Origin of the sequence: uncultured Proteiniphilum sp. (genome assembly GCF_937873925.1) — a bacterium.
Lineage (GTDB): Bacteria > Bacteroidota > Bacteroidia > Bacteroidales > Dysgonomonadaceae > Proteiniphilum.
Window position 1 is genome coordinate 1 of record NZ_CALNAT010000253.1, and the last position, 49,907, is coordinate 49,907.

Annotated in this window: 37 protein-coding genes, 1 tRNA gene and 1 pseudogene; 16 read left to right on the forward strand and 23 right to left on the reverse strand. The window is 47.4% G+C overall.

The window, feature by feature from the left end; genetic code table 11:
* The 7 genes from Q0502_RS18050 to Q0502_RS18080 form a co-directional block, all read left to right on the forward strand.
* Nucleotides 1-1,329 (forward strand): FtsX-like permease family protein (locus tag Q0502_RS18050; RefSeq protein ID WP_298653817.1); only part of this gene is annotated, 1,329 nt, incomplete at its 5' end.
* A 213-nt stretch (nucleotides 1,330-1,542) separates the two neighbouring features.
* Complete coding sequence (locus tag Q0502_RS18055) at nucleotides 1,543-2,217, forward strand: ABC transporter ATP-binding protein (protein WP_298653818.1); 675 nt, start codon at nucleotides 1,543-1,545, stop codon at nucleotides 2,215-2,217.
* 68 nt (nucleotides 2,218-2,285) lie between these two features.
* Nucleotides 2,286-4,613 (forward strand): FtsX-like permease family protein, encoded by a 2,328-nt coding sequence (locus Q0502_RS18060; protein ID WP_298653820.1) that lies wholly within the window; start codon nucleotides 2,286-2,288, stop codon nucleotides 4,611-4,613.
* Nucleotides 4,614-4,741: 128 nt separating this feature from the next.
* Nucleotides 4,742-7,129 (forward strand): ABC transporter permease, encoded by a 2,388-nt coding sequence (locus tag Q0502_RS18065; protein ID WP_298653822.1) that lies wholly within the window; start codon nucleotides 4,742-4,744, stop codon nucleotides 7,127-7,129.
* Between the two features lie 129 nt (nucleotides 7,130-7,258).
* A complete protein-coding gene (gene dnaE, locus Q0502_RS18070) occupies nucleotides 7,259-11,002 on the forward strand; it encodes a DNA polymerase III subunit alpha (RefSeq protein ID WP_298653823.1) in 3,744 nt (1,247 codons plus the stop codon).
* An 18-nt stretch (nucleotides 11,003-11,020) separates the two neighbouring features.
* A complete protein-coding gene (gene trxA, locus Q0502_RS18075) occupies nucleotides 11,021-11,335 on the forward strand; it encodes a thioredoxin (protein WP_298653825.1) in 315 nt (104 codons plus the stop codon).
* 633 nt (nucleotides 11,336-11,968) lie between these two features.
* A complete protein-coding gene (locus tag Q0502_RS18080; protein WP_298653827.1) occupies nucleotides 11,969-12,220 on the forward strand; it encodes a two-component regulator propeller domain-containing protein in 252 nt (83 codons plus the stop codon).
* 171 nt (nucleotides 12,221-12,391) lie between these two features.
* Here the strand turns inward: Q0502_RS18080 and Q0502_RS18085 are convergent, their stop codons facing one another.
* The 10 genes from Q0502_RS18085 to Q0502_RS18130 all read right to left on the reverse strand — a co-directional run bounded on the left by Q0502_RS18085 (nucleotide 12,392) and on the right by Q0502_RS18130 (nucleotide 21,512).
* Nucleotides 12,392-12,613: a DUF2795 domain-containing protein gene (locus tag Q0502_RS18085; protein ID WP_019538324.1), complete on the reverse strand. Its 222-nt coding sequence runs from the start codon at nucleotides 12,611-12,613 to the stop codon at nucleotides 12,392-12,394.
* Between the two features lie 57 nt (nucleotides 12,614-12,670).
* Nucleotides 12,671-13,231: a cob(I)yrinic acid a,c-diamide adenosyltransferase gene (locus Q0502_RS18090; RefSeq protein ID WP_298653832.1), complete on the reverse strand. Its 561-nt coding sequence runs from the start codon at nucleotides 13,229-13,231 to the stop codon at nucleotides 12,671-12,673.
* A gap of 153 nt (nucleotides 13,232-13,384) precedes the next feature.
* A complete protein-coding gene (locus Q0502_RS18095; protein WP_298653834.1) occupies nucleotides 13,385-14,062 on the reverse strand; it encodes a hypothetical protein in 678 nt (225 codons plus the stop codon).
* A gap of 2 nt (nucleotides 14,063-14,064) precedes the next feature.
* Nucleotides 14,065-14,544: a 2-C-methyl-D-erythritol 2,4-cyclodiphosphate synthase gene (gene ispF / locus Q0502_RS18100; protein WP_298653835.1), complete on the reverse strand. Its 480-nt coding sequence runs from the start codon at nucleotides 14,542-14,544 to the stop codon at nucleotides 14,065-14,067.
* 3 nt (nucleotides 14,545-14,547) lie between these two features.
* A complete protein-coding gene (gene porV, locus Q0502_RS18105) occupies nucleotides 14,548-15,708 on the reverse strand; it encodes a type IX secretion system outer membrane channel protein PorV (protein WP_298653837.1) in 1,161 nt (386 codons plus the stop codon).
* A gap of 29 nt (nucleotides 15,709-15,737) precedes the next feature.
* Complete coding sequence (locus tag Q0502_RS18110) at nucleotides 15,738-16,352, reverse strand: fumarylacetoacetate hydrolase family protein (protein WP_298653839.1); 615 nt, start codon at nucleotides 16,350-16,352, stop codon at nucleotides 15,738-15,740.
* A gap of 11 nt (nucleotides 16,353-16,363) precedes the next feature.
* The gene (locus Q0502_RS18115) at nucleotides 16,364-16,999 is read right to left on the reverse strand and encodes a redox-sensing transcriptional repressor Rex (protein WP_298653840.1); all 636 of its coding nucleotides are present in this window, start codon (nucleotides 16,997-16,999) and stop codon (nucleotides 16,364-16,366) included.
* A gap of 177 nt (nucleotides 17,000-17,176) precedes the next feature.
* Nucleotides 17,177-17,983 (reverse strand): DUF3108 domain-containing protein, encoded by an 807-nt coding sequence (locus tag Q0502_RS18120; protein WP_298653842.1) that lies wholly within the window; start codon nucleotides 17,981-17,983, stop codon nucleotides 17,177-17,179.
* 56 nt (nucleotides 17,984-18,039) lie between these two features.
* Nucleotides 18,040-19,989: an Ig-like domain-containing protein gene (locus Q0502_RS18125; protein WP_298653844.1), complete on the reverse strand. Its 1,950-nt coding sequence runs from the start codon at nucleotides 19,987-19,989 to the stop codon at nucleotides 18,040-18,042.
* 104 nt (nucleotides 19,990-20,093) lie between these two features.
* Nucleotides 20,094-21,512 (reverse strand): DUF2851 family protein, encoded by a 1,419-nt coding sequence (locus Q0502_RS18130; protein WP_298653846.1) that lies wholly within the window; start codon nucleotides 21,510-21,512, stop codon nucleotides 20,094-20,096.
* A 142-nt stretch (nucleotides 21,513-21,654) separates the two neighbouring features.
* Between Q0502_RS18130 and Q0502_RS18135 the strand changes: the two genes are divergently transcribed.
* The 3 genes from Q0502_RS18135 to gpmA all read left to right on the forward strand — a co-directional run bounded on the left by Q0502_RS18135 (nucleotide 21,655) and on the right by gpmA (nucleotide 25,284).
* Nucleotides 21,655-22,941 carry an L-serine ammonia-lyase, iron-sulfur-dependent, subunit alpha gene (locus tag Q0502_RS18135; RefSeq protein ID WP_298653848.1) on the forward strand — a complete coding sequence of 429 codons (1,287 nt, stop codon included), beginning with the start codon at nucleotides 21,655-21,657 and terminating at the stop codon, nucleotides 22,939-22,941.
* Between the two features lie 27 nt (nucleotides 22,942-22,968).
* Nucleotides 22,969-24,336 carry an MATE family efflux transporter gene (locus Q0502_RS18140; protein WP_298653850.1) on the forward strand — a complete coding sequence of 456 codons (1,368 nt, stop codon included), beginning with the start codon at nucleotides 22,969-22,971 and terminating at the stop codon, nucleotides 24,334-24,336.
* 201 nt (nucleotides 24,337-24,537) lie between these two features.
* The gene (gpmA, locus tag Q0502_RS18145; protein ID WP_298653852.1) at nucleotides 24,538-25,284 is read left to right on the forward strand and encodes a 2,3-diphosphoglycerate-dependent phosphoglycerate mutase; all 747 of its coding nucleotides are present in this window, start codon (nucleotides 24,538-24,540) and stop codon (nucleotides 25,282-25,284) included.
* Between the two features lie 170 nt (nucleotides 25,285-25,454).
* On the opposite strand, the gene Q0502_RS18150 is transcribed toward gpmA, so the two are convergent.
* Complete coding sequence (locus Q0502_RS18150; protein ID WP_298653854.1) at nucleotides 25,455-25,946, reverse strand: TlpA disulfide reductase family protein; 492 nt, start codon at nucleotides 25,944-25,946, stop codon at nucleotides 25,455-25,457.
* A 205-nt stretch (nucleotides 25,947-26,151) separates the two neighbouring features.
* Complete coding sequence (locus Q0502_RS18155) at nucleotides 26,152-27,126, reverse strand: DUF5106 domain-containing protein (protein ID WP_298653856.1); 975 nt, start codon at nucleotides 27,124-27,126, stop codon at nucleotides 26,152-26,154.
* Between the two features lie 297 nt (nucleotides 27,127-27,423).
* On the opposite strand from Q0502_RS18155, the gene Q0502_RS18160 reads away from it, so the two are divergent.
* Both Q0502_RS18160 and Q0502_RS18165 read left to right on the forward strand, forming a co-directional pair.
* Complete coding sequence (locus Q0502_RS18160; RefSeq protein ID WP_298653858.1) at nucleotides 27,424-29,349, forward strand: DNA polymerase III subunit gamma/tau; 1,926 nt, start codon at nucleotides 27,424-27,426, stop codon at nucleotides 29,347-29,349.
* A 64-nt stretch (nucleotides 29,350-29,413) separates the two neighbouring features.
* On the forward strand, nucleotides 29,414-30,145 hold the full coding sequence (locus tag Q0502_RS18165; RefSeq protein WP_298653860.1) for a M15 family metallopeptidase: 732 nt from the start codon (nucleotides 29,414-29,416) through the stop codon (nucleotides 30,143-30,145).
* A gap of 52 nt (nucleotides 30,146-30,197) precedes the next feature.
* Here Q0502_RS18165 and Q0502_RS18170 read toward each other — a convergent pair whose 3' ends face one another.
* Together Q0502_RS18170 and Q0502_RS18175 are read right to left on the reverse strand one after the other, a co-directional pair.
* Nucleotides 30,198-31,736 carry a YifB family Mg chelatase-like AAA ATPase gene (locus Q0502_RS18170; RefSeq protein ID WP_298653862.1) on the reverse strand — a complete coding sequence of 513 codons (1,539 nt, stop codon included), beginning with the start codon at nucleotides 31,734-31,736 and terminating at the stop codon, nucleotides 30,198-30,200.
* 22 nt (nucleotides 31,737-31,758) lie between these two features.
* Complete coding sequence (locus Q0502_RS18175) at nucleotides 31,759-32,877, reverse strand: thioredoxin family protein (RefSeq protein ID WP_298653864.1); 1,119 nt, start codon at nucleotides 32,875-32,877, stop codon at nucleotides 31,759-31,761.
* 226 nt (nucleotides 32,878-33,103) lie between these two features.
* Between Q0502_RS18175 and Q0502_RS18180 the strand changes: the two are divergent.
* Nucleotides 33,104-34,080, forward strand: a pseudogene (locus tag Q0502_RS18180) (glycosyltransferase).
* Nucleotides 34,081-34,138: 58 nt separating this feature from the next.
* Here the strand turns inward: Q0502_RS18180 and upp are convergent.
* A complete protein-coding gene (gene upp, locus Q0502_RS18185; RefSeq protein ID WP_298653865.1) occupies nucleotides 34,139-34,798 on the reverse strand; it encodes a uracil phosphoribosyltransferase in 660 nt (219 codons plus the stop codon).
* A gap of 348 nt (nucleotides 34,799-35,146) precedes the next feature.
* On the opposite strand from upp, the gene pckA reads away from it, so the two are divergent.
* The gene (pckA, locus tag Q0502_RS18190) at nucleotides 35,147-36,739 is read left to right on the forward strand and encodes a phosphoenolpyruvate carboxykinase (ATP) (protein ID WP_298653867.1); all 1,593 of its coding nucleotides are present in this window, start codon (nucleotides 35,147-35,149) and stop codon (nucleotides 36,737-36,739) included.
* Nucleotides 36,740-36,873: 134 nt separating this feature from the next.
* Here the strand turns inward: pckA and Q0502_RS18195 are convergent, their stop codons facing one another.
* The 3 genes from Q0502_RS18195 to Q0502_RS18205 all read right to left on the reverse strand — a co-directional run bounded on the left by Q0502_RS18195 (nucleotide 36,874) and on the right by Q0502_RS18205 (nucleotide 38,642).
* Nucleotides 36,874-37,668 carry a DUF1080 domain-containing protein gene (locus tag Q0502_RS18195; protein ID WP_298653869.1) on the reverse strand — a complete coding sequence of 265 codons (795 nt, stop codon included), beginning with the start codon at nucleotides 37,666-37,668 and terminating at the stop codon, nucleotides 36,874-36,876.
* Between the two features lie 54 nt (nucleotides 37,669-37,722).
* Complete coding sequence (locus Q0502_RS18200; RefSeq protein ID WP_298653871.1) at nucleotides 37,723-38,286, reverse strand: DUF4256 domain-containing protein; 564 nt, start codon at nucleotides 38,284-38,286, stop codon at nucleotides 37,723-37,725.
* Between the two features lie 284 nt (nucleotides 38,287-38,570).
* A tRNA-Arg gene (locus tag Q0502_RS18205) sits at nucleotides 38,571-38,642 on the reverse strand.
* 212 nt (nucleotides 38,643-38,854) lie between these two features.
* Here Q0502_RS18205 and Q0502_RS18210 point away from each other — a divergent pair.
* Nucleotides 38,855-39,355 carry a flavodoxin gene (locus Q0502_RS18210; RefSeq protein ID WP_298653873.1) on the forward strand — a complete coding sequence of 167 codons (501 nt, stop codon included), beginning with the start codon at nucleotides 38,855-38,857 and terminating at the stop codon, nucleotides 39,353-39,355.
* 63 nt (nucleotides 39,356-39,418) lie between these two features.
* Nucleotides 39,419-40,399, forward strand: a complete 981-nt coding sequence (locus tag Q0502_RS18215; RefSeq protein ID WP_298653875.1) for a hypothetical protein — start codon at nucleotides 39,419-39,421, stop codon at nucleotides 40,397-40,399.
* A 61-nt stretch (nucleotides 40,400-40,460) separates the two neighbouring features.
* Here the strand turns inward: Q0502_RS18215 and Q0502_RS18220 are convergent, their stop codons facing one another.
* The 5 genes from Q0502_RS18220 to Q0502_RS18240 all read right to left on the reverse strand — a co-directional run.
* Nucleotides 40,461-43,025, reverse strand: a complete 2,565-nt coding sequence (locus Q0502_RS18220; RefSeq protein WP_298653877.1) for a hypothetical protein — start codon at nucleotides 43,023-43,025, stop codon at nucleotides 40,461-40,463.
* A 34-nt stretch (nucleotides 43,026-43,059) separates the two neighbouring features.
* Nucleotides 43,060-45,408, reverse strand: coding sequence for a hypothetical protein (locus Q0502_RS18225; RefSeq protein WP_298653879.1), 2,349 nt, complete (start codon nucleotides 45,406-45,408; stop codon nucleotides 43,060-43,062).
* 5 nt (nucleotides 45,409-45,413) lie between these two features.
* Complete coding sequence (locus Q0502_RS18230) at nucleotides 45,414-47,339, reverse strand: Mfa1 family fimbria major subunit (protein ID WP_298653881.1); 1,926 nt, start codon at nucleotides 47,337-47,339, stop codon at nucleotides 45,414-45,416.
* Entirely contained in the window at nucleotides 47,323-48,384 is a 1,062-nt protein-coding gene (locus Q0502_RS18235; protein WP_298653883.1) for a FimB/Mfa2 family fimbrial subunit, read from the reverse strand. The genes Q0502_RS18230 and Q0502_RS18235 overlap by 17 nt, the downstream gene beginning before the upstream one ends.
* An 88-nt stretch (nucleotides 48,385-48,472) precedes the next feature.
* On the reverse strand, nucleotides 48,473-49,907 hold a 1,435-nt coding region (locus Q0502_RS18240), incomplete at its 5' end, for an Mfa1 family fimbria major subunit (protein WP_298653885.1).

Below are 49,907 nucleotides of genomic sequence, written 5' to 3' on the forward strand. Positions count from 1 at the left end.
ATCATCGGAGTGATCCTCACGATCATACTCGCTCCCTATTTTTCGGAATTAATCCACAGAGAGATTGATATGGTACAGTTATGGAACCCGACCTTTATCCTGTCTGCTATCGGGCTTTTCGTAGTAACCGTTATTTCTTCAGCGTTTTATCCCGCGCTGTATTTGAGTCGCTTCAGCCCGCTCGATATCCTGGGTAAAAGAATCCGGTTTTCAAAACGGAGACTGACGGTGGGCGTGGTGATTTTTCAATCCATCATTACCATCGTGCTGGTGTCGTTCATCATGATCATCAATAGCCAGACCAATTATCTCAAAAATATTCCTATCGGATATACTCCTGAAGACGTAGTGACTGTTCCATTGAACAATACGATCCGCAGTAGTTTTGAAGCGATAAGACAAGAACTGCTCTCCGTGCCTGAAATAAAACAGGTGAGCGGAGCACAACATCTTTTCGGGATTGGAGGCAGCGGACAGCGAATCGGTCTGCTCGACAACAAAGAGGCGAAGCATAGCATCAATGAATACCGGATTATGCCGGGAATATGTGAATTGATGGAGATACAACTGGGCGAAGGTAATTTCTTCAAGGAAAACGCACCCGACAGTGTCAATCAAGTCGTGCTGAATGAAGCTGCCGTCAAGATGTTAGGACTATCATCCCCTGTAGTCGGGAAATACGTGATGTATACAGGAGGAATTACCGAAATAGTCGGTGTCGCGAAAGATTTCTGTTATGCCGATCCCGCCGATAAAATTGCGCCGATCGCCTTGAGTAAAACAAGCGGGGGAGGGTTGATATATATCCGTTTCAAGGAGGAGACAGACCGGAAACAGGCGCTCGAAAAAACATTGGCTGTCTTCCATCAATTCGATTCCGATTTTATTCTCAACCCCATATGGAGTGAAGATATTTATACCCAAAAGTTTGAAACGTTCACAACCACTTCCAAGGTAATCACGGTTGCATCGTTACTTTCCATATTTATTGCCATGCTGGGATTGGTAGCGATCCATTTATACACGACGGTCCGCAGGACAAAGGAAATTGGGATCCGCAGGATCAACGGAGCAGGTTCCGAAGCAATATTCACCCTACTGACGGGTGATATTGTCAAATGGATTGTTATTGCCGGAATCGTAGCTGTCCCCATCATCTATTATATGGCAACTAACATGCTGAATGAATACAGTAACCGTACTTCGTTGAGTTGGAGTATGTTCGTAATTCCCTTATTTATTCAATGCATTGTCGCCATTCTGGCCACATCCGGAGTAACGTTGTGGGCTTTGCATCAAAATCCTGTCAACTCATTAAGAAAGGAGTAAATTGATGTGATAATCCCGACTTGTCGGGAAGTAATGATGAGTAATTAATAAACTGATGAGACTAACATAGAAAAGATGAATAGTGAAGAATTTGGGATGTGGGATGTGGGATTTCTACTCTACTTTCTCTACTTACCGCCCTATCACTTCCCACTTCTTCACTTCTAAGTTCTAAATTCTGACTTCTAATTTCTAATATAAAAAATAACAATTATGATCAAGATTAACGATTTAAGAAAAGTATTCCGTACAGAAGAGGTAGAAACCATCGCATTGAACAACATCGCAATGGAAGTAAAAGAGGGTGAATTCGTGGCCATCATGGGACCGTCGGGATGTGGTAAATCCACCCTGTTGAATATTCTCGGTTTGCTGGACAATCCTACGTCAGGAGAATATTGGCTCGATAGCAAGGAGGTGGGACATCTCAAGGAGAAAGAACGCACCCAGACCCGGAAGGGAAAGATCGGATTCGTCTTCCAGAGCTTCAACCTGATCGAAGAAATGACGGTATATGAAAACGTGGAACTACCGTTGACGTATCTCAAAGTAAAGGCGTCGGAACGCAAGAGACGCGTGGAAGAAGTGCTTCGCCGCATGAATATCAGCCACCGCTCGGGACATTTTCCCAACCAGCTTTCGGGCGGTCAACAGCAACGTGTAGCCATTGCCCGCGCAGTGATTGCTAACCCCAAACTGATCCTTGCCGATGAGCCGACCGGTAACCTCGACTCCAAAAACGGGAAGGACGTGATGGACCTCCTCACCGAACTGAACAGGGAAGGAACCACTATCGTGATGGTAACCCACTCCCAACACGATGCCTCGTTCGCGCACCGTATCGTCAACCTGTTCGACGGACAGATCGTAACTGAAGTACAGATGTAATAACTATCGGTAATCAGCGAGCCCTCCTTGTACGAGTGAAAATCTTTATCCATTTTCAATTAATTAAGATGATCAACTTAAAAACCTATCTCAAATTCCTTTCGCGTAACAAACTCTATACGTTTGTTTCCATCGTCGGATTTTCAATCTCTCTGATGTTCGTCATCATTCTGGGATTGTATGTCAAACAGGAATTATCGACAGACGATTTTCAGAAGAACAAGGATCGCATTTTCCTGATGACACACGATAACCATGCTCCTTTCGGAAATACAGTAGCACAATACGTCAAGGACAATACGCCGGAAGTGGAATCCTTCGTGCGGATACATTCGCGTTCCGTAGCGATAGGACAGAAAGGTAATGACAAGATCCAGGCTCAGGCACTGTTTGCCGACTCTACCTTTTTCCGAATTTTTTCTTTCCCGCTCATTGAGGGAAATCCAGAGCGGGTATTGGAAGCGCGTAAAAGTGTGGTGATAACCCAAACTTTTGCCGCGAATACATTCGGAACGGAAAATCCAATAGGCAAAAACCTGTTCATCAAGGATGAAGAGCATACCATTACCGGTATCATGGAAGATATGCCGGTGAACTCTATCCTGCCCGAAGCCGATTTCGTAGTAAATTATAACTCCATCACGATCTTTTGGAACAATGAGATACTTGAAACATCCAACAATTTCGGATTTAACATATTCTTCCTGGCAAAGCCGGGAACCGATCTTCCTTCGAAAGCGCCGATGCTGCTCAAGTTATTCAAAGAAGAGTTTTGGTATTTCAAAGAAGGATATTCCAACGATCTGGAATTTATGCCACTCAGAGAGGCCTATTTTAAAGCAGAGAGGTCAGGTTTCGATGATCTACATCTGAACAGCAGAAGTACTATCATGGTATATATGGCTATCGCCATTCTGGTATTGGTGATTGCTCTGTTGAATTATATCAACCTTACGATAGCACAGGCTGGATTCCGTGGCAAGGAGTCAGCCATCAAAAAACTGTTGGGTAGCAACAAAGCCAAACTGGTATCCCAACTGCTTGCCGAATCGCTGCTGATAACAACTATCACCTTTCTTGCGGGTTTATTCCTCGCATTCCTGACAGAATCGTTCTTCAACAATGTGCTGAATACCACACTTGATCTGGCACATCAGTTTACCCCGGCTATGATCACAGCCTCTGTCTTGTTTCTGCTCATTGTTTCGTTCCTCGCAGGCATCATCCCTGCACTTATCATATCTAACTTCGATCCGCTCGAAGTGGTGAAAGGAACCTTCTCCCGGAAAGTGAAATCATCCTATTCCAAAATATTGATCGTATTTCAATATACAGTAGCAATTGCGTTGCTTATATGTGCTATCTTTATCCAACGGCAATCCGATTTTCTGATCAACTACGATATGGGATACAACCGTGAAGGGATTCTGGAAATATCCAATAGGGGATTGGATGTAACGCAGATAGACGGCTTTAAAGCAAAGCTACTGGAAATCCCCGGTGTAGAGCTGGTATCATTCTCAATCGGTACACCTCTTAATGGTGGTGAGAACTACTCATATACTGACAATGGGCAGCAGTATAGTTTTCAGGAATTTCGCATCGACTCTGCATTTCTACAAATATACGGAATTACAATTGAGCCGACCGGAATTCAGCCGTCAAAAAACATCTTCTACTGGTTGAACGAAGATGGCTACAAGGCTGTAGAGGTGGATGCTGCCACGCAAACATTCCGTCCCTGGGGCAATGAAGACAAAGTGGAAATTGCCGGTATTTTTAGCGATTTCAGGATACGAACCCTCTACAGAGACTACAACCAATTGCGGATGCGTTGGAGAAGAAGTAACGAAACGCCGGATGACATTATCGTAAAAATGACACCTGGAACCAATTACTACGACACGGCGGAACGCATCGAAAAGGAATATACCCAATATACCGGAGGGGAACTATATTATGGGCGGTTTGTGGATGAGGGGATTCAACAAAATTACGAAAGCGTGCGGAAAATGTCATCCATTATGAGTGCCTTTACATTGCTGACCATTGTCATTATGGTGATGGGCGTATTCGCCATGTCGCTCTATCTGATCCGTCAGAAAGAGAAAGAGATCGCCTTGCGGAAGATAAATGGAGCTACGGAACGGGAAGTATTGTTCCTGCTCAACAGGGATTCGCTGCAAAGGGTGGCCATTGCGTTCGTGATTGCCTGTCCCGCCACTTACTACGCCATGACGAAATGGTTTGAAGATTTCCCCTACAAAATCGGACTTTCGTGGAGGGTATTTGTCCTCGCAGGACTGGCAGTTCTCTTACTGACTCTCATTTCGGTAAGCTATATGACCTGGAAAGCAGCAAGGGCTAACCCGGTGGAGTCGTTGAAAGGAGAATAGTTTAATGTACCAATGAGTCAATATGCTAATAAGAATAATGTGATTCATTAAAAGAGAAGTAAAGAAATCCAAGAAGTGGAAAAGTACAAGAATCTTAAATCTTGAATTTTGAATCTAAAATATATAAGATGAATATAACCGTTATTTTTCGTCGTCTTGTGAAAAGCAGATCCCTGCGTATCGTCAACCTGTTGGGGTTAACGGTGATCTTTGCCTGTCTGCTCTTGTCGTACCAGTATATACGCAAAGAATTGAGTTATGACCGTTTCAACGAAAACGCCGACCGGATCGTGCGGTTATCGATACAATACGACGATGAACCTTTAGACGGACGCCTCTATCTGCAAAACGTGGAATCGGAACTGGAAAAAATTGCAGAGATCGAGCAATTTGTATTCATCTCCAAAGTCAATACTGCTGTATTGACCTATGCAGGAGAACGACGCATCATGAACGACTTCTATGCAGTTTCTCTCAATTTCTTCGAGGTATTCAGCTACTCGCTTGCTGTGGGTGATCCGTCGACCGTACTGAAATCACCAGAGAGTATCCTCGTCAGCCATTCCCTGGCACAGGAACTATTCGGTAACGAGAACCCTTTGGGGAAAGAACTCTCTCTGGAAGGGCGGCGAATGGATTCAAAGACTTATTTTGTGAGCGGCGTTTTTGATGATTTCCCCGAAAACTCCCACTTCCATACCGACCTGCTCTTTCACCGACGGCACGATGTACCCGAATGGACCTATGTCTATCTTTTACTGAATGATAAGGATGACATCCCCCAGGTAAAAAAACAGGTTGAAGCCCATTATGATGCATTTGAAAATTTAACGGAGAAAGTGACAGCTCACCTGATGCCGCTGACAGATATCCATCTCCATAGCCGTGCGCAACGGGAAATGGAGCATAACGGAAATATCTATTATATCTATCTGATTACAGGAGCCAATATCTTGTTGTTAGTAGTGGTATTATTCAATTTATGGCTGAATCATAGCCTCCTGTTTTCCTACAATAAAAGGTATTATCAGCTATTGAGACTGAATGGCGCCAATGCCTCCACCATCTTTTATAACGAAGCCATACCGGCCTTTCTAATCGGGTTACTCTCCATTCTTCTCGGAGGAATGGCTGCTCACTATCTGTCACCAGTACTCGATTTTCAGATAGTCCCATTCATATCTCCGGGAACACTGTGGCTGACCTTTGGTTTTTTAACGGTTGTCCTGCTTGTGTCACTTATTCCCGCATTGGCAAGCATCTCTTCCACCCTATTCATCAGTACCAGGAATAGTCTTAACCCGACGTGCTTTTCCTTTGCCAATATCCGGTATATGCTTGTAGTACAATATGCAATTGTGATATTTATCGTGATTATTTCATTCGGCATATCGAAACAACTCAACCTGATAAAAACAACACAAGTTGGCGGTAAAACAGAGAATATCCTTGTAATGGAAGAGCAACCTGATGATGTAAAAGAACGCTACGAACTATTGAAAACAGAGCTGCTGAAATACTCTGAGATAGAGCAGGTCACTACCGCTTTTCAATTGCCCGGCACGGCTATTCGCGATGGCGTAAGGGTAACAGTAGAAGGTAAGAGTGAACCAGTACCTCTACCCATTCTCCTGGTCGGAGAAGATTTTTTCTCTTTTTTCGGGATAAGAACTATTGCAGGGACGGTATTCGATCCGTATAAAATGACTTACAAAGAAGAATCCGACATTCTGATGGATCATCTTAATGGTAAAGAAATCCCCACCGATTTAACGGAACAATACATGCTAAACCGCAAAGCATCAAGTATCCTGGGGTTCAACTCTCCGGAAGAAGCCATCGGAAAAAACATACAAATTTCACAAGGCACGCTGGATTATATAAGTAAGGGAACGATCTGCGGCATTACCGATGATTTTACCTACATCAATATCTATGAAGAATCTATTCCTTTGATAATCATGCAGCGACAGCTATTCCGGCATTGTTTTATGCTGAAATTTGCACCGGACAAACAGGAAGAAGGGTTGAAGATATTCAATGACGTATGGAACAAAGTGAATCCTGATTACCCGTCCAACTATAGTTTTTTACAGGACGTCTACGGAAAAGTGTACCGAAATGAATTCAACGCGGGACGACTTGTTAACCTGTTCTCCTTGTTATGCCTTATCATTGCCAACCTGGGGCTTATCATCTTTATGGCATTCATTATCAAACGCCGGCGGAAGGAAATCGCCATCCGCAAAGTGAACGGAGCACGTCCCGGACAGATCATCCGCATGCTGAACATGAGTTTCATCTTCCGGATCATTATCGCTTTTGTTATTGCTTGTCCGCTTGCCTGGTGGGTAATGCAACAATGGCTGGCCAATTTCGCCCATAAAACCACCCCGGACTGGTGGATATTCCTGTTAGCCGGTATTGCCGTGTTACTGTTGTCGGCCGCTGCCGTATCGTGGCAAAGCTGGCGGGCATCCGTACAAAATCCCGCAGATGTAGTCAAAAGTGAATAGAAAATTCATTTATATCATATAGAGATAGATAGCATCATCGGTTGATAACTTCTGACAATAACTCCATCAACCTTGGCCGAATTTCCGTATATTTGCCCTACCCAGATATTAAAAAATTCGACCAATTATATGCATCCGTTTGTACATCTACATGTTCACTCGCAGTATTCGCTGCTCGACGGGCAGGCAAGCATACAGCGCCTGATAGACAAGGCCGTGGGAGACGGCATGAAAGCATTGGCGCTTACCGATCACGGCGCCATGTACGGCATCAAGGAGTTCCTCAATTACGCAGCCAAGAAGAATGCTCCGGTGAACGCCGAAATAAAAAAAATAAAGAGTGAGATAAACGACCGGGAAAAGAACGGGGAAAGCAGTGAGAAAATAGAGTCACTCCGGCAGAAACTCACTGAAACGGAGGGCAGGCTTTTTAAACCGATCGTGGGGTGCGAATGTTACCTGGCGCGTCGCAACCGCTTCCTGCAGTCGGAGAAGATCGACGGCAGCGGGTGGCACTTAGTCGTGCTGGCCAAGAATCTGCAGGGATATAAAAACCTTATCAAGATGGTCTCCAAGAGCTGGACCGAGGGATTTTATTACCGCCCCCGCATCGATAAGGAACTGCTGGAACAATATCACGAAGGGCTGATCGTCTCCTCGGCCTGCCTGGGCGGGGAAATTTCCCGTAAGATCGACAGCGGGCAGATACAGGAAGCCGAAGAGGCGGTACAATGGTACAAAAGCATTTTCGGTGAAGATTACTATATTGAACTGCAACGGCATAAGACCGACCGTGTGGATGCTGACCAGACGACTTATCCCAAACAGGAAAGGGTGAACCAGGAGCTGATCCGTATCGCCAGGAAATACAACGTGAAGCTGATCGCGACCAACGACGTCCATTTCGTGAACGAAGAGGATGCCGACGCGCATGACCGGCTTATCTGCCTGAGCACGGGAAAGGATTTCGATGATCCGAACCGGATGAGATACACCAAGCAGGAGTGGTTGAAAACCACAGCAGAGATGAACCGCATCTTTGCCGATATTCCCGAAGCGTTGGTTAACACGCGGGAGGTGGCCGATAAAATTGAAGGGTACTCAATAGACCATTCCGCCCTGATGCCTTTCTACCCTATCGATCCTGCGTTCGGCACCGAAGCGCTTTACAAAGAAAAATATTCAGAAAAGGAGCTGACGGAGGAATTCGGAGAAGCCAATTTCCACCGGTTGGGCGGCTACGAAAAAGTGGTCCGTATCAAGCTGGAAGCCGATTACCTGGCACACCTCACCAAAGAGGGAGCCCGAAAACGGTATGGCGACACGCTCACCCCGGAGATCGAGGAACGGCTCAACTTCGAATTGGATACGATCAAAAATATGGGGTATCCCGGCTATTTCCTGATTGTACAGGACTTTATCAGTGCTGCCCGGGAGATGGATGTGGCCGTCGGGCCGGGACGCGGATCGGCTGCGGGATCAGCCGTAGCCTATTGCCTGCGGATCACTGATATCGACCCGCTGAAATACGACCTGCTGTTCGAGCGCTTCCTGAACCCCGACCGTATCTCAATGCCCGATATCGATATAGATTTCGATGATGAAGGGCGCGGAAAAGTGCTGCGCTGGGTGACGGAGAAGTACGGCAGCGAAAAGGTAGCCCATATCATCACTTACGGAACAATGGCCACAAAATCATCCATCCGTGATGTGGCACGGGTGCACAAGCTACCCCTGTCCGAATCGAACAGACTCGCCAAACTCGTTCCCGACAGGATACCCAACGTCAAAAAGGTCAATATGAAGACCGCCATCGAACATATACCGGAACTGCAGGAGGCAGCCAAAAGCAACGACCCGCTGATAAGGGACACGCTCAGGTATGCAGCAATGCTTGAAGGGAACGTACGCAGCACGGGGGTACACGCTTGCGGTGTGATCATCGGTCAATCGGATATCTCCAATGTGGTTCCCATCAGTACGGCAGAAGACAAAGAGACCAAAGAAAAGCTGCTGGTCACACAATACGAAGGATCCGTGATCGAGGAGACAGGGTTGATCAAAATGGACTTCCTCGGATTGAAGACCCTCTCCATCATTAAAGATGCCATTGCCATTATCGAACAGAACCGGGGGATAAAGGTGAATATCGATACCATCGATATGAACGATAAGGCCACCTACAAACTCTATTGCAACGGACAAACCACGGGTACCTTCCAGTTTGAGTCGGCCGGCATGCAGAAATACCTCAAAGAGCTGCAGCCAAGCAAGTTCGAAGACCTGATAGCCATGAACGCCCTTTATCGGCCGGGTCCCATGGACTATATACCTTCATTCGTTGCCCGTAAGCACGGCAGGGAAGAGATCTCGTACGACCTGCCCATCATGGAGAAATACTTGGATGAGACCTACGGGATCACCGTCTATCAGGAACAGGTGATGCTTCTCTCCCGTCTGCTCGCAGGGTTCACAAGGGGACAGTCGGATGAGTTACGTAAGGCGATGGGAAAAAAGCTGATCGACAAGATGACGGCACTGAAGGAAAAATTCATCGCAGGCGGGACGAAAAACGGATATGAGGCGAAAGTACTCAATAAGATATGGAACGACTGGGAAAAGTTCGCCTCCTATGCCTTCAACAAATCGCACGCGACCTGTTATTCGTGGGTGGCTTACCAGACAGCGTGGCTCAAAGCCAACTACCCGTCGGAATACATGGCGGCGGTACTCTCCAATAACCTGAACAACATCACTGAAATTACGAAGTTCATGGATGAGTGTATGGCGATGGGTATAAACGTGCTACCTCCCGATGTGAATGAGTCGATGCTGAAATTCTCCGTCAATGACGCGGGTGATGTCCGTTTCGGGCTGGCCGCCATCAAGAGCGTGGGACAAAATGCGGTAAACGATATCATTGCAGAACGCACCCAAAACGGCCGCTATAAAGATATTTTCGATTTTGTGGAACGTGTGAACCTCTCTTCCTGTAACAAAAAGAATATTGAGGCGCTGGCGCTGGCAGGAGCTTTCGACTCCTTCCCGGGCATACAGAGAGAACAGTTTGCCGCGGTCAACAGCAAGGGCGAAGAATTTCTGGAGACACTGATCCGTTACGGCAATAAGTACCAACAGGACAAGATGGAAGCGAGGAATTCACTGTTCGGTGACGACACTTCCTTCCAGATAGCCCGTCCCGAAATTCCCCAGGCCGCCCGCTGGTCGGATCTGGAAAGGCTGAACAAAGAAAGGGAACTGATTGGCATCTACCTGTCGGCACACCCGTTGGATGAATATGAGTTTATCCTCAAATATGTATGCAATGCCGATACACAGCAATTACAAGACCTCGATTCGCTGAACGGTAAAGATATCACATTCGGGGGTATCGTCACAGCGGTGCGTGAAGGACAGACCAAAAGAGGTTCGCCTTACACTATCTTCAAACTGGAGGATTACTCGGGCAAGTATGAGATCGCGCTTTTCAGCGAAGACAGTGTAAATTTCGGCAGGTACGCCCGCATCGGGTTATCCGTCTACATTGAAGGGAAAGTGCAGCCAAAGCCTTACCGGCAGGAGGAGATGGAAGTAAAGATATCCTCCATCTCCCTGTTAGCGGAAGTGAAAGATAAACTGGTGTCAAAGATCACATTGCAACTTCCTCTTTCAGAAATAGATGACACCTCCGTAGCTGAATTATCGGCGCTTGTAAAAAACAATTCCGGAAATTCATTGTTATATTTCCAAATCATCGGCGAAGAACCGCACATGAGAATTCAGCTTTTTTCACGACCGGCTAAAATTCAAGTGAACAAACGGTTCATCGATTACTTAAAGAATAATTTATCTATCGACTTTACAATCAACTAAATAAATAAAAAACAAATTATGGCGCTTCAAATTACAGACGCAACCCTTGACTCAGTATTGGAGACAGACAAGCTGGTGGTCATAGATTTTTGGGCAGAGTGGTGTGGCCCCTGCAAAATGATCGGCCCCATCATCGAAGAGATCGGTGAAGAATATAAGGATAAAGTCGTGGTGGGTAAACTGAATGTGGATGACAACGACGAAACTACCGGCAAATACGGTATCCGTAATATTCCCACCGTGCTTTTCATAAAAAACGGCAAAGTGGTGGATAAGGTGGTAGGGGCAGGTCCCAAAACCCTTTTTACCGAAAAAATAAACAATCTATTGTAAATAAATAATTTACATCCTACTAAAAGATATATCCCGGCATACACTGTCGGGATGCATTTTTTCAACACCTGCTCTCACCATCGGAGTATGTATCTACCTGGAAGAATAACAAAGTCCTTATCAAAAAATAAAATAATCGTATAAAGAACAAAGAATTTTTATTATGTTTGTGAGGTAAACAATCAACGATCAGCTATTTGGGGAAAATTGTGCTGCATAAAGATTGAATCAATGATGAGATTATTTCGTTTTATTTTAATATCTCATATTTTTCTCTGTTGTTACCCGCTTCTTCAGGGACAATCGTCGTATCTTTTCAAACAACTGGAGGTCCGTGACGAACTTTCCCACAACCAATTAATCATATTTTCAAAGACAGTAAAGGTTTTATGTGGTTCTCCACCGCATCTGGATTAAACAGATACGGTCGATCTCATTTTTATTGACAAAGATAAAAATATGTGATGTTATGTAACCTCATTCAGATTTTACAAGTACCGGCCGGATACAGATAAATCGATTCTCTTCTATCAAAACGGGGAAGCAGGACAACTAAGCAATGGGATTATTACCGACATAAAAGAATCGGAAAGCAATTATGTTTTTGTTTTTCAATCCGGGCTTATTCAATACATGGATAAAAACAGTTTATGGATCTATTCCGATATTCCGCTTGGAACCTGGTTATACAATTCCCGGCAAAAAGAATGGAAACATATGGGATCGAAAAAAAGTGATTTTCCGTTTTTATCATCCAGTGACATGATCCAGGACATTATTCAGGATCCCAATGGACTCATCTGGATGGCAACCGACCATGGGGGAATCGATATTATCGATAAAAAAGCAAACATCATTAGAAAGAAAGCCAAGAATAAAAGATGAGTTCCTCATTTGTAGATATTTTTATTATTAGTTTCAGATAACAAAAGTATCATTTTTTCCGTGATTGTTTCTCCGGATACAGAATAAAAGTATTTACATTTGCAGAATAAAATACATCCCGGCAATTCATGCCGGGATGTATTTTTTAGATGCCCCTTTCACTGCATAATTTCAATACTCATCTTCGTTGAAGAAGAAATCCTCTTTGCTCGGATAGTCAGGCCAAATATCCTCTATCGATTCGAATATTTCGCCATCCTCCTCAATCTCCTGCAGATTTTCAATTACTTCCAGCGGAGCGCCCGACCGCTGGGCATAATCAATTAACTCATCTTTTGTAGCGGGCCAGGGAGCATCCTCTAATTTCGATGCCAATTCAAGTGTCCAATACATTGATAATTTATTTAATAGGGTGTAACTTCAATTTTTTCGCAAATGTATAAAAAGTTTTTATATATCGCCTTGTTCCCAAAATATTTCTTCCGAGGTTTTGTTGCTTTCGTATCGGGCAAATACGAAAAAATAGTCTGAAAGCCGATTCAGGAAAATCAATACTTCATCCGCAACCGGAAATTTTTCAGCTATACGGTACACAGACCTCTCCGCCCGGCGTGCCACGGTACGGCAGATATGAGCCCGTGCGGCCGCTTCATTGCCTCCGGGCAGCACAAAGCGGTTCAGTCGCGGCAGGTTCCCGTCGATGATATCGATCTGCTCCTCAAGGCGGAATATATCCTTTTCGGAAATGATGCTGGCCGGTTTCGGCTCCTTACTTTCAGTCTCTGTGGCAAGATAGGACCCTACGGTAAATAGTTTATGCTGAATATAGCGGAGAAAATCGCGATGGGCGCTCTCTTTTATTTCGCAACTCAGCCAGCCGATATAACTGTTCAGCTCATCCACCGTACCGTACGCATCAAGGCGGATATGCGTTTTACTCACCCGCATACCTCTCACCAACGAGGTAGTACCCTTGTCGCCGGTTTTCGTATATACCATACTTTTTTTCATATTTATTTAGAGTAAAGACACAAAAGTCAAGATTTCAGATTTCAGAATTTCATCATCAAATCGTTCAATCGTCGAATTATCGAATTATCGAATTATCGAATTATTAAATCAACTATCAACCTAACCACTTTCCCTCCTTATCACCTTTCCATCTTATACAAGATAGTTTGCCTTATGAAAATCAGGCCTCAGAAAAACAATTCCCGTATCTTTCACGTCGAACGTTATCCGGGCTTTCTCATCATGAACGATTTCATTCCAAAATTGTTTAGCCCTTCCTTTTTTTATGGGATGAAGCACCCAGAATGTATTGGGATGGCTTAGCTTTGTCAATATGGGAATATCGGGGACATTTTTTCCTGTCAGGTTAATAAAGACAGCATCATAACCCTTCCCTTCACAGGCGGAGAGTGAAGAGACCGTCCCGCGCTCCCATATCCGACCCGCTTGTTTTAGGAGACGCTCTGCCACGGCAATTTTATCTTTATCTTCCTCCACGCACCTGCAATGGATATGCGACGAAGGCGCTGTAAGGAACAGGGTATTCAGGCCGGTACCTGAATTGATCTCCAGTATATCCCCTGCCTGGAAATAATGCACCAGGCGGAAAGAGAGACGATTGAATCCGGTAATTAAGTTCGGATCGAGTCCGTTTTGCCACAGGATTTCACGGATATCGGAAAAGGCGTAAAAACTATAAGGAGAGTGGATCACGCTGGTGATCAGATCGAAAGCAAATGGCGAATGCACCCCGTGCCCTTTCGATTGTTTTTTGCGCAAGAGCCCTCGGCAGCGGGTGAAGAGGTTATTAAAACCCGGCATGGTCGACATCGCTATGGTTTTTGGACCAGCGCCACCGCATAAGCCGTAATACCCTCTTCGCGGCCCACGAATCCCATTTTCTCCGACGTGGTGGCTTTAATGGAGATAAGCCCGGCATCCACTGCCATCACTTCAGCCAGTTTTCGCTGCATGCCGGGAATATGGGGATTGAGCCTGGGCTGCTCCGCGCAGACGGTGGCATCGATATTTCCCAGCGTATATCCCTTATCCCTTAATAAGTTTATGGTCTCCTTCAGCAGAATTTTGCTGTCCACATTGTGATATTCGGCAGAGTTGTCGGGAAAATGATATCCGATATCACGCAGATTGGCGGCCCCCAGTAACGCATCACAGATGGCATGGATCAGCACATCGGCATCGGAATGACCCTGTAATCCTTTTTCATAATCCAGCTTCACCCCTCCGATCCAAAGTTCCCTTCCCTCCTGAAGGCGATGCATATCGTAACCGAAACCCACCCGTATCTGCATAATTTACCGCATTAAATCCCTGATCCCTTCTATATCGAACCCCAAAGAAAGGCGCAACGTCTGATCCAACGGGTTCGACTGGGCAGCCGACACTAAATAAGCAGCATCTATTTGGAAGAGATCGCTCCTGAAACCGGCGCCGAAAGAAAAATAGCGGCGATTACCCTTATATTCGTTCTCGTGATAGTAGCCGGTCCTGACAGAGAAGCGGTTATCGTACCTGTATTCCGCCCCGAGCGACCACATGACCTCCTGCATCTCTTCCCTGAAGCCGCCGGGAGCATCGCCCAACGATTTAAAAATCCCTCCGATGGAAGAGATATGCTGATAATCGTCGATCCGTTGCTGCATTTCTTCGTCGGTCTCATCATCCGTCGGCAACTGCGGAGTAGGTACCAGCAGTTTATTGACGTCTAAACTGAGGGAGAGGGTATTTTTCGGATCAAGAGGATATCCTAATGAGGCACCCACCCGTAAGTTGGCAGGAAGGAACATGGAAGTATTCCCTCCATCGTAAGAGATTTTTGTGCCGATATTGGAAACATTAAATCCGAATCCGAAAAGCGCTTCTGAGCGACCCATATAAAAGTAGGATTCGTTATAGCCGGCGATATCAGCCGAAAACGCATTTCCGGGCGTCGTTTCATCATCACCGGTGGAATAATCGGCCCGGATATACCTCAGGGTAACCGCGCCGGAAAATGTTTCGGTAAGCTTTCTCGAATAGGCCATATCGAGCGCTAACTCATGAGGTGAAACAGTCTGCCAGAACTCATCCTCCAGAGTGCCGACTTCTATATCACCCAATGAAAAATAGCGCAACGAGGCGCTGATGGCATTCAGGTTGTCATTCCCGAATTTCCAGTAACCCGACATGTAGAGAAGGTTAATATCACTCACTAATTTACTGAGCCACGGCGTATAGGAGAAAGCAATGCCCGCTTCACCTGCGATAAACGGATATTTGGCCGCGTTCCAGTGCTGGGAATAGACATCGGGCATGGTGGCCGCCCCTATATCTCCCATACCTCCGCCCCTGGCGTCGGGTGCGATCTGTAAGGAAGGCAACGCTACGGGGATCGGGTTGTAGTCCTGTGCCGTGACAAAACAGCTCATGACCGTGCCCAGCGTGCAGAACAAAATAGTTAGAATTGCTTTGTTCATGTTGTATCGATATGGTGGTTGAGTGAATATCATCTCACATGGAAATCCAGCAGTTTCCGGTCTTCGAGATAACCCTGCAGATGATCGTCAATCGCTACCGGGCCAATGCCTGCCGGTGTCCCGGTAAAAATAAGATCCCCTATCTTCAAAGTAAAGAACCGGCTAATATACGAAATAATTTTATCCACAGGATAGATCATCTCCTTCGTGTTGCCCCGCTGAACGGTTTGATTATTGATATCGAGCCGGAAATCCACGTTCCGGATGTCAGGCACCTCACTTTTGGAGATAAACTTCCCGATAGCAGCGGAATTGTCGAAACCTTTTGCTATCTCCCACGGCAAGCCGAGCTCTTTCTGTTTCCTCTGAAGGTCACGTGCGGTGAAATCGATACCCACGGTAATTTCATCGTAGTAGCGGCAAGCAAAGCGTTCGACTATATTTTTCCCCAGGCGGTTTATCTTCACCACTAATTCCGTCTCGTAATGGATCTCCTCGGAAAAATCGGGCAGAAAAAAAGGCCTATCCCCTTTCAGCAAAGCAGTATCCGGTTTCATAAAAAGCACCGGCTCCTTACTCTCAAACGTACGTTCCATCTCTTTATTGTGAGACGCATAGTTAAGCCCGACAGCAAAAATCTTCATTCCCTAAAAAATCATCCGTTCAACCGGTTAAACATGACAGCAAGGTGGGCGTAAAGCGAGGTATTTTGCAGGACAATCCCTTCCGGAACACGAACCCTGAAAGGCGTGAAATTCCAGATAGCTTTGATCCCGCCCCGGATCATATAGTCCGATACCTCCTGGGCGACCCCCGGCGGTACGGTGAGAACTCCTATCTCCGCCTCCATCTCTTTGTTTCGTTCAATAAACTCATTGGAATGAAACACCGGAATATCGTTTATTTTGTGATTAACGACAGATGATTTCACGTCGAAACCGGCGATGATCTTCAAACCGAATTGTTCCAGACCCGAATCCGACAACAACGCCGCCCCCAGGCTTCCCACTCCGAAAACCACGGCTGTATGTGTGTTGGTAAATCCGAGGAAGGCCTCCAGCACATTGATCAGGTCGTTTATCTCATAGCCTACTCTCGTCTTACCGTTTATATCGACATACGACAGGTCCTTGGCTATCTGGGAAGCGGAAACATCTATCTTTTTTGCGATCCGCGTAGAGGAAACAATGGTCTCCCCCTGGCTTTTGAGCAATTTCACGTAAGATAAATACCAGGGGAGCCTTCTGAGCGCCGGTTCGGGTATTTTTGCGGAATGTATCGGATCTGGCATACTTTTCGTAATCTTTACTAAAGTTAGTCGTTTCCAAGTTGTACGAAAACGTTCACAAAGATACTCTTTTTGTAGAAATTTTGAATTTTTAATCTCTATTTTATTTACTCACTTCGTGTTATTCGTGCTTCGCATGTTATTTACTCTCTTTACCCGTGTATCCACAATTCCTAAATATTATGGATGCCTGACGCCTGAAACGTCCCGCAGGACGGCCCTGACGGAACCGATTTTCAGGGTAGTGTCTATAATTACCGGAATACGGTTCTTATCATTGGTAATCGAGGCTTTTAAAGCATCTTTCTGGTTCGAGAAAGCCTCGTCGAGTATAGTCAGTGAGAGATTGATCACTTCGTATTTTTCTCCATTATTTGCTTTTACCGATGAAATACCCTGGTAATTGACATACATATTTACCGATTTCCTCCCGGAAATGAACCGGATAGGGTGCCTGTCGCCGGGTTTCATGCCGGTATAGTCGAGGTTTCGGATATAAGGCAATACAGAGAGGTAATCGTAGGTACACTGATCGGAAGAGACTACCTCATCGAATTGCTCTTCCCCGTTCCAGATACGAAAAGCGCGTATTTTCAACTTATTTCCCTCGTAGATATAGGACTGCCTCTCTACGGAATAGTCCCTCCCTTCGAATGCCTCCTTGGTAAACAACAAAGGGCGGAGATCCTTATCGATAAAGGATGTGAGTGTGTCGTTTACAGTATATATATTACCTGCCAGACCGGAGGTATTGAGTAACATCACCATCTTATAGGCATTCTCTCCGCGATAATTCGCTTCGGTCACCGAAAGCGATCCTCTTCCGGCCCGTGCATTCAGAAAACCGAAATTCAAATAGAGGTCGTACCGTATATCCTCGCCGCTCGCAAAAGCGGTGTTGGTCAGTTTACACTGCGCACTCACCTGCATAAAAGTAAAAAGTGAGAACAGCACAATAACGATAGATATAGTTTTTTGATTGATCATAATTTTAATTTTACGGGTCTTTATATGCGCAGCAACTACCGCATCCCTACCGATTGTTACTGCATCCTGGAAGAGGCCCCCGAACCGCCGGTCCCCATTCCCGAAAAGGAAGAACTCTTCTGATTCTGTTGTTGTTGCTCTCTCTCCAGATTTGGATCACGCCGTTTTTTCTCTTCCGGCTTATTTTTGGTTATTTCTAATGGTTTCTGTTCTCTCACAGGCGTTGAACGGATATTCCAATCTTCCGCATGATCCGAATATGCCCTTATCACGAATTTTCCGGGATAATAAAACACCTCCTCCGGCTGTCGTCCCTCCTCATAATTTCCGGTAGTCCATATGCCATCATCATTCTCATCTATCACGATGCGTGCATAGACCTCACCGGGGGGCAGATCCTGAAATCTTACCCTGCCCGCTTTGACATGGCTTTTCCGAAAAGGTTTATCCGACTTGTCGAGCAATTCTACGAAAGCCGGTTTCCCTTCAGGTAGTCCGCTAACGGATATTTCCAGGTTTCCATACTGATCCAGCAGTTTCACCGTAAAGGATTGTTCATATTTATCGTTCCATAGGCCATAAGGACTGGCGATTGCCGCCGAATCGATCAGTAGCTTGTATTTCCCGCCGGGAATCCAGCGGGGCCGCAGAGTAAACTTGCGCGGATTCAGCGAATCCGATTCCAGGCGGAAAGGGACCGCTTCGAATAAGGAATCCACCTCGGTCAATAATTGCACATAGGTAGAATCAAATGCTGCGACAGGCTGTTCAAACTCTATCCGGATGGGATTATACAATTCAAATGTCGATTGAATATTGCTGTTCACACCCAGGAACTTAATCTGCTCTTCCTCTCCCTCTTCTTTCTTTTCCCCCCTGCTGGGATCACGACCCGTTCGCCTCATATTGAAATTGAGCGTATCCGTAGCGATATAATTTTTATTGAGTGAATCGGTACGTATATAATTGATTTTCATACGAATGGAATCCTGACGATAAATCAATGAATCCGTAATCCAAAGCATGAGGGTATCGTTTTTAGCGCTTTGCTCGGCCACATACCAATCGTCGCCCTCCGTCTGCGGATCCAACAAAAAGAAAGTCGGCTTAGCGGTCGGCGCGGCAAAAAAGAGATTAAGCCTGTGCGGTTCGGGACGTTCATGCTTCTGCAGGTATTGTCTTTGGAAATCGGACAGAAAAGAGCGCAGCAGCAAGTCATCCGGTAGAAAGCGGGTATAATGGACGGTATGTATAGTGTCAATAGTAAGACTGTCCTGAAAAATCGTATCCTGCCGTACGGCCGGCATGGTAGAGGGTATTATAATGGAATCCAGGAAGGCGGTATTTTCCTGCGGATTATCATACTTATAATCCCTGTTCAGGTCATTCAGTGCAAACACCTTATATTTTCCGGGGGCCATCCCCCGCACGGTGAAATTGCCGCGGGAATCGGTCCTGGAGATCCGCTCGAAGGCAATATGGGTAAAAGCCGTATCATGGTTATTGGAGTGGACGCCCACATATATCCCCGTAACAGGTTCCAGATCCTCGGCGGTAAGTACTTTCCCGGAAATAGACAATGTATCGAGCCGGTCACCGGTAGAAAAGGAGTAGACGAAATTTTCCAGCGGATTGGCTTCGTTATTATCTGCAAGAGCGTCGGTAAAATCAATGGTATAGGTAGTATTGGGGAGCAGTGTATCATTGAGTTCCACGATAGCCCTTCTCCCCGCCGAACGGATCACCGGCATATTTTTCTGAGGGGGGGTTACGATCACTTTCTCACTGGGTTTTTCGATTTTAATATTCTCATCGAATTCGATCTCGATCCTCGAAGGAGAAACGTTCAGCGAATTAAAACCGGGGGTAGCTCTTCTCACCACCGGCGGATCCACATCATAAGCCCCCCCGGCAGGTGCAGCCATATTTGCACAGGAATGGCACAAAACGGCAGCTACTGTCAGGAGAAACAGCCAGGAGAGGAAAGTGAAAATCTTATGCAACATTCTTTCTCTTTAGTGTGTACAATGCTATTTTCAACGCAAATGTACAATGTTTTATGCAGTCTCATACAATTTTTTCATTTTTTACAACTGAATAACGGGGCAGATCACTTTTCACTCCGCGAAAGAAGGGTATGTCCTATCCGGCAAAAGAGGCACTTCCGCGGATCGCAATAAGCTTTTCGCAACTGGATAAGCGCCTGTGTATCGAATGCGTTCCGGGGGATCACTCCCGCCTTGCGGAATTCGGACACGATTACGTTCTTCTCCGGTTTCAGCGACTCCAACAGATGAATGGCCCTGTCGCAATAAATCTCCGCAGCGGTTTTCTTGCCATAGGCGAACAGCATGGGCGCCACCGTATTGATCAGCAGGATCTGCCGCGATGCACTTCCGAGCTGTCCGGCCGCTTCGGGTGATCGCTTCCCGAAAGAGTAATGGGTGTGCCAATAGACCGAGGGAGATGCATGGAACAGCGACATCCACTCATCGATCCCCTCCCGCTCAAGCACCATTGAAAAGAGTCGTCCGGACGATTGTAGCAATGCCGCCAGTTGTGCGATACGCATTTCAGGAAATGAGGGGGGACGGACTCTCATCCGTTTGAAGAGGTAATTTTCCAAAGGGGTCAGCGAATATTTATTCTTCAGGAAACGGTACTCACTTTGCAACTGCAGGAAGTAGTCATCTTCCATCCTCGGAATTTCTGCTGTTTTTTGCGTTTCTGCCGTTTCCTTTGTCTTCCCGATTCCCCGGGATGCCTGCACTTCCTGAGATCCCCCTGTTTTCCCGTCTTTGCGGACTTCCTGCCCACCTGAAACATCCCGGGCATCCTCTTCCTCCAGTAACCCCGCCTGTCCGAACAGTAATGCCTCCACCTGAAACAGGCTGTCGCCATGCCGCCGGATATAATTGAAAGGCAATGAAAGGGCGAGCCGCTCAAATGCGTCGGCATTCAGTCCAAATCCAAAATTACGCGTAAGCAACACATAGAGCGCCTCCTCCCACGACTGGCAAAAACGATCCAGATAAATATAGATATCATTGGTTTTCCGTTCCAACCGCTCGATGGATAAGGCGCCCAGGAAAGAGTGTATAAATGGCGCGGACAGTGAAGAAAGATGATCTTTGCAGGGAACGGGGCCATTACTGTGAATCAAATAGGCGGCATTTTTACGCACCTCACCGGGGACTATTAACTCACACTGAGGTATCTGTTGTCCTTTCTCGTTCACCACCGTCCTGTTCACACGTTCCGACAGGTGCAGGATCACCGAATTATATGCTTTATCGGTATGATGACCATGCCGCTCCCACTCATCCGAAGAGCGGTGAATCTCTACATCCCCCGCCCATACCTTGTCACCGATCCTTATTTTAGCATTAAAGAAATCGGGGCCGGCATGGGGGTTGTGCATCCCCGGGTCGATCACCTCCACCTTTTGACCGTCCAGCGTTTCAAGAGGACCGGAGGGATAAAGCCTGAACTTCCAGACATAATGCAGCAGTTCTTCTTTGTAAGGCATAGCAGTCAGGTTTAAAATCCAAAAATAAAATTAATTATCCGAAACACCAAACCGCTGGGTCAAAACCGGTTGAAAAATAGCCGGAAATGTGCGGAATTTTGACTAATTTTGTACCACTTTGCTTATTTTTCGCTCTTATCATATGCTTTCAACCGACGAAAGAACCCGTATTCACCTGCTGATGCAACAGGAAATAGTCTCCTCTATCGGATGCACTGAACCGGTTGCTGTAGCTCTTTGTACAGCCAAGGCGTGCAGTATGCTTGGAAAGAAGGCCGAAAAAATCGAGGCTTTCCTGAGCGCCAATGTACTGAAAAACGCCCTGGGAGTAGGAATTCCCGGCACAGGCATGACCGGTCTCCCCATCGCCATTGCGTTGGGTGCATTGACCGGTAAACCGGAAGAGGGGCTTGAACTGTTAAAGGGTGTGACTGCCGGAGAGGTAGAGAAAGGAAAGCGTTTTATTGAGGAAGGAAGGATAGAGATTCGCCAGCAGGCGGGTATCACTGATAAACTCTATATCCGGACCCGATGCAGCGCCGGCGGGGAATCGGCGGTTACGGTCATTTCCGGCAGTCACAACCGTTTCACCTATATGGAGAAAAACGGGGAGGTACTACTCGATGAACCGGTAGCCCGAAGTAAAGAGGATAAGGTGGAAAATGCCGTACCGCTCAACTTCCGTACCGTCTACCAATACGCTATAGAGTCACCCCCCGCGGAGCTGTCCTTCATCCTGGAAGCCGCCCGGATAAACAGGAAAGTGGCGGACGAGGCAATGCTTCACAGTTACGGTCACAATGTGGCCGGCAGCCTGATGAACAGGAACGGGCTTCATATCTTCGGGGATAACCTGCACACCCGCATGGTGATCTCCACGGCAGGCGCCTGTGATGTAAGGATGGACGGAGCGTTGATACCGGTAATGAGCAATTCCGGCAGCGGCAATCAGGGAATAGCCGCCACCATGCCTATCCTCACCTATGCCGAGAGCGAGTCATGCAGCGACGAACAGCTGATTCGCGCATTGACATTGAGCAGCCTGCTGATCATTTATATCAAGCAGCAATTGGGTAGGCTTTCGGCCCTCTGCGGGTGCGTGGTGGCCTCCACGGGTTCAAGCTGCGGCATCACCTACCTGATGGGCGGCAGCTATGAGCAGATCGTATTTGCAGCCAAGAACATGATCGCCAATATCACCGGCATGATCTGCGACGGCGCCAAACCCGGTTGCGCGCTGAAGATCGCCAGCGGGGTATCCACCGCTGCCTTGTCGGCGGTGATGGCTATTGAAAATGAGGTGGTCACCTCTCGGGAAGGGATTGTCGATGAGGATATCGACCGGACTATAGAAAATCTGGCGCGCATCGGGAACAGCGGTATGCAGGAGACTGACCAGCTGGTGCTGGATATTATGACGAAAAAATAGATTGTTAGGGTTACTACTATAAAGATTTTGCAGACACACAGAGAACAGGATTTTCAGACTAAGAAAATCAGCAGGTTAGTATGGGATTACGCGCTCCCGGGTATCGTGGGGACAATGGTCACCGCGATGTATAACGTGATCGGACGCATCTTTATCGGGCAGGGAGTGGGTGCGCTGGCCATTTCCGGCCTTGCCATCACATTCCCTGTGATGAACCTCACTTCCTCGCTGGGGATGCTTGTAGGAGCGGGCGGAGCAGCCCGTATTTCCATCAGTCTGGGGAAGAAGGACAGGGAGACCGCGGAGAAGATCCTCGGCAACTCGCTCTCGATCACGGTCATACTCAACGCCATCTTCATTACCCTTTTTCTGGTCTTCCTGGATCCTATTCTGAGAGCGTTCGGCGCCAGCGATCTTACTCTCCCTTATGCGCACGATTATCTGCAGATCGTTCTTTTGGGGAATGTGTTCGTGAGCCTTTGCTACAATTTCAACGCCATGATGCGTTCTTCCGGTTACCCCCAGAAAGCGATGATCACCATGCTTATCGGCGCTGTCTTCAATATCATCCTGACCCCTCTTTTCCTCTACGTATTCGATTTGGGAATAAAAGGGGTGGCCTGGGCCACGGTAATTTCCATGTTCATCGGCATGTTGTTCGTGATGGATCATTTCACACGGGAAAGCAGCCTGATCCGTCTCCGCTGGAAAAACCTGCGGCTCGACAAGAAGATCATCGGCGCCATTCTCTCTATAGGGCTTTCGCCGTTCAGTATGCAGGTAGCAGCCTCCGGTGTGGCAGTACTGTTGAACACCTCTCTGCTGCGTTACGGCGGCGACCTGGCAGTCGGTGCGTACGGCATTATCAATACCGTACTCATGATATTCCTGATGATCCTAATGGGGCTTAACCTGGGCACACAACCTATCATCGGGTACAACTACGGCGCCCGTGATTTTGCCAGGGTAAAAGAAACACTCTATTATTCGCTGAAAGTGGCCACGGTGATCACTACCCTGGGTTTTATCATCGGGCAGTTCTTCCCGCACCTGTTTGCCTCGGCCTTCACCGTCGACCCGGAACTGCGCTCGATCACCGAAAAAGGGATTCAGATAACCATCGCCGCCTTCCCGCTCGTGGGTATGCAGATAGCGGCTTCCAGCTTCTTCCAGAGCCTGGGCTATGCTGCCAAATCGATCATACAGAGCCTGAGCCGCCAGTTGATATTCCTTGTTCCCTTCATCATCGTCTTTCCCCGGTTCTGGGGATTGAACGGCCTTTGGATGGCCATGCCCGCTGCCGATACACTGGCCGCTATCTTATCGATCTATCTGCTTATCATACAGCTCCGCGTGCTTAATAAAATGGAAGAGGATGATAAGCGAATTGCCTGAAACGAGCAGGTAAATCATTTACACACAGAAATATGGAAGTATACGGGTCCCTACGAGTTGAGTGTAAAAAATAAAATATGGCGTATGAAAATAAATAATATTAATCATATGAATTTAGGCCGATTTTCTGTAGATTTGCAGGCGTTGTCCAGGACAAGAATAAAAATTTTCAATTTTAATCATAAAAAATAAAACAGTTGTATGAAGAAAGTAGTGTTAATTCGCCACGGTGAAAGTGTATGGAATAAAGAAAACCGCTTTACCGGATGGACCGATGTCGATCTCTCCGAAAAAGGGGTAGCAGAAGCACACAAAGCAGGTAAATTGCTGAAAGATGAGGGTTTTTGCTTTGAAAAAGCTTACACCTCCTACTTGAAAAGAGCAGTCAAAACATTGAATGTAGTGCTCGACGAAATGGATCTGGACTGGATCCCGGTAGAAAAGACCTGGCGGTTGAATGAAAAACATTACGGTATGCTACAGGGACTGAATAAGGCGGAAACAGCAGAAAAGTATGGCGACGAGCAGGTACTTATCTGGCGCCGCAGTTACGATGTGCCGCCTACGCCGCTAGATAAGGAAGACGAACGTTCACCGTTTCAGGATATACGTTACAAAGGAGTCTCCGAAAAAGATCTTCCGCTCACCGAAGCGTTGAAAGACACTGTAGAACGCATCCTTCCCTACTGGAACAATACCATCGTACCGGAAATGAAAGAACTCGACCAGGTGATCGTCGCCGCTCACGGCAACAGCCTCCGCGGTATTATCAAGCATCTGAAGAACATCTCCGACGAAGATATTGTCAGCCTGAATTTACCGACTGCCGTTCCTTATGTTTTCGAATTCGACGATGAGATGAATTTGCAGAAAGATTATTTCCTGGGTGATCCGGAAGAGATCAAAAAACTGATGGATGCCGTAGCTAACCAAGGAAAAGCCAAGTAAACCCACGGAATTATACAGGGAAAAAGTTGGAATCCGGTACAGAATGAATAAGCCGGGGACAAAACATGTCAACCGGACTAAGCCGTAAAAGGTTTCTGACAACGGTCTGCAACCACAAAAAAAACGGGCGCCGAATTATATTCGATGCCCGTTTTTAATTCATTATTAACTTAAAGGATTGTTTTCAAATCGTCAGGAGTAATGTTCATCGCGATGATCACTCCGTTCTCATCTATCAAGTAGTTCCGGAACCCTTCGTTCAGTTTGAAATCTCTATATGTCTCCGAACCGGTTCCTCTTATCTCATAGAATTGAGATATACTTTCCAGCCTGTCCAATACCAGCGTCCTTTCCACGACATGTCTATTTTCATCGAAAGCGATTGAAACAAATTCAACATCACTGTCATTCTTTTTCAGATAATTATATAGTTGAATATTGTTCGCTCTGGACTGGGCATGATAAGTGGCCCAGAAATTGACCACTACTTTTTTACCTTTATAATCGCGCAGGTTGCGGGAATTACCTTCCGAATCCGTTAAAACAATGTCGGGGATCGTTTCTCCGGGATGATAACCTGAGGAAGGCAGTTCTGTTTTTACCGAACCAGCCGATAACACGAGTGTAATCACCGATATAAGGCAAAAGCTCAAGTACTTCATAAAAAAATAAATTTGGTTAGTACTCGGATAAAGCTATTGCTTCACGCAGTAGACTAAATCCCTTAACTATATAGACTTTTCGCTAAAAGTCTCATTTTTAGGATGGCAAAAGTACGTTACTTTTTTTTATCAGGAAACTATTTCGCCAAAAACTTTACTTTCAAATGTTAAATTTAATATTTCTCAATACTCAAATCGCTTGTTATTAATGATTTATAGAGAAGAAGGATTCTATCGTCTCCACGGAAGTGTCTTTCAGGATCACTTTTTTATCCCTGTCCAGAAGATAGAGAGTAGGAAACGCCTTGATGTCGTACAATCTCTTCCCGGTGATCTCTCCGCTTTTATCATACGCATACACCCATCCGGCAGGGATTCCGGCAAGATGAGCGTTCCACTCCTCCAGATTATTATCGGGATAAAGGGCGAGGACGGTGAGCATGGTACGTGCCGGCCTGTTCAGTCCCAATGCATCGTTCAATGCTTTCGACTGGCCAAGGCGTTCCGTCACGGCAGCGCAGGTGGAACAACCGGGATCGGTAAACATCAGCAGGGTATATTCGCTCTTCAGGTCATACAACCTGAATGATTGTCCCGAAGAAATCGTATAGCTAAAGTCATTGGTTCTCTCTCCAATACGGTTCCGCATTGCCATATCCAATTGAAATCCGTACCGTGACCTGCTTTCTTCCTCCAACAGGGGTGAATTCACGGCCTTCTGCAACACAGGAAGGTAATATTCCTCATTGCGAAAAGGAGAATTGGGCTCGTAGAGGTATTTTTCGAACAGTTCAATAAAATGAAGATACATCATGGTGTCGGTTTCCGCTTTATCCAACGTATACGCAAGCGAGGCATTGATATTTTCCTCCGGCACATAACCCAGGATATTGATATAATCCACAAAAGCCTGTTCCGTAATTTCCGGCCGCCGGATGAGGTTTCTGTCGGCAAAGTCGAACCGGTCCCAGTAATGCATCACAAGATACCTGGCTCTCTCTTCGGAGTCTCTTATCGTCCCGGGCACCTGAGGCAACACAAACGTATCGGGAACAACAGTCTGCGCCGGCGTGTCCTTTTCTGCCAAGGGTTCCGATTGGGCCTTTTTACGCGACAGGCAGGAGAGGCCGATTATCAGTATGAGCCCAACTAAAGCGATGATTGAAAAAATATGTTTCATCTTCTATCCGTTCAATTATATTAGGCGTTTTCAATTATGGTTACACTATTTGAATTGATCGAAATCGCTATGATGTAGCCCGAACAACTTCGGCCTCTATTCATTTAGCTTAACGAAAACGTTTATAATTACCGGTTCAAAATTACATGATTTTCGTACGAAAACCATATATACGGATAAAAATAACCGTTCCATCCATAGGTCAAAGTTAGCAGATAAGTTCATCATAAAGAAAAGAGAGGTGGAAAAGAGCAATATTTTTCGTACATTTGTATTTTACAATTGTCCGATACAGTTATGGATGCATTTGTTGTTTCCGCAAGAAAATACAGGCCTTCTACGTTCCGGTCAGTGGTGGGGCAAGAGGCTCTTACCACAACATTGAAAAATGCGATTGCCGGCAATAAGCTTGCACACGCCTATCTGTTCAGCGGCCCGCGCGGTGTGGGGAAAACCACCTGTGCCCGCATCTTCGCGAAAACCATCAACTGTCTCAATCCTGCCGGCGACCATGAGGCGTGTAACAAATGTGAATCGTGTGTGTCATTCAACGAGCAGCGTTCTTATAATATCCATGAACTGGATGCCGCTTCCAATAACGGTGTGGACGATATCCGCAGCCTCATCGACCAGGTACGTATCCCGCCGCAGATAGGGAAGTATAAAGTATATATCATCGACGAGGTGCATATGCTTTCACAGTCAGCTTTCAACTCTTTCTTGAAAACGCTGGAAGAGCCCCCCCCGCACGCCATTTTCATCCTGGCGACCACGGAGAAGCAGAAGATCATCCCCACCATCCTGTCGCGTTGCCAGGTATATGATTTCAACCGCATCAGCATTGCCGATATAGTAGAGCATCTCCAATATGTAGCAAAACAGGAAGGGGTAAGAACGGAACCGGAAGCGTTGAATATTATCGCCCAGAAAGCGGACGGAGGGATGCGCGACGCACTTTCCATTTTCGACCAGACGGTGAGTTATACCGGGGGAGACATCACTTACAAGGCTGTCATTGAGAATCTGAATGTACTCGATTATGAATATTATTTCAGATTGTCCGACGCTATCCTCGCCGGCAATGTGGTGGAAACACTGCTGATATTGAATGATATTCTCAACAGGGGTTTTGAAGGGCAATATATTATCAGCGGCATCTCCAACCATTTCCGGGACCTGCTGGTATGCAAGGATGCAGCGACCGCACAGCTTTTCCAGGTGGGGGCTTCCATCCGTGACCGATATATCGCTATGGCCAAAAGATGCAGTAACGAGTTCCTCTACCAGGCTATTGAAATATCGAACGAATGTGATCTGAATTACCGGCTCAGCAAGAACAAGCGGCTTTTATTAGAACTGACACTGATACGATTGTGCCAGCTACCGAAATCGGAAAGCGCATCCGCAGTGAAAACGGAAAAAAAAAGATCTATGGAACCGATAGCGACCGGGGAAAAACCGCCACAAACGAATGTCAGACAAGAGAGAATTCCTGAAAGAGAGAAAGTTTCTGAAAAAGAGGATATTCTAAAAACAGAGAAACTTGCGGAAAAGGAATATAATCCGCAAAGAGCCGGGGTGAAAGAGGAAAACCGGAGCGAAAGCACGCTGCAAGAAGACGAAATCAGATACCGGCAGAGCGATGTAAGCAAAACTCCTGAAAGTGACCTACAAAAACCGGCTGAAAATAATGTGCAAAAACCGGGGTCAAATGACATACGCAAATCCGCAGACGCAATTGCATCACTGAAAAAGAGAACGGTATCCCTCTCCGGCATGGGAGTATCCCTCTCCTCCATCTCCAACCGGGAAACGGAAGAGACCACTTCCACCGGGCCGGCCACGCAACAGCATAACGGTACCAACCTCTTTACCGAGAAAGAGTTGGTGGATGCCTGGGAAAAGTACGCCAAAAACCTGAATGAAGAGAAACTCCTCAAGAACACAATGACGCTCTATCATCCCAAAATGTTAAGCGCCACACTGTTCGAAGTGGAAGTAAACACAGAGCTCAACAAACAATACCTTACCGACCACAGCCTCGGCATCCTCTCTTTCCTGAGGGAAAAACTGGGGAACGGCGACATCACCATGACCATCCGGATCGCGGAGGTGAATGCCATCAAGAAACCATTGACCTCCCGCGAGATATTCGATGAGATGGTGGAACAAAACCCTTCGCTCCAAAAGCTTTCCGATGAGTTCGGGCTGGAACTGTCCTGAGGTTCCATATCCGTTCGACCCGCCGAAACACTATATCCGGAAACGCCATAAAAGATCCCTGTCGATGAAAATCCTTCTCTCCCTTCTTTTGGTCCTTTGCTTTTTTTGTTCATGCACGGAATACAAAAAAGAAAAACAATCGTCCGAAAAGGGCGGGGATCCGGGAAAGGTGGTCAGGAAACGGCAGGGAAGCGCCGACACGATAGCATACGGCACATTTTCCAATCCTGCAGAGGAAGTTGAACCGGTAACAGTAGAAAAGGATACCATTATCGATGCCGGTTATAGTTTTGAAGAGTCGATTGCCGGCACCAAAGCGTCCCAAAGCATCATCGATCAGCTGGAGCTTTTTGAGGTATTCTACCTCTCTGTCGACGGAAAGATCCATCAGGGGCAAATCCTTTCCAACAGGAAAATAGCGGAAGATATCAGGGAGATTTTCCGGTTTATGCGGGAGAGCGGATTCGTGGTCGAGAAAGTGGTCCCTGTGGTGAGATATGGCTGGAACGACAGCCTGTCGATGGACGATAACAACAGCTATAGCTTCTGCTACCGGGACATCACCTACTCCAAACACGCGACGGGTATGGCTATTGATATCAACCCACGGTTCAATCCTATACGCTGGAAAACCGAAAATCGTCCCAATCAGCCCCAAGGAGCGGTATTAGATACCACCATAAACGGTACCCTGTATCCGGGCCATCCGGTAGTAGAGGAGTTCAGGAAATTCGGATTCCGGTGGGGGCACTCTTTCACAAAATTTTATGACGACCATCATTTTGAAAAGAGGTGATAAAGTGGGAAGGTATATGTTTTATTCTTTCCCACTTTCCTACCTAATCACCTTAGAATGCCCACTTCTCCCTGTCGAGATTCCGATAGTTGATTGCCTCCGCCAGATGGACCGGCTGCACCTGTTCGCTTCTGTCGAGGTCGGCAATGGTACGGGAGACTTTCAGTATCCGGTCGTAGGCGCGGGCGGAAAGGTTAAGTCTTTCCATGGCTGTCTGTAACAATTTCAATCCGCTCGGGCCGGGGGAAGCATATTCGCGCAACATCCTCCCGTTCATCTGTGCGTTACAAAAGACACCTTCCCTGTTTCTGAACCGGTGCAACTGTATCTCCCGCGCTTTTACAACCCTTTTGCAGATATCCACACTCCGTTCTGCCGGTGTAGCGTCGGATATCTTCGCGAACGGAACCGGCACGATCTCTATCTGTATATCGATCCGGTCGAGGAGCGGTCCGGAAATCCTGTTCAGGTATTTCTGTACTGCTCCCGGAGGACATACACACTCTTTTCCGGGGTGATTATGGTAGCCACAGGGGCAGGGATTCATGGCCGCTACCAGCATAAATCCGGCCGGATAGTCCACCGTAAATCTGGCGCGGGAGATCGTGATCTTGCGATCTTCCAGCGGTTGCCGCATCACTTCGAGTACGTTTCTGCTGAATTCCGGCAGTTCGTCGAGGAATAACACCCCGTTGTGCGCCAGGCTTATCTCACCGGGCTGGGGGTATGAGCCTCCCCCTACCATCGCTATATCGCTGATGGTATGGTGCGGCGACCGGAACGGGCGGTTCGTCATAAGCGATCTCCCCAGATCCGTTTTTCCCGCCACGCTGTGTATCTTTGTAGTCTCCAGCGCCTCCTCCAACGAAAAAGGAGGCAGGATAGAAGGTATCCGTTTCGCCATCATCGATTTCCCGGACCCGGGCGGGCCGACCATGATCACATTATGGCCTCCTGCTGCAGCCACTTCTAACGCCCGTTTCACATTCTCCTGCCCTTTCACGTCGGAGAAATCAAATTCGAAAGAGGAGCGCCCTTCCAGAAACTCCCGTTGCAGATCCACCCTGGTCGGCTGCAACATCCGCTCACCGTTAAAGAAGTCCACCACCTCTCGGATATTGTTCACTCCATAGACCTCCAACCCCTCCACCACTGCAGCTTCCTTCGCATTTGCCACAGGCAAAATAAATCCCTTGAAACTGTTTTCCTTTGCCATTAACGCGATGGGCAGCGCTCCTTTTAACGGAAGAATCGTCCCGTCAAGCGACAATTCACCCATCATCAGGTAATCGCCCAGCCTACCGGAAGCAACTGACTTGGAAGCGGCGAGAATACCGACTGCGAGGGGCAGGTCATACGCCGAGCCTTCCTTACGGATATCGGCAGGAGACATATTGATAACGATCTGTTGACGTGGAAATTTCATCCCGCTTACTTCGACGGCCGAGACGATGCGTTCATGGCTTTCTTTCACGGAGGTATCGGGCAGGCCTACCAGCATAAACCGTATCCCTCTCGAACAGTTAACTTCAATAGTAATGAGCGTTGCATCGATACCTTGTACAGCCGCTCCAAACAATTTGACCAGCATGTTACCAAGTCTTTTCTTGCACTTAATCTTCGGAAGAATTTCTGATTGCCTTTGCTACTCCCTGCGCGGGAATATTGCGTACTTTGATATTACCGTCGGGAGCGATCAGAATATTAAAGGGTATATATTGCACATTGTACGCGTCTACAATATCCGATCCCCAGCTTCTCTTCTCAGGGACCACCGTCCACGGAATGGAATCATTCTCTACATATTCCACCGGATAAATATCGGAATCGATATAAATAGTCATGAACTCCACACTATCCTTATCGATCTCTTTATAAGCCTCTTTCAGCAGATCTATCGTCTCACGCGATTCGATCCCCGCAGTAGAAACAAAAGAAAGCAACAGGTATTTTCCGTTGAACTCATGAGAATAAATGTCTTTCTCTTCTTTATTCTTCAGCATAAAATAAGGTATCCGGGCGCCTTCCGCCGAACGGTTGATCTTTTCAGAATAGAATCTCAACCGGGCTGCAAACTGAGTTTCGGTCACATCTCCCTGCAGATATCCCAGTACCCGTTCCAGCGCCTGGGGATTATCGCTGTTCATAAAAAAATTATTGATCAGGATAAGGCTGGAGAATTTGGCCGGATTCATCCTTATAAATTCTTCCGCTTGCGATATCAACTCATGATTGAGCAGTTGTAATTTAGCAATCTCATCATGCCGGGTCATAGACTTGCTGCCGATAGTGTCCGACTGGGCTTCCATATTCAGGTTAAACAACAACTGCCCCCGTTGTGTAAGCAATTCGCGGTTTTCCGTTTTGAACAAAGTGAGATCGTTATTGATCTCGTTTCCATTCACCTCAATGAGATCGGGCAACAACGCGTCTCCCTTCACTTTCAAAGTTTGGCCCTTATCGGCAAAAATCACGGCAGCGCTCTCGTAATTATTCAGGTAGAGCGAAAAGGTGGTGAGTGTATCGATATGGCTTCTGTAATTGAATTTCCCTTTTACATCCACATTAACCGTATCGATGGCAAGCGTATCGGCAGAAACATAGGTGATCAGGATATAGGGACTCTCGAGATGCGAGATCTCCCCCCTGATCAAAATTCCCTCTTCACTCTTACAAGATACGACGGAATATAAAAAAAGAAAATAAATAACTAATTTACAGAATCTTACCATATACAGACAACTCTTTTCCGGATCATTATTTTTGATATTTTGTATTTTTACCGGTACGTATCAAAAATACATATTTATTCGGAAAGGCAAAGATATTCTATTTTTTTAAATATTCAATGATTTTCACATTTATTTAACTGTTTTTCTTTTTTGACAGAGAATGAGTATCCGTAATGGGAAAATGAAATAAAATAAGTAGCTTTGTACTGCCTAAACAGGTGACCTTATGTTTTTTTCAATTATCATACCTCTTTATAACCGCCCCGACGAAGTGGATGAACTTCTCGCCAGCCTCTGTGAACAAACCGATAAGCGGTTTGAGGTGGTGATCGTGGAGGATGGATCTACCCGGAAAAGCAAGGACGTAGTGGAAAAATACCGCGACAGGCTTGATCTCACCTATTTTGAAAAAAACAATTCAGGCCCGGGTCTTACCAGGAATGCCGGAGCAGTACGCGCAAAGTACGATTATCTTATTTTTTTCGATTCGGATTGCATCATTCCCCCTCAATATATCGAAACCGTTTCCCGGTTCCTTCGTGAGCGCCCTGCAGACGCCTATGGAGGGCCGGATGCGGCGCTGCCTACCTTTACCACAATACAGAAAGCGATTAACTACTCCATGACATCTTTCTTCACCACCGGCGGGATCCGCGGCGGGCAAAGATCGATGGAAAAATTCAATCCACGGAGTTTTAACCTGGGTGTTTCCAAAAAGGCGTTTGACACAATAGGCGGCTATGGGGATATGCGGTTCGGGGAAGATATCGATTTTAGCCTGCGGCTATTGGAGAACGGCTTCCGGACAGCCCTTATTCCCGAAGCCTACGTTTATCACAAGCGAAGGAGCACTTTCCGACAATTCTTCAAGCAAGTTTACAACTCCGGCATTGCGCGCATCAACCTGCACCTTGTCCATCCCGGATCCCTGAAAACAGTGCATCTGCTGCCTGCATTTTTTGTTGCCGGGATGACAATCATCCTCATACTCTCTCTCTTTCACCCGGCATTCCTGCTTATTCCCGTATCCTACTCACTGCTGGTTTTTATCGGCTCCCTGGCAAAAAACAGATCGGCGGGAGTATCGCAGCGGCCTGGATCCAACTGACGGGATACGGCACGGGGTTTCTGTCGGCCGTATGGAAACGGCTGATCATGGGAAAAGGCGAATTCAAGGCATTCGAAAAAAAATTCTACGATTAAATCTCTTCCTGCCGGGAATCATACCTTTCAGGTCCGGAATCTCTGAAAAATACCCTAATCAGACCTTCTGCCCGTAAGCGAGATCTCCGGCATCCCCGATACCGGGCACGATATAAGACGATTCGTTTAATCCGGGATCAATAACGGCAGCCCAGATAGTAGTTTTGTCTCCGGGAAAATTTTCCCTGCAATAGTCTATTGCCTGCCTGCTGGCAATAATGGTTGCTATATGAATATGCGCAGGCGTTCCCCTTGTGAGCAGCGCCCTGTAAGTCAACTCCATGCTGCTCCCTGTCGCCAGCATCGGATCGGCCAGGATCAAGGTTTTCCCTTCTATGGAAGGCGACGCAATGTATTCGATATGTATGTCGAACGACTGGTGCCCGGTCTCTTTATATTTCCTGTATGCCGACACAAAAGCGTTTTCCGCTCCGTCGAAATAATTCAGCATACCATGATGAAACGGAAGTCCCGCCCTGAGAATGGTGGCGATTACGATTTCCTCCTCAGGAACACTTACCTCAGCAACATCAAGCGGCGTGCTCACTTCAATCTTCTTGTAATGAAATCCTTTACTCATCTCGTAGGCCATGATCTCCCCGATGCGTTCTATGTTCCTGCGGAATCGGAGCCTGTCGTTCTGGATGGAGACATCCCTTATTTCACGGATAAAAGAGTTAAGTAAGGAATTAGTGTCCGAAAAGTTGTTTACTTCCATTTTCTGTTCAATCAATTTTATCGCTCTCAGCTTATCACGGAGTACAATGAATCTCTCCCGTTCTTTACTGTACGAAGTAATTATTTCCGGAAAACAAAGGTAATGATTTTCCGCTCATTCCTAAACTTTTCATTCTCTTTTTTGTTCAATCAGTTCAGTCGCTTTGAGTTTTTGTTGCTTAACGAAAGCGTTGAAAAGGCGCACAGGTAAAAAAACAACCAATTAAAGAAAAATTTCTTTAATTATTTTCCTGTTTGAAGGAATTTGTTTATTTTTGTATGCCTGTTTTTAGGTTGATCCACATGCAAGTTTTATACGTTCATAATATTAAACCCTAATTTTATCAAAATGGCAAATTTAGATTTAAGCAAGTATGGCATTACGGGCGATTTTGAGATCGTTCATAATCCTTCCTACGAGACGCTTTTCCAGGATGAAATGAATCCGGCGAATCAAGGTTTCGAAAAGGCTAAATTAACAAAGAGCGGCGCTACAGCCGTTTACACCGGCAAATTCACCGACCGTTCTACCAAAGACAAATTCATCGTGGAAGATGACATCACAAGAGATACCCTTTGGTGGGACGGCACTATCAACCGTCCTTGCAGCGCAGAAGCATTCAATCATTGCAAAGGCCTGGTAGCCGATCAACTTTCCAAAGCAAACAAACTGTATGTAGTGGATACATTCTGCGGTACAAACGCCGACACGCGTATGAAAGTGCGTTTCGTGATGGAAGTTGCCTGGCAGGCCCACTTCGTAACCAATATGTTCATCCGTCCCTCGCACTATGAACTGGCCAATTACGGAGAACCCGATTTCGTATGCCTTAACGGGTCCAAAGTAACCAACGATAAATGGCAGGAGCAAGGACTGAATTCGGAGAACTTCACCCTGTTCGACCTTACCCAGAGAATGCAGGTGATCGGTGGAACATGGTATGGCGGCGAAATGAAAAAGGGAATGTTCGCCCTGATGAACTACTATTTGCCATTAAAGGGAATTGCCTCCATGCACTGCTCCGCCAATGTGGGTGAAGAGGGCGACGTAGCTGTTTTCTTCGGCCTCTCCGGAACAGGAAAGACCACTCTTTCAGCCGACCCGAAACGTTATCTGATCGGTGACGACGAGCACGGATGGGACGAACACGGAGTATTTAACTATGAAGGCGGTTGCTACGCGAAAGTGATCAACCTGAGCGAAGAAAACGAGCCGGATATCTGGAGAGCTATCCGTCGTGACGCACTTCTTGAAAACGTGACCGTGGACGATGAAGGAAATATCGATTATGCCGACGGTTCTACCACCGAAAACACCCGTGTTTCGTATCCTATTTACCACATCAGCAAAATCGTTCTTCCGTCACGCGCCGGCCACGCCAGCAAGATTATTTATCTGTCGGCCGACGCCTTCGGCGTATTGCCTCCGGTATCTATCCTCGACGACAACCAGGCACAGTACCACTTCCTCTGCGGATTTACTTCCAAACTGGCAGGTACCGAGCGTGGTATCACCGAACCGCAGCCCTCGTTCTCTCCCGCTTTCGGAGAAGCGTTTCTCACGCTGCACCCCACTATGTACGCACAACGGTTGGTTGAGAAAATGAATCAGCACAACGCCAAAGCATATCTGGTAAATACCGGGTGGAACGGAACGGGAAAACGTATTTCTCTGAAAGATACGCGCGCCATCATCGATGCTATCATCGACGGTTCGATCGAGAATGCGGAAAAAGTGCATATCCCGATCATGAACCTGACGGCTCCTGCAAAACTGGAAGGCGTTTCCGATATCCTCGACCCGCGCAACACGTATGCCGATAAGAGCGAATGGGAAGCCAAAGCCAAAAAGCTTGCCGGCATGTATATTGAAAACTTCAAGCAATATTGCGACAACGATGCGGCCATAGCATTGATCCCCTCGGGACCGCAATTAGACTAACAGTTCATATATTATCCGTTAAAAAACCCGCTTCGCAGATGTGAGGCGGGTTTTTTTCTTGGTTTCGGTTTGTCCCCCAATGGCTCCTGTTCTCGTGTATCGAAACAATTCACTCACGGGGTTCGGGTCTATATTTACTCCTTCAGTATCATAATCTCCACTTTCCGGAAATCGATCGGATGCCCTTCGCTCTGCAGGGAAATAGTGCCCCCGATTAACATTTTATCGCCGTTGTTCAGTTCAATCAGTTTGGCGTAAGTAGCATCCCGCTCGTCCAGCTGCGGCTGGCTATACTGAAGCACGGTATCTCCGTTGATGATATGCCTGATCACCTCGTTGCCCCTCACCTCCACCTCGGCGGTAAACCAGCCTTCGCCAAAAAAATAATCCGAAGAGGAATTGATACAATGATCCTGTATCAATTCATTGTTCATCACAATATTCGTTCCCGGAGTGCAGACGTTCATGTTCGTACGCTCCACCAGAGAGTCGCTGCCAAGCAACTGCACCTCAACGGAAGTGGGAAAATCCTGATCTTTCTCCATCGATTCGGGCGTCTGCCCGTGGACCATAATACCACTGTTTTTATAAGCCCAGCCGGGTGCACCCGGACACTGATCACCCACAATGCGGTACTCAACCCGGAGTTTGTAGTGGGAGAACTGATCTTCGTAAAACAGGTGTCCGAACCGGTTATCGAATGAATCATACTGGTCATAGCGTACCTTAATTATCCCATCCTCCACCCGGAAGGTGTTCCCGAAATTATCCCCCGTTTCATATCCGGTAATTTTCGGTGTCCATCCGGTCAGATCTTTACCGTTAAAAAGCTGTACCCATTCACCTTCTCCGTTCTTTTTCAGGTCACAGGAGGCAAAAAATGTGATCGAAATAACACTAAACAGGATAAAAAATCTGCTATACTTCATGATTGTGAGGGGTTTAAATTAATAATAAGAGGCAAAGATAATCATTTTTTCACCCTACACCTCAAGAATACCGCGAAATCCTCTGGCCGCATAATAGGATTCTGCCCCGTTATGATAAATGAAGACTTGTCCGTATCGCCGGTCGCCGAACAGCGCACCGCCCATCTTTCGGATATCCGGAGGCGCCGCAATCCAACTCGACGTTTTGGTGTCGAACTCACCCAACCGCTGCAATGCACGGTACTGTTCTTCCGTCAGAAGCGCTATTCCCATCCCGGATGCCATTCCCATAGCACTGTCCCTTGGCTTATGCTCCTTCCTCGATTCCAGCGCTTCGGAGTCATAACATACACTTCTGCGACCTTTTGGGCTTTCGGGTGAACAATCGCAAAAGATATATTTACCGGTTTCCTTATCGTATCCTATTACATCGGGTTCACCTCCGGTCTCTTCCATCTCATTGAGTGACCATAATTTTTCCGGATGTTTTTCCAGCCTGCTCTGGATCTTATCCCATTCAAGCCCTTCGTGCCGGTTCATATTCTTCTCAAACCGGTTTTGCAGAGTGGGAAGCAATATATTTACCCGCTCTTTCGATAGTTCTCTTTTATTTTGCATTTTATTTTCCATAAGGTTCGGTTTTATTCAGTCCATTGGACGTCTGTACCTGAGAGAATTCCTCTCTTACACCTAAACAATCCAGCTAATAATTATGTTTTGTAGCCTTGCCATACAGGTTCAGGGTACGACAACACCGGTACCGCTATCCTTTACCGAAGAATAAGGGCATTGTAAACCACAAAAAAGTGTGCTTGAAACAGCCTGCTTACTGTGCCCTGAAATAAAAAACCCGATAATCGACGATTATCGGGAGATTTGATGGGTCTTTACGTTTTTCTTAGTAGCACGGCCGGGAATCGAACCCGAATCTAAAGTTTAGGAAACTTCTATTCTATCCATTGAACTACCGCGCCGGATGGAACTGCAAAAATAGCATTTTTCCGGTTATCTGCAAAAGAAACGGGCATGATAATCATTATCACACAAATCCATAATTAAAGCGAGTTCCACACACCATAATGTAAAAATAAAATAGTCATGTGAAAAGATATTTGCCTCTTACGCAGACAAACAATTTTCTTTTTGAGTTGTTAATCAATAAATCCAAAAAGATTATCACAAAATTATGAACAAAATAGCCATCCTGTACGGATCATCGGGCGGCAATGCGGAATCCATAGCAAGACAGGTACAGGACCTGTTTGACGGAAATGCCGATTTATACAATGTAGAGAGTGTCTCCACCGATGAAATAAGGGATTATCCCTATTTCATACTCGGAACTTCCACGACAGGTATAGGCGATCTGCAGGATGACTGGGACGGATTTCTTTCCACTTTTGCCAGAATAGACCTCTCGGGGAAAAAGGTAGCTATCTTCGCTTTGGGCGACAGCGCCTCCTATTCGACCAGTTTTGCCGAATCAATGAAAGTTATCTACGACGAGATAAGCGACAAAACCGAAATCGTAGGCCGCGTTCCCGATGAAGGATACACCTATGACGACTCTAACGCCGTGATCGACGGTGTATGGGTAGGCCTTCCCATCGACGAGGATAACGAGTACGACATGACCGAAGAACGCCTGGCCAATTGGGTGGAGGCACTGAAGAAAGAGTTCGTATAGTAGGGGGTTGTACCGAAGTTGTTAACAACAATTCATGCAATTAAGTAAAAGCAAATAATCAAAATGGTAAAAACAAAACGCTTTGTTTTACTGGCAGCCCTCGTAATGGTTTTGTCGGTAGATTCTTATAGTATTGAATCTGATCAGGATTTCACATTAAACAAAATTGCCCAGGCATCGGAGAAGACTTCGGTAAACACAAATCCCACCCGTTTGGGTCAAACAGATGTGGACGAGGTCGCCAATCTTCTTCTGGCTGCCTTTGCCGCCTTGGGGACAGTACTTACCTGGCAGGCCATTCGCAGGGAATCGAAACAACAGCAGATCAAGCGCACCTTTCAGGCTAAAATTCTGTCCGACCTGATAAGGCACATGTACCGGAATAAAGTATGTATTTGTGCAACACACTGGAAACTCCAGGAAGAAGGATTCGACAAATATTATCCGTCGGAAGAGCACTTGCTAAAGTTAAAACTTCTCCCGGAAGATCTTCGTTTCGACCGTTTCGACAATACACCTGCTTATTATGATATCCTGCATGAACTGGAATTGAAGTTCAGGAATTTCAATATTGAAGTGGATGTCTCTTTAGAGCATCTGAAACAACAAAATATAGATGAGAAAACCAAGATACGGGATCTGGAAGTACTCGAATTCAAGTCCCAGTTGCTGACGAGTGACATTATCAATCTGATGCATACCCTGAAACTCCCTGTTGTGGAAGAAGAGAATAAAAGCTCCGGGGAAAGTCCTCTGAAATACACTCCCATGGAAAGCGACAACGCGGACCAAAACAGTTTATGGAAAAAGTTCCACGCGGACATTCCGTGGGAGTATATTGAAAATGTGAGAAAATTCCTGGCATCCAAGTCTGCCCGTTACTCGAAGTTGCATCCCGCAGAACTTCCTTCAAAACCTTGCCGTCCGGATCACAGAGGTGAGAGAACAGGCTATTTCGACGATGTACTACAACTTTCCGAATATTTAGACAATGACATCAAGGGCGAATATCCAAAAATTCACTTGATTGAATTCCAGGTCTGAGTTCCCTCTAAGAAACAGGTAAAACCACTAAAACCGGAAATGGGTCATGCCCTCCGATTTATCAGATCTTCACGAGAGTCAGGTTTGTGCTGCCGGACAGTATGCCCCCGATGGTTGTTTTCGTCTGATAGACGCTGCCGTCACCTGTCGAGGTGTAAGTAAAGATCACCTCGTCTTTGGTCGTCAGGATGTAATCGGGATAGAAGGTCAGGCTGTATTGGCCGGCCGCTGTTATTTCGAGGCTGCCGATACGGAGGCCGTCCGTGCGCTCTATCGATACAAAGCCGCCTTGCGGTACGCCGGTGCCGGCGTAAGTGACCGTTCCCATTACCGGCGGATTGGTATAATCCACGGAAGCACTTTGGAAGATGACATCTCCGGCATTCGCCAACAAGGTGATGGTTTCCGCGCTTGCCACCGCTGTCGTGACAAAAGTCAGGGTTTGATTCCCGGAAGCGGCAGGCCTGTAAGTGAAGCCCGAAGCAGTGGGGATCAATCTCTCGGAAACGGCACCTGTCGCCTTCAGGTTCCGGCAATAGAGGTAATATTCGTTGTCGGCTGTCATCCAGGCATCGGCAGGCAGGTTGAAAGTCAATTCCACGGGAGTACCCGGCGAGTAGTTGACCGCCGCGGTGCTGCTGCTTCCATTGATTTTCAACCCGAATTCATAGGAGGCCGGGCTATTGGCAACGGCCAGGGTCGCGGAACGCGAAGTAGCTCCCGTTATGTTCATCACTTCGGCGGAAAGGGGCTTTTCCGTGATAACGGTCACGCTTGTAGAGGTTCCCGTTGCCGTAAAGTCGTACCGCTTCAGGCCGGTGGCGGCGTCGACTGTTGTCACCGTGGAAGCCGGCGAAGTCACCCGGGCGTAACGGGAGTAGAGAGACAAACTTTCATTGTTTCGCGAAGTGACGGTGAACGTCCCGGTCGCCCCTTTTTTAGGGGCAAACGCGAGCGAGGAGGGGGCCGCAGAGAGCGTGTTCAGAGTAGCCACGTAGGTGAACGTCGCCGTCGCATCGTTATAGTTATTGGCCGATAATTTAATCTCCCTCGTCTGACCCGCTCCCGGGGTAGATATATTCTTGAACGCCACGGAATAAACTCCCGGCTTCTCTACCCGTTTCACGTAATGGTATCCGCTGCTCTCATCCTGCTCCACAGGCAGTGTCTCCATGGGATTCAAAGCGGGCGCCGCTATTTTGCAGTCTATCGGGAAAAGGGCCGACGGGTAGCTCTCGGGCACAGTAAAAGTAAGGGTTGCCACAGCATCCGTGGAGAGTGCGTTCGCCATCCTGTCCGTCATAAATACCGGGCTAAAGGTGAATTTCTTCGTGTAATATATCGTGACCGTCCGGCTTAGCGAACCGCCCCACACGGCTATTTTCCCGATGTGCATATTTTCGGCGGGCGCCCCCTTGAAGGTGACGGTGACAAAATTCTGATCCCATGTCACACCTTGGATAAAACCGTCGTTCTGGGTAATATCCACGTCGGTAGCGCTTTTGTAAACCCATCCCGACCCGGACTCGTAGGTTCTGTAATTATAAGGTATCTTGTAGGAATAAGTGCCACTATGGATTACGTTCTCCTCATGAATGATAAAGGTGGTACCCAGGTTCAATTGCAAGGTGGATTCTCCGGAAGAGATAGAGGGCAGGTCGGCATCTATGCTGAAGAGGGGATTGTTGTAGGGAGGTGAGTTTAAAGCCGCCGAGAAGGAGGAATAGCCTTTCCCGGGATCGCCCGTCACCTTGATCGTGTAACGGTAATTGCGATACACCGTATAGAATCTTTTCTCCGCGTTCACCAGCTGCACCTTGTAGTAGTAAGTACCTCCCCCGCTCGCGGATGTCCCTTTTACGATCACAAAAAGCGGATCTTCGAAGGTGTTTTTATGCTCGAAAATAAACTCTTCCATTTGACCGGATTTCACGTCCGCAGGATCAATCGCTTTTTGCATTGCCCCGTGATAGGAGACGAACGGGTCATCAAGGGTCCAGTTGAACCGCCCTGCCTCGGTCGTTTCGTCCGCATTAAAAGGAGCCACCGTTCCGGAGAGCCACCGGTTGCAGACCGCTATCCCGTCGAATGTAAAACCGGAGATATCCGACTTGGCCGTTACCAGTGCCTGGCCGCGGTAAAGCAGCACATGCGGGCTATCTCCCGGAGTATATGCTCCCCGGCTCCAGTAGGTTAACCTTCCGGAGGTGGAAACCAAGGGAGAGATCACATAACTTTCGCTGGTACCCAGATAGTTGCGGTCTTCAAAAGCATCGAGGTTCACATTGACTAAATAGTGGATGACGCGGGTAGATGCCGGAATGTCGGCGGTAAAACTGCCGCTCGTGGTTGTTTCACCGTCGATCTCTGCCCCCACGGCCTTGGAACGTCCCAGGAAAAGGTTGTTCTCGTCAAAGCAAAAGAGCCAGAACGTCCGGATCGCTTTCCCGTCCGGATCGACGGCGCGGGTCGTCATTTCCCGTTCCTCAAGCAGGGTAGCCTGGAACTTCATTTTCACCGTCCCGTCCGGGGCGGCCGGTACCTCGTCCGGCCAATCGCTCTTGCATGAAACAAACAGAGAGAACCCCAAACAGAGGCAGAACACATATATCTTATATTTTTTCATTACACCAAATTCATTTAACCGATACTCTTCCTCTTTAATTCTTAAAATTCGGATCGCCGGGTTTCACGTCACGTACGCAGCGAATGTAATTACCGTTAGTCCCGGATGAGAGTGCATTCACTGTTTCAGTAGAATTTCCGGTCAGTGCATAATACCTCTGCCCTGCTAAAACTATTGCTACTGCTCCGTCATTATTTTGGTAATCTGCTATAATGCCGATTTCAGCGGCTGTAGGGAGTCTCCAGTCGCTATACACGACCCAATCGGATAGTGCGCCGCTATAAGCTCCTTCGGTTATACTTCCGGTAAACTTCGGGGAGCGGTAGGTAACTTCCACGTAATTCTTACAATGATCATACCCGATAGACCGGCCAACACCAGCACTTGTGACTCCCAGTTGCGAGGCGACCATAAATGCAGGTGAGATGGTATTGGCATTTGCCGTTGTATTGTCGTCGGCAAAAGTACCTGTTATAACCGGATATCCTAACGTCTTACCCGCCGGTATGGTGGATACATGGACGTGATAGATATGCGCGTTAATATGAGTTGAGGAACTTAAAGAACCAAAACCCCAAGTCTGATTTCCAGTAGAATAACTACCATAAGTCCAGATAGCAGATTCACCGTTACTGGATGTATAATTTCTAACTATCCGTGGGTTAAAAGGAGATTGATTCTGATAAAGACCATTATAACCCCGCGTAAGGTGAGTTACCGTACCGATACCCGGTCTTTCACTGTCCACCAGACATTGTCTAAAAGCTCCCCATACTCCAGTCCCCGGACTACCGCTCGTGCTTGCCGACATCGGCTTTTTGGACGAAAACCAACCCTGGGTCTGGGTGGCATATACCTCCGGGTACTGAGTGATGGTAATATCCTCGCTCAAGGCCGGGGTTTTTCCGTCATTCAGACTTACCGTAAAGCGGATCTGTTTTACCAGCAACGAGTTGTTGCTGCCGAGATTTAACAAACGGCTCACAACTTCCAGATAGCCGTTTTCTTCGGAGGTAACATCGGCCACCGCGATCCGGACGGGGCGTATATACCCCCGGGTAGCGGGGGGAGTTGCAGCGTAAGTCAGGTTATTCACCAACACCCGCTCTCCAAAAGGAGTTGTAGTAGTGGTTATAGTGGTTTCCACCCCCCTGTTGTTCACGTAGGTGATGGTTACCGCCCCTATGGTGATGGGAGCCGAAGCATAATACTTGATCTGGTTGGTGGTTTCCAGGTTGGCCAGGGAAACGGTATTCTCGCTCACCATCAGGTAACGCGCGCTCGACGAACTCTCTTCCGCACTTTCTATCTCGATTTCTTCGTTTTTCCATGCTGCAATCTCGTAGGTACAGGCCACAGGAGTGGGTATCTCCTCCGTTTCCGAACCTTTCTTATCGATGGTGGCCGTCACCTCGTAAAAGGAGTTCCGCTTCAGGCGGTTCTCCTCCCCGGCAGGATCGGGAAACTGGTTGTAATTTACCACTATTTTATAGTAGCTGTTTTTATCTTCCGTTCCTCCTTCGGGGGTATACCTTAGGTTGACAATAAAATAGGTGTTGTTGTTGATATCCCTGGGAGGGGACCAGTCATTGGCAAAGGAGTAGACCACGAAAGCGGCTCCCTTATCCAATCCCGGCTGAAAAGGATTCTCCGCGACGGTGGTGATCGGAATATGGGTACTCATCATGTTCAGGGGAGGGTAAGGGAAGGGTTCGGCCTCATCCAGGACGGGAGTATGGGTAACGTAGTTTACCAGGCGGTAAGAGGAATAACCGGTCAGGGTCAAGTGATTGTCCGCGGGGAAGTCACCCGTGCAGCGGAGGTTTACCTTGATCTTGGCTGCCGCACGCTGAAGGTTGATAGCGAGGATAGTACCCGCCGGCTGGCCGTCGTTCAGGGCAATGTCTTTCAGGCTGCCGTCCATCAGGAAGCGGCGGGTGGCGGCACGCCTGTAGATATCCGCGTCCGTGACGGCCAGGGCCATCAGTTCGGAGCGATTCGTTATCGCGCTCAAATCGCTTACATCCCCCGGGTAGTTGGCGATAGCATAGACATTAAAAAGCTCGCTTGCCGGAAAGGCGGTTTTGGCCTTATCGAAAACGGTGGTGTACGTCCCCGTAGCATCCAGTCCGCTGTACGTCCGGTAGGCCTCAAGACTCCCATCTGTGGACTTGAATATAAACAGATCGATACGATCCAGTTTGTTCTCACCGTATGCGTCTTCCCCATCGACAGCCGCACGCGTTTTGCTGCCGGGAATGTTCCATTGGAATACAATCTGGTCGTCGGATGCCGCCGGGGATATTTCGTCCGTGCAGGAGAAAAATCCCGCGGGGAGTAACAGCAGGGAAAGCAAATACGCGAGAGGTGATTTCTGTTTCATTTTTCTTAGCGTTGTATAATCAATATGGTTTCCTGTTCGCCGGGCATGGGCGGACTGTCGCTATTGATCAATTGCCTCATTCCATCGGCTGTGATGGAGAGATAGGTTTTTTTTGTCACCCCATCGTACGCCTGCTTGGCATAGACGGCTATCCTGAAGTCTTTTGTCACGGTTCCGTTGCCGTTGTCGGTTACACCGGGAGTTCCCGCTGCCGGAAGCGTGCCATGGGCCACCAGATTCTTCTCGGCGTTCACGTAAACGCCGAAATAGGCGGGATTGCTCAGGGATGCCGACCATGACACTCCCGGGCTTCCGGTCAGAGTCAGGATAAAGGTGGCATTATAGGTATCGGTACCCCCGCCCGTCGTGTTCATCATATTGAAGGAAATGGGAATACCGTCGGGGTTAGCATCTTCCGTATAGTCATTCAGGGCGAAAGCGGATTTCACGCTCGCAGAGACCTCCGAATACCAGAAAGCGGCCTCTTCCTTGTTCCACGGCAACACGGTGGTTGTTATTTTTAAGAGTGGCCCGTTCACAATGTCGAACTCCGTAACGCGCAGGATATAATAGCGGTTACGGAAAATGCTGGTCGTTTCATTGTTGAAATCTATTCTTCCCGTTACGGCATTGGGAGTCCCGTCTATATAAGTGGTGTACTCATGCCGGCAACCCGTGTATTCGGTGAAAGTATCGACAGGTATCCCTTCGCTGACGGCAAGTTCCTTTGCCCCACCCGTGTAATAATACCCCGGGTTTGCAGTCGTGGTGTAGATACTGCCGGTAATGCTCTGGGCCGTGATATCGACCTCTGCGGCGGCGGCATCGGTATACGTCCGCCTCACTATTTTTCCTCCCTCTGCGACAAAGAGATGGCGGGGAATGTAGCGCGCCGTAACCTGGAGGTGGGTGGTATATTCCATTCTCTCCGCGTCCGTGTGGCTGCCGGCATCGCGTATTATATTTTCCAGGCAATAGATACCGTCGGTATATACAGTGCCCGATAAGGGGTCGGAAGCCGGTTTGGGCATCTTATCCACATTATACTGCAGCACGGTTTTCGTCTCGGTACCCGGAATAAGATCGGTCTTGTCACTGTCCACCTCCGGGTTCGGGTCTATTCTTTTACCCTCGCCGTTGGTCACGGGGAAAGGGTATATTTTCGTGTTGACGGTATTCAGGCGATAGGTCACGTCGGCTAATCTCAGCCAGCCGTTTTCGCCGACGGCCTCCTTGCCGATTTTAACGTAAGTGCCGTCGTAGGTGTCGGCCGTTAAAAGCACTTTTGCCATCAGCCGTTCCAGGGTGAAATCGTAGGATGCAGAACCATCATCGGGGTATTCGGGAACGACCTTCTTGACCTCAAAGGTCTTGCTATCGGTGCAGAACATGGCAAAACCGTTTTCCGAAGAGATGAAGTCGCTCACGCCGCCGCCCATCAGCACGGCCTTTTCGGCAGCTATCTTGTATTGTCCGACAAAATTTCCCTCCTGCAGCGGGCTTAAATTGGCCGCCATGTAAACGCGTTTCTTTCCCGGTTTCGTTTTCAGGTAAGCCGTATAGAGACCGCGTGGGATTCCGTCCGTTTCGTGATGCGGCAGGTCGGAGGTAAAACGAAACGATCTGACGGTAGCGGGCAGGGGTTTTCCCATATCGTCAAGGTCCACGAGAAAGAGCGAAAGAGATTTCAGTTCGCTTTCGGGAATGGGAACACCGGGGGTCGTCTCCTCATCGGCCCGCGTCGTGCCCCTCGTACCGGCATCCCTTGCCGGGTTATTTAGTTGAAAAGCAATGTTCAGTTGTATGTTTATCTCCTCCTCTTCGCTTTCCGGCTGTTCCCAGTCATTTTCAGACGTACATCCGCCTGCGGCAAGCAAAAACAGGAAGAGAAATCTCCACCACCGATATGTCCTATTACAACTCCGCATCATTTAATCTGATAATCCATCCGTTGATACTCACTGACGTGCATATATAACTATTTCCTCCTCCCGAAGGGGTAAGGAAAAATATAACCGAGTAGGTATCCTCGTAATCAAGGTAAGCCTGGTCGGATATTTTCACGCCATATTTTCCCTCGTACAGTGTTCGGGTGAGTAAAAGGTATTGCGTCAGGTTTATATTCATCAATCTACGTCCCGTAGCCTTTTCGGTGACCACAAACCGTGTATTTTTATCGGTCATGAGCCTCAGGGTATTCAGCTCCGCCCGTGCCACCCTGAACTTTTTCGTGTCGTCTCCGCCGGCACGCCCCAGGGTGTTGAATTCGTTATCGGTATCGACTTCCGCGGTTTGCTTGTAATAAGCGTCGTAATGGATGTCGTCATCGTCCAGCAGCCGGTTCTGATAATCCATGTATCCGTTTGCCGCGATAATTTCAAAATCGTAATCTTCACTATTAAGGTCATTTCCCCACACATCCTGCATAACGGCTATCAGCGTTTTGGTATCTTTTACCAACCCGACATTGATCAGCGTGTACTGGGTATCTTTTACTTCGACATCCCCGATTTCTCCGTGCCACAGGGGGGTGAGTTGTTCGTTCTGCCGGCTGTTCGCGTCACGTTTCAAGCGCAAGGTAAGGTCCTCCACTTTCGATACACCCGGCGTGAGCGCGGGTATTTCGTAAAAACCGTCCTGCAGGCCGGTCCAGACGACCATCTTATAGCGTCCCGGTTCCAGCGGAAGATCCATGGTGAAATCATTTTTTTTCAGGTTCTCCCCCTGCTCGGTATAGGTTCCCAAGTAAACGCCATTCCCGTCGAATACCCAAAGATTCACATCCTGCACTTCTGTGTAGAAAGCCTGGGAATTGAAGAGTCCGTTATATTCTATATCCATTGCCACGCGGAACTGAATCTGGCATCCGGTGGAGCAATCATCCAAATCATCATTCAGCCATGAGCAAGCTGCCAGGCCGGCCGACAGGAAGCAGGCAAGAACAATCTTTAGAACGGGATTTGACTTCTGAAACATCTCATTAATAGTTTGTTCTTAACACGGAAGAGAGCATATTTACCTGCTCCTCCCGTGTTATGATTTTAAAAAGTTTCTTGACAAAGGATTATTTTAAAATAACATTGTTATTGCGGATAATCCAGGGTTTAATGGTTAATTTAACCTTTAGGGCAATCGAGATATCCTCGGTTTCGATATCTTCAGCCGGATCAACGGACGGATCTTTATCTGTGGGATTGGTGGGATTTGCCGGATCCAAAGGATTCGAAGGATCCAAAGGATTCGGAACCAGTCCTTTACCCGGGGCATCAATACCCGTAACGGCTACCTTGTAAACGTTATTGCGCACCATTGCATACTCCATGATACCCATGTCATTGGCTGCACTGTTATCGGCATGCTTGATATAGTACACGTAGGTACAATACCCGTCTTTATAAGTGTCAATATTGTTCGCGGCAAGCTGCGTATAATTTACAGTAGCATCAAGCCCGGAGACTCCGGCTTTCAAGTCGGTATAACTGCCATAAAATACTTTATTGGTCCTATCGTAATAGAGATTGTCGCCCGAAGCGATCGTAACGCCATCTACGGTGATCTTACCTTTAAAGACGATGGCAGTGCCGTAGCCCTTTTTCTGGGCAGCTTTTTCCATCGTATTTTCCTGGCAGTAACCCAAAATGTGCTCGGCTGCATCGCCCACTGCTGAGAAACCATTATTCACGTACCAGTCGGTATAGGTGACTCCGCCTACCGCTACCGGCATGGAAGTGTTCTTCTGGTATGTTCTCGGGTCCATGATATAGCTGGTCGTACCTGCTAAATTTCCGAATGTGTAGGTAACGGGGTCGACAGTCTCGCCGGGATTCACCGGAGTAAAGCCGGTCGTCGCGTGCCGGAAAGTAAAGAATTCGTTACGAAGGTTCAGCATACGGTAGTCAGACAGGGCAATGGAAACCGTCGCGGCAGTAGAGGTGTTCCTTACAAACTGACCGGCAACACTGTAGCTGTAGTTGTTCGGGGTCGTTTGCCCGTCAGCCAGCATGATTTTCGCCACCGTACGTTCTACTTCGGCCGCTACTAGAGCCGGATTAGCGGGGGTATTTGCTGTCGTAACGGTAACGCCGCTAACATAGGCATTTGAAGCATCCCTGCTTGCCATTAACAATCCACTGGAAGCACTTGCCAACCAAGTAGTTGCTCCGGATTTTACATCTTTTAAAAAGTCGGCAAGAGTCGTCGTACCTATAGCCGGAGGAACGGCTGCTGCTCCATTTACGATAATCACGACCTCGTAAGTTCCTTCTTCCATTTTACGATTCTGGCTTACCCATACCACTTTATTATCCGTTACAGCGGCCTCCTTCTGGAAACCCGTAAATTCCATCGGAGCCATCGCAAGTAGGTTGGATTCAAAGAAATACAAGGTAGCCTTATTTACCAGGTACTCATCGGGAATACCCGTCTCGTTACCATCACCGATTTCGTCATTAGCTGCCCTGGTCAGGTCGCCGTTGGCCACGGAGATCCGCACCTGCATG

Coding starts and splice junctions, on each gene's coding strand:
- Q0502_RS18055 (WP_298653818.1), top strand. CDS start 1,543: ATGATCAAGATTAACGATTTAAGAAAAGTATTCCGTACAGAAGAGGTA.
- Q0502_RS18060 (WP_298653820.1), top strand. CDS start 2,286: ATGATCAACTTAAAAACCTATCTCAAATTCCTTTCGCGTAACAAACTC.
- Q0502_RS18065 (WP_298653822.1), top strand. CDS start 4,742: ATGAATATAACCGTTATTTTTCGTCGTCTTGTGAAAAGCAGATCCCTG.
- dnaE (WP_298653823.1), top strand. CDS start 7,259: ATGCATCCGTTTGTACATCTACATGTTCACTCGCAGTATTCGCTGCTC.
- trxA (WP_298653825.1), top strand. CDS start 11,021: ATGGCGCTTCAAATTACAGACGCAACCCTTGACTCAGTATTGGAGACA.
- Q0502_RS18080 (WP_298653827.1), top strand. CDS start 11,969: ATGGATAAAAACAGTTTATGGATCTATTCCGATATTCCGCTTGGAACC.
- Q0502_RS18085 (WP_019538324.1), bottom strand. CDS start 12,613: ATGTATTGGACACTTGAATTGGCATCGAAATTAGAGGATGCTCCCTGG.
- Q0502_RS18090 (WP_298653832.1), bottom strand. CDS start 13,231: ATGAAAAAAAGTATGGTATATACGAAAACCGGCGACAAGGGTACTACC.
- Q0502_RS18095 (WP_298653834.1), bottom strand. CDS start 14,062: ATGTCGACCATGCCGGGTTTTAATAACCTCTTCACCCGCTGCCGAGGG.
- ispF (WP_298653835.1), bottom strand. CDS start 14,544: ATGCAGATACGGGTGGGTTTCGGTTACGATATGCATCGCCTTCAGGAG.
- porV (WP_298653837.1), bottom strand. CDS start 15,708: ATGAACAAAGCAATTCTAACTATTTTGTTCTGCACGCTGGGCACGGTC.
- Q0502_RS18110 (WP_298653839.1), bottom strand. CDS start 16,352: ATGAAGATTTTTGCTGTCGGGCTTAACTATGCGTCTCACAATAAAGAG.
- Q0502_RS18115 (WP_298653840.1), bottom strand. CDS start 16,999: ATGCCAGATCCGATACATTCCGCAAAAATACCCGAACCGGCGCTCAGA.
- Q0502_RS18120 (WP_298653842.1), bottom strand. CDS start 17,983: ATGATCAATCAAAAAACTATATCTATCGTTATTGTGCTGTTCTCACTT.
- Q0502_RS18125 (WP_298653844.1), bottom strand. CDS start 19,989: ATGTTGCATAAGATTTTCACTTTCCTCTCCTGGCTGTTTCTCCTGACA.
- Q0502_RS18130 (WP_298653846.1), bottom strand. CDS start 21,512: ATGCCTTACAAAGAAGAACTGCTGCATTATGTCTGGAAGTTCAGGCTT.
- Q0502_RS18135 (WP_298653848.1), top strand. CDS start 21,655: ATGCTTTCAACCGACGAAAGAACCCGTATTCACCTGCTGATGCAACAG.
- gpmA (WP_298653852.1), top strand. CDS start 24,538: ATGAAGAAAGTAGTGTTAATTCGCCACGGTGAAAGTGTATGGAATAAA.
- Q0502_RS18150 (WP_298653854.1), bottom strand. CDS start 25,946: ATGAAGTACTTGAGCTTTTGCCTTATATCGGTGATTACACTCGTGTTA.
- Q0502_RS18155 (WP_298653856.1), bottom strand. CDS start 27,126: ATGAAACATATTTTTTCAATCATCGCTTTAGTTGGGCTCATACTGATA.
- Q0502_RS18160 (WP_298653858.1), top strand. CDS start 27,424: ATGGATGCATTTGTTGTTTCCGCAAGAAAATACAGGCCTTCTACGTTC.
- Q0502_RS18165 (WP_298653860.1), top strand. CDS start 29,414: ATGAAAATCCTTCTCTCCCTTCTTTTGGTCCTTTGCTTTTTTTGTTCA.
- Q0502_RS18170 (WP_298653862.1), bottom strand. CDS start 31,736: ATGCTGGTCAAATTGTTTGGAGCGGCTGTACAAGGTATCGATGCAACG.
- Q0502_RS18175 (WP_298653864.1), bottom strand. CDS start 32,877: ATGGTAAGATTCTGTAAATTAGTTATTTATTTTCTTTTTTTATATTCC.
- upp (WP_298653865.1), bottom strand. CDS start 34,798: ATGGAAGTAAACAACTTTTCGGACACTAATTCCTTACTTAACTCTTTT.
- pckA (WP_298653867.1), top strand. CDS start 35,147: ATGGCAAATTTAGATTTAAGCAAGTATGGCATTACGGGCGATTTTGAG.
- Q0502_RS18195 (WP_298653869.1), bottom strand. CDS start 37,668: ATGAAGTATAGCAGATTTTTTATCCTGTTTAGTGTTATTTCGATCACA.
- Q0502_RS18200 (WP_298653871.1), bottom strand. CDS start 38,286: ATGCAAAATAAAAGAGAACTATCGAAAGAGCGGGTAAATATATTGCTT.
- Q0502_RS18210 (WP_298653873.1), top strand. CDS start 38,855: ATGAACAAAATAGCCATCCTGTACGGATCATCGGGCGGCAATGCGGAA.
- Q0502_RS18215 (WP_298653875.1), top strand. CDS start 39,419: ATGGTAAAAACAAAACGCTTTGTTTTACTGGCAGCCCTCGTAATGGTT.
- Q0502_RS18220 (WP_298653877.1), bottom strand. CDS start 43,025: ATGAAAAAATATAAGATATATGTGTTCTGCCTCTGTTTGGGGTTCTCT.
- Q0502_RS18225 (WP_298653879.1), bottom strand. CDS start 45,408: ATGAAACAGAAATCACCTCTCGCGTATTTGCTTTCCCTGCTGTTACTC.
- Q0502_RS18230 (WP_298653881.1), bottom strand. CDS start 47,339: ATGATGCGGAGTTGTAATAGGACATATCGGTGGTGGAGATTTCTCTTC.
- Q0502_RS18235 (WP_298653883.1), bottom strand. CDS start 48,384: ATGTTTCAGAAGTCAAATCCCGTTCTAAAGATTGTTCTTGCCTGCTTC.